The sequence below is a fragment of the Cellulomonas sp. PS-H5 genome (genome assembly GCF_019265565.1).
Lineage (GTDB): Bacteria > Actinomycetota > Actinomycetes > Actinomycetales > Cellulomonadaceae > Cellulomonas.
The window spans coordinates 1-54,671 of sequence record NZ_JAHVCI010000003.1 but is presented as its reverse complement, the minus strand read 5'-3'; the positions used below and the strand labels follow the sequence as shown (position 1 = coordinate 54,671).

General features: G+C 75.8%; 58 protein-coding genes, 1 pseudogene and 2 riboswitches (1 of these 61 running past the window's edge). Of the genes and pseudogenes, 27 read left to right on the top strand and 32 right to left on the bottom strand.

Annotated features, from left to right (window positions below; all coding sequences use genetic code 11):
* A protein-coding gene (locus J5O08_RS02635; protein ID WP_218705302.1) for an ABC transporter ATP-binding protein crosses the window boundary here: on the top strand, positions 1–681 show its 3' portion. Its footprint begins 120 nt before the window's first position; only the last 681 of its 801 coding nucleotides appear in the window; its start codon lies beyond the left edge, outside the window; its stop codon occupies positions 679–681.
* Between the two features lie 118 nt (positions 682–799).
* Here J5O08_RS02635 and J5O08_RS02630 read toward each other — a convergent pair whose 3' ends face one another.
* Together J5O08_RS02630 and J5O08_RS02625 are read right to left on the bottom strand one after the other, a co-directional pair.
* The gene (locus J5O08_RS02630) at positions 800–2,932 is read right to left on the bottom strand and encodes an acyl-CoA dehydrogenase (RefSeq protein ID WP_218705300.1); all 2,133 of its coding nucleotides are present in this window, start codon (positions 2,930–2,932) and stop codon (positions 800–802) included.
* 45 nt (positions 2,933–2,977) lie between these two features.
* Positions 2,978–3,688 (bottom strand): TetR/AcrR family transcriptional regulator, encoded by a 711-nt coding sequence (locus J5O08_RS02625; RefSeq protein WP_218705298.1) that lies wholly within the window; start codon positions 3,686–3,688, stop codon positions 2,978–2,980.
* A gap of 135 nt (positions 3,689–3,823) precedes the next feature.
* Here J5O08_RS02625 and J5O08_RS02620 point away from each other — a divergent pair, with 135 nt between their 5' ends.
* Genes J5O08_RS02620 through J5O08_RS02610 form a run of 3 tightly spaced genes read left to right on the top strand, consistent with a single transcriptional unit; the run spans position 3,824 to position 7,577 of the window.
* Positions 3,824–5,176: an acetyl-CoA C-acetyltransferase gene (locus J5O08_RS02620; RefSeq protein WP_217614550.1), complete on the top strand. Its 1,353-nt coding sequence runs from the start codon at positions 3,824–3,826 to the stop codon at positions 5,174–5,176.
* Complete coding sequence (locus J5O08_RS02615; RefSeq protein ID WP_218705296.1) at positions 5,176–6,540, top strand: 3-oxoacyl-ACP reductase; 1,365 nt, start codon at positions 5,176–5,178, stop codon at positions 6,538–6,540. The genes J5O08_RS02620 and J5O08_RS02615 overlap by 1 nt, the downstream gene beginning before the upstream one ends.
* Positions 6,537–7,577 carry a MaoC/PaaZ C-terminal domain-containing protein gene (locus tag J5O08_RS02610; protein ID WP_308281285.1) on the top strand — a complete coding sequence of 347 codons (1,041 nt, stop codon included), beginning with the start codon at positions 6,537–6,539 and terminating at the stop codon, positions 7,575–7,577. Before J5O08_RS02615 ends, J5O08_RS02610 begins: the two co-directional genes overlap by 4 nt.
* Before the next feature lie 30 nt (positions 7,578–7,607).
* Here J5O08_RS02610 and J5O08_RS02605 read toward each other — a convergent pair whose 3' ends face one another.
* A complete protein-coding gene (locus J5O08_RS02605) occupies positions 7,608–7,874 on the bottom strand; it encodes a hypothetical protein (protein ID WP_217614548.1) in 267 nt (88 codons plus the stop codon).
* Positions 7,871–8,284 (bottom strand): hypothetical protein, encoded by a 414-nt coding sequence (locus tag J5O08_RS02600; RefSeq protein ID WP_218705295.1) that lies wholly within the window; start codon positions 8,282–8,284, stop codon positions 7,871–7,873. The genes J5O08_RS02605 and J5O08_RS02600 overlap by 4 nt, the downstream gene beginning before the upstream one ends.
* Before the next feature lie 76 nt (positions 8,285–8,360).
* On the opposite strand from J5O08_RS02600, the gene J5O08_RS02595 reads away from it, so the two are divergent.
* Positions 8,361–8,984, top strand: a complete 624-nt coding sequence (locus J5O08_RS02595; RefSeq protein ID WP_218705293.1) for a pentapeptide repeat-containing protein — start codon at positions 8,361–8,363, stop codon at positions 8,982–8,984.
* An 18-nt stretch (positions 8,985–9,002) separates the two neighbouring features.
* On the opposite strand, the gene J5O08_RS02590 is transcribed toward J5O08_RS02595, so the two are convergent.
* Together J5O08_RS02590 and J5O08_RS02585 are read right to left on the bottom strand one after the other, a co-directional pair.
* The gene (locus J5O08_RS02590; RefSeq protein WP_218705291.1) at positions 9,003–9,479 is read right to left on the bottom strand and encodes a hypothetical protein; all 477 of its coding nucleotides are present in this window, start codon (positions 9,477–9,479) and stop codon (positions 9,003–9,005) included.
* A 114-nt stretch (positions 9,480–9,593) separates the two neighbouring features.
* Positions 9,594–10,973, bottom strand: a complete 1,380-nt coding sequence (locus J5O08_RS02585) for an aminotransferase class V-fold PLP-dependent enzyme (RefSeq protein WP_218705289.1) — start codon at positions 10,971–10,973, stop codon at positions 9,594–9,596.
* 48 nt (positions 10,974–11,021) lie between these two features.
* Positions 11,022–11,137: riboswitch (SAM riboswitch) on the bottom strand.
* A 117-nt stretch (positions 11,138–11,254) separates the two neighbouring features.
* Positions 11,255–11,357: riboswitch (SAM riboswitch) on the top strand.
* Positions 11,358–11,363: 6 nt separating this feature from the next.
* On the opposite strand from J5O08_RS02585, the gene J5O08_RS02580 reads away from it, so the two are divergent.
* Genes J5O08_RS02580 through J5O08_RS02570 form a run of 3 tightly spaced genes read left to right on the top strand, consistent with a single transcriptional unit; the run spans position 11,364 to position 13,245 of the window.
* Positions 11,364–11,573 (top strand): DUF1737 domain-containing protein, encoded by a 210-nt coding sequence (locus tag J5O08_RS02580; protein WP_218705288.1) that lies wholly within the window; start codon positions 11,364–11,366, stop codon positions 11,571–11,573.
* Positions 11,570–11,995 carry a rhodanese-like domain-containing protein gene (locus tag J5O08_RS02575; protein WP_217614544.1) on the top strand — a complete coding sequence of 142 codons (426 nt, stop codon included), beginning with the start codon at positions 11,570–11,572 and terminating at the stop codon, positions 11,993–11,995. Before J5O08_RS02580 ends, J5O08_RS02575 begins: the two co-directional genes overlap by 4 nt.
* The gene (locus tag J5O08_RS02570; RefSeq protein ID WP_218705287.1) at positions 11,992–13,245 is read left to right on the top strand and encodes an O-succinylhomoserine sulfhydrylase; all 1,254 of its coding nucleotides are present in this window, start codon (positions 11,992–11,994) and stop codon (positions 13,243–13,245) included. Before J5O08_RS02575 ends, J5O08_RS02570 begins: the two co-directional genes overlap by 4 nt.
* A gap of 23 nt (positions 13,246–13,268) precedes the next feature.
* On the opposite strand, the gene J5O08_RS02565 is transcribed toward J5O08_RS02570, so the two are convergent.
* From J5O08_RS02565 to J5O08_RS02535, 7 genes are all read right to left on the bottom strand, one after another.
* Positions 13,269–13,751: a hypothetical protein gene (locus tag J5O08_RS02565; RefSeq protein ID WP_218705286.1), complete on the bottom strand. Its 483-nt coding sequence runs from the start codon at positions 13,749–13,751 to the stop codon at positions 13,269–13,271.
* A 29-nt stretch (positions 13,752–13,780) separates the two neighbouring features.
* Complete coding sequence (locus tag J5O08_RS02560; protein WP_218705285.1) at positions 13,781–14,032, bottom strand: hypothetical protein; 252 nt, start codon at positions 14,030–14,032, stop codon at positions 13,781–13,783.
* Between the two features lie 16 nt (positions 14,033–14,048).
* Entirely contained in the window at positions 14,049–14,501 is a 453-nt protein-coding gene (locus tag J5O08_RS02555; RefSeq protein ID WP_218705284.1) for a hypothetical protein, read from the bottom strand.
* A gap of 209 nt (positions 14,502–14,710) precedes the next feature.
* The gene (locus J5O08_RS02550; RefSeq protein ID WP_218705283.1) at positions 14,711–15,466 is read right to left on the bottom strand and encodes a hypothetical protein; all 756 of its coding nucleotides are present in this window, start codon (positions 15,464–15,466) and stop codon (positions 14,711–14,713) included.
* 377 nt (positions 15,467–15,843) lie between these two features.
* Positions 15,844–16,539 (bottom strand): phosphoribosylformylglycinamidine synthase subunit PurQ, encoded by a 696-nt coding sequence (gene purQ / locus J5O08_RS02545; protein ID WP_217614538.1) that lies wholly within the window; start codon positions 16,537–16,539, stop codon positions 15,844–15,846.
* The gene (gene purS / locus J5O08_RS02540) at positions 16,539–16,826 is read right to left on the bottom strand and encodes a phosphoribosylformylglycinamidine synthase subunit PurS (protein ID WP_154729127.1); all 288 of its coding nucleotides are present in this window, start codon (positions 16,824–16,826) and stop codon (positions 16,539–16,541) included. The genes purQ and purS overlap by 1 nt, the downstream gene beginning before the upstream one ends.
* 78 nt (positions 16,827–16,904) lie before the next feature.
* Entirely contained in the window at positions 16,905–17,342 is a 438-nt protein-coding gene (locus J5O08_RS02535; RefSeq protein WP_218705282.1) for a hypothetical protein, read from the bottom strand.
* A gap of 206 nt (positions 17,343–17,548) precedes the next feature.
* On the opposite strand from J5O08_RS02535, the gene J5O08_RS02530 reads away from it, so the two are divergent.
* A complete protein-coding gene (locus J5O08_RS02530) occupies positions 17,549–18,112 on the top strand; it encodes a cysteine hydrolase family protein (protein ID WP_218705281.1) in 564 nt (187 codons plus the stop codon).
* A 37-nt stretch (positions 18,113–18,149) separates the two neighbouring features.
* Here J5O08_RS02530 and J5O08_RS02525 read toward each other — a convergent pair whose 3' ends face one another.
* The gene (locus J5O08_RS02525; RefSeq protein WP_218705280.1) at positions 18,150–19,634 is read right to left on the bottom strand and encodes an amidohydrolase; all 1,485 of its coding nucleotides are present in this window, start codon (positions 19,632–19,634) and stop codon (positions 18,150–18,152) included.
* Positions 19,635–19,707: 73 nt separating this feature from the next.
* Positions 19,708–20,436 (bottom strand): FMN-binding negative transcriptional regulator, encoded by a 729-nt coding sequence (locus J5O08_RS02520; protein WP_218705279.1) that lies wholly within the window; start codon positions 20,434–20,436, stop codon positions 19,708–19,710.
* Between the two features lie 290 nt (positions 20,437–20,726).
* Here J5O08_RS02520 and J5O08_RS02515 point away from each other — a divergent pair, with 290 nt between their 5' ends.
* From J5O08_RS02515 to J5O08_RS02465, 11 genes are all read left to right on the top strand, one after another.
* On the top strand, positions 20,727–22,343 hold the full coding sequence (locus J5O08_RS02515) for an ABC transporter substrate-binding protein (RefSeq protein ID WP_218705278.1): 1,617 nt from the start codon (positions 20,727–20,729) through the stop codon (positions 22,341–22,343).
* A gap of 52 nt (positions 22,344–22,395) precedes the next feature.
* Positions 22,396–23,796, top strand: coding sequence for a M14 family zinc carboxypeptidase (locus J5O08_RS02510; RefSeq protein ID WP_218705277.1), 1,401 nt, complete (start codon positions 22,396–22,398; stop codon positions 23,794–23,796).
* Positions 23,793–24,719, top strand: a complete 927-nt coding sequence (locus J5O08_RS02505) for an ABC transporter permease (protein ID WP_217614532.1) — start codon at positions 23,793–23,795, stop codon at positions 24,717–24,719. Before J5O08_RS02510 ends, J5O08_RS02505 begins: the two co-directional genes overlap by 4 nt.
* Entirely contained in the window at positions 24,712–25,617 is a 906-nt protein-coding gene (locus J5O08_RS02500; protein ID WP_218705276.1) for an ABC transporter permease, read from the top strand. The genes J5O08_RS02505 and J5O08_RS02500 overlap by 8 nt, the downstream gene beginning before the upstream one ends.
* Before the next feature lie 71 nt (positions 25,618–25,688).
* The gene (locus J5O08_RS02495) at positions 25,689–27,125 is read left to right on the top strand and encodes a serine hydrolase (protein WP_218705275.1); all 1,437 of its coding nucleotides are present in this window, start codon (positions 25,689–25,691) and stop codon (positions 27,123–27,125) included.
* Positions 27,126–27,130: 5 nt separating this feature from the next.
* Positions 27,131–27,643 (top strand): GbsR/MarR family transcriptional regulator, encoded by a 513-nt coding sequence (locus tag J5O08_RS02490; RefSeq protein WP_218705274.1) that lies wholly within the window; start codon positions 27,131–27,133, stop codon positions 27,641–27,643.
* Positions 27,640–29,316, top strand: a complete 1,677-nt coding sequence (locus J5O08_RS02485) for an ABC transporter ATP-binding protein (RefSeq protein ID WP_218705273.1) — start codon at positions 27,640–27,642, stop codon at positions 29,314–29,316. The genes J5O08_RS02490 and J5O08_RS02485 overlap by 4 nt, the downstream gene beginning before the upstream one ends.
* A 251-nt stretch (positions 29,317–29,567) precedes the next feature.
* A complete protein-coding gene (locus J5O08_RS02480) occupies positions 29,568–29,804 on the top strand; it encodes a hypothetical protein (protein ID WP_147794605.1) in 237 nt (78 codons plus the stop codon).
* 86 nt (positions 29,805–29,890) lie between these two features.
* Positions 29,891–31,189, top strand: a complete 1,299-nt coding sequence (locus tag J5O08_RS02475; RefSeq protein WP_218705272.1) for a hypothetical protein — start codon at positions 29,891–29,893, stop codon at positions 31,187–31,189.
* 110 nt (positions 31,190–31,299) lie between these two features.
* Positions 31,300–31,875 (top strand): ECF RNA polymerase sigma factor SigK, encoded by a 576-nt coding sequence (sigK, locus tag J5O08_RS02470; RefSeq protein ID WP_217614526.1) that lies wholly within the window; start codon positions 31,300–31,302, stop codon positions 31,873–31,875.
* The gene (locus J5O08_RS02465) at positions 31,872–32,804 is read left to right on the top strand and encodes an anti-sigma factor (protein WP_218705271.1); all 933 of its coding nucleotides are present in this window, start codon (positions 31,872–31,874) and stop codon (positions 32,802–32,804) included. The genes sigK and J5O08_RS02465 overlap by 4 nt, the downstream gene beginning before the upstream one ends.
* 122 nt (positions 32,805–32,926) lie before the next feature.
* On the opposite strand, the gene J5O08_RS02460 is transcribed toward J5O08_RS02465, so the two are convergent.
* The 3 genes from J5O08_RS02460 to J5O08_RS02450 are packed head-to-tail and all read right to left on the bottom strand — an operon-like array spanning position 32,927 to position 35,822.
* The gene (locus tag J5O08_RS02460) at positions 32,927–33,730 is read right to left on the bottom strand and encodes an ABC transporter ATP-binding protein (RefSeq protein WP_218705270.1); all 804 of its coding nucleotides are present in this window, start codon (positions 33,728–33,730) and stop codon (positions 32,927–32,929) included.
* The gene (locus tag J5O08_RS02455) at positions 33,724–34,746 is read right to left on the bottom strand and encodes an iron chelate uptake ABC transporter family permease subunit (RefSeq protein ID WP_308281282.1); all 1,023 of its coding nucleotides are present in this window, start codon (positions 34,744–34,746) and stop codon (positions 33,724–33,726) included. Before J5O08_RS02455 ends, J5O08_RS02460 begins: the two co-directional genes overlap by 7 nt.
* Before the next feature lie 11 nt (positions 34,747–34,757).
* A complete protein-coding gene (locus J5O08_RS02450) occupies positions 34,758–35,822 on the bottom strand; it encodes an iron chelate uptake ABC transporter family permease subunit (protein WP_308281281.1) in 1,065 nt (354 codons plus the stop codon).
* An 89-nt stretch (positions 35,823–35,911) separates the two neighbouring features.
* On the opposite strand from J5O08_RS02450, the gene J5O08_RS02445 reads away from it, so the two are divergent.
* Positions 35,912–36,919: an iron-siderophore ABC transporter substrate-binding protein gene (locus J5O08_RS02445; RefSeq protein ID WP_217614521.1), complete on the top strand. Its 1,008-nt coding sequence runs from the start codon at positions 35,912–35,914 to the stop codon at positions 36,917–36,919.
* 40 nt (positions 36,920–36,959) lie between these two features.
* On the opposite strand, the gene J5O08_RS02440 is transcribed toward J5O08_RS02445, so the two are convergent.
* From J5O08_RS02440 to J5O08_RS02420, 5 genes are all read right to left on the bottom strand, one after another.
* Positions 36,960–37,883, bottom strand: coding sequence for a phosphoribosylaminoimidazolesuccinocarboxamide synthase (locus J5O08_RS02440; RefSeq protein WP_218705268.1), 924 nt, complete (start codon positions 37,881–37,883; stop codon positions 36,960–36,962).
* 49 nt (positions 37,884–37,932) lie between these two features.
* Positions 37,933–38,151, bottom strand: coding sequence for an SCO4848 family membrane protein (locus J5O08_RS02435; protein ID WP_158369995.1), 219 nt, complete (start codon positions 38,149–38,151; stop codon positions 37,933–37,935).
* A gap of 18 nt (positions 38,152–38,169) precedes the next feature.
* On the bottom strand, positions 38,170–39,432 hold the full coding sequence (gene purD, locus J5O08_RS02430; RefSeq protein ID WP_218705267.1) for a phosphoribosylamine--glycine ligase: 1,263 nt from the start codon (positions 39,430–39,432) through the stop codon (positions 38,170–38,172).
* Between the two features lie 109 nt (positions 39,433–39,541).
* Positions 39,542–40,828, bottom strand: a complete 1,287-nt coding sequence (locus J5O08_RS02425) for an adenylosuccinate synthase (protein WP_218705266.1) — start codon at positions 40,826–40,828, stop codon at positions 39,542–39,544.
* Positions 40,829–40,979: 151 nt separating this feature from the next.
* Positions 40,980–41,402, bottom strand: coding sequence for a DUF3151 domain-containing protein (locus J5O08_RS02420; protein ID WP_218705264.1), 423 nt, complete (start codon positions 41,400–41,402; stop codon positions 40,980–40,982).
* 105 nt (positions 41,403–41,507) lie between these two features.
* Here J5O08_RS02420 and J5O08_RS02415 point away from each other — a divergent pair, with 105 nt between their 5' ends.
* On the top strand, positions 41,508–41,882 hold the full coding sequence (locus J5O08_RS02415; RefSeq protein WP_217614515.1) for an STAS domain-containing protein: 375 nt from the start codon (positions 41,508–41,510) through the stop codon (positions 41,880–41,882).
* Positions 41,883–41,909: 27 nt separating this feature from the next.
* Here the strand turns inward: J5O08_RS02415 and J5O08_RS02410 are convergent, their stop codons facing one another.
* Complete coding sequence (locus J5O08_RS02410) at positions 41,910–44,120, bottom strand: SpoIIE family protein phosphatase (protein ID WP_308281280.1); 2,211 nt, start codon at positions 44,118–44,120, stop codon at positions 41,910–41,912.
* A 110-nt stretch (positions 44,121–44,230) separates the two neighbouring features.
* On the opposite strand from J5O08_RS02410, the gene J5O08_RS02405 reads away from it, so the two are divergent.
* Positions 44,231–44,647, top strand: coding sequence for an STAS domain-containing protein (locus tag J5O08_RS02405; RefSeq protein WP_374225911.1), 417 nt, complete (start codon positions 44,231–44,233; stop codon positions 44,645–44,647).
* A gap of 107 nt (positions 44,648–44,754) precedes the next feature.
* On the opposite strand, the gene fbaA is transcribed toward J5O08_RS02405, so the two are convergent.
* From fbaA to purT, 5 genes are all read right to left on the bottom strand, one after another.
* Positions 44,755–45,777 (bottom strand): class II fructose-bisphosphate aldolase, encoded by a 1,023-nt coding sequence (gene fbaA / locus J5O08_RS02400; RefSeq protein ID WP_147794617.1) that lies wholly within the window; start codon positions 45,775–45,777, stop codon positions 44,755–44,757.
* A 106-nt stretch (positions 45,778–45,883) separates the two neighbouring features.
* Entirely contained in the window at positions 45,884–46,201 is a 318-nt protein-coding gene (locus tag J5O08_RS02395) for a DUF1778 domain-containing protein (protein WP_218705262.1), read from the bottom strand.
* Between the two features lie 59 nt (positions 46,202–46,260).
* A complete protein-coding gene (locus tag J5O08_RS02390) occupies positions 46,261–46,773 on the bottom strand; it encodes a GNAT family N-acetyltransferase (RefSeq protein WP_218705260.1) in 513 nt (170 codons plus the stop codon).
* Between the two features lie 123 nt (positions 46,774–46,896).
* Positions 46,897–47,574: a TrmH family RNA methyltransferase gene (locus tag J5O08_RS02385; RefSeq protein WP_218705258.1), complete on the bottom strand. Its 678-nt coding sequence runs from the start codon at positions 47,572–47,574 to the stop codon at positions 46,897–46,899.
* Positions 47,571–48,794: a formate-dependent phosphoribosylglycinamide formyltransferase gene (purT, locus tag J5O08_RS02380; RefSeq protein WP_308281278.1), complete on the bottom strand. Its 1,224-nt coding sequence runs from the start codon at positions 48,792–48,794 to the stop codon at positions 47,571–47,573. Before purT ends, J5O08_RS02385 begins: the two co-directional genes overlap by 4 nt.
* A gap of 120 nt (positions 48,795–48,914) precedes the next feature.
* On the opposite strand from purT, the gene J5O08_RS02375 reads away from it, so the two are divergent.
* The gene (locus tag J5O08_RS02375; protein WP_147794622.1) at positions 48,915–49,673 is read left to right on the top strand and encodes a VTT domain-containing protein; all 759 of its coding nucleotides are present in this window, start codon (positions 48,915–48,917) and stop codon (positions 49,671–49,673) included.
* Positions 49,674–49,705: 32 nt separating this feature from the next.
* Positions 49,706–50,494: an HAD-IIA family hydrolase gene (locus J5O08_RS02370; protein ID WP_218705375.1), complete on the top strand. Its 789-nt coding sequence runs from the start codon at positions 49,706–49,708 to the stop codon at positions 50,492–50,494.
* Between the two features lie 127 nt (positions 50,495–50,621).
* On the opposite strand, the gene pyrE is transcribed toward J5O08_RS02370, so the two are convergent.
* On the bottom strand, positions 50,622–51,200 hold the full coding sequence (gene pyrE, locus J5O08_RS02365) for an orotate phosphoribosyltransferase (protein WP_147794623.1): 579 nt from the start codon (positions 51,198–51,200) through the stop codon (positions 50,622–50,624).
* Between the two features lie 30 nt (positions 51,201–51,230).
* On the bottom strand, positions 51,231–52,016 hold the full coding sequence (locus tag J5O08_RS02360) for an SDR family oxidoreductase (protein WP_218705254.1): 786 nt from the start codon (positions 52,014–52,016) through the stop codon (positions 51,231–51,233).
* A gap of 91 nt (positions 52,017–52,107) precedes the next feature.
* Between J5O08_RS02360 and J5O08_RS02355 the strand changes: the two genes are divergently transcribed.
* Positions 52,108–52,905, top strand: coding sequence for an exodeoxyribonuclease III (locus tag J5O08_RS02355; RefSeq protein ID WP_147794625.1), 798 nt, complete (start codon positions 52,108–52,110; stop codon positions 52,903–52,905).
* 208 nt (positions 52,906–53,113) lie between these two features.
* Here the strand turns inward: J5O08_RS02355 and J5O08_RS02350 are convergent.
* Positions 53,114–53,566: pseudogene (locus J5O08_RS02350) on the bottom strand (SDR family NAD(P)-dependent oxidoreductase); the annotation flags it as partial.
* A 91-nt stretch (positions 53,567–53,657) separates the two neighbouring features.
* Here J5O08_RS02350 and J5O08_RS02345 point away from each other — a divergent pair.
* Positions 53,658–54,455: an exodeoxyribonuclease III gene (locus J5O08_RS02345; RefSeq protein ID WP_147794625.1), complete on the top strand. Its 798-nt coding sequence runs from the start codon at positions 53,658–53,660 to the stop codon at positions 54,453–54,455.
* Positions 54,456–54,671 lie beyond the last annotated feature (216 nt).

Below are 54,671 nucleotides of genomic sequence, written 5' to 3'. Positions count from 1 at the left end.
CGCGTCGAGGCCGGCCGCAGCGTCGGCATCGTCGGCGAGTCCGGCTCCGGGAAGTCGACCCTGCTGCGCCAGCTGCTCGCGCTGGACACCCCGACCTCCGGCGAGGTCCGGTACCGCGGCGAGCCGCTGGTGCGCCGCGACCGCCACCTGCTCCGCCGGCTGCGCGCCGACGTCCAGCCGGTGTTCCAGGACCCGCGGTCCTCGCTCGACCCGCGGATGCGGGTCGGCGCCGTCGTGGCGGAGCCGCTGCGCTCGCTCAGGGTCCCGGGCGACCACCGGGAGCGGGTCGCCGAGGTGCTGGCCGCGGTCGGCCTCGACCCGGACGTCGCGTCCCGGTACCCGGCGCAGTTCTCCGGCGGGCAGCGGCAGCGCATCGCGATCGCCCGGGCCCTGGCGCCCCGGCCGTCGGTGCTGGTCGCCGACGAGCCCGTGTCGGCGCTCGACGTGTCGGTGCGGGGCCAGGTCGTCGACCTGCTGCAGCGGCTCGCGACGGAGCAGGGGCTGACGCTCGTGCTGGTGTCGCACGACATCGCCATCGTCGGGCGGCTGTGCGAGCGGACCGTCGTGCTGCACCACGGGCGGGTCGTCGAGGAGGGGCCGGCGGCGTCGCTGCTGGCGGACCCGCAGGAGGCGTACACCCGCCGGCTCCTGGCGGCGGTGCCGCAGCTCCCGGTGTCCTGAGCCCCGGGGCACGACTCTCGAGTGGAAGGTTCTGCCGGACACGCCCCGGGCGTGTCCGCCAGAACCTTCCACCGTGGGTCGGGTGGGCCCCCGGGCTGCTCCCGCTCCCTGCCGGGCGTCAGCGCGCCGGCTTCGGCTCCGGCACCGGCTCCGTCCCCGACGCCCGCGCCGCGCGCTGCGCCTCGCGCGCCTCCGCCTGCCGCGCGGCCTCGGCCCCCGACGCGATCTCGGCGCGCACGTGCTCCGGGGCGTACCCGAACGCGTCGACCAGGTCCTGCGCGTGCGGCCGCAGCCGCAGGAGCAGCCGCTCGATGTAGGACGTCACCGTGCGCGCCCGCCCCGCGGACAGCCGCCCGTTCACCAGGTACCAGGCGAGGTTCCGCTCGATGACGGTGAGCCCGAACAGGTCCCGCAGCCGGGTGAGCACCTGGCGGGTGCCGGCGTCGGGCACCGCGTCGAGCGCCCGGGTGAACGCCTCCCACTGCAGCAGCTCGGCGTGCGCGCGGGCCGCCTCGACGAGCTCGTGCTGGTGCGCGTCGAACAGCTCCGCCGCGACCTCGGGGGTGGCGCGCCGGGCCGGGCGCAGCGCCTGGGCGAGCTCGGCCACCATCGTCGCCACCCGGTCCGCCAGGAGGTCCCGCTGGGTGTGCGGGTCGCGGAGCTGCCCGGCCGACCGCCGTGCGTCGCCCGCGTCGACCAGGGTCTGCACGGCGCGGGCCAGCGGCATCCGGTGCAGCGCGGCGTCCGCCGCCTTGCCCGCCACCAGCCGCGCCATGACGGCCGGGTCGCCGCCGACCTGCGCGGCGTACCGGGCGAGCAGCCGCTTGCCCACGAGCTGGTAGAGCACGGTGTTGTCGCCCTCGAACGTCACGTAGACGTCGAGGTCGGCGCGCAGCGAGGTCAGCCGGTTGGCGATGAGGAAGCCCGCGCCGCCGCACGCCTCCCGGCACGTCTGCAGGGTGCGCAGCGCGTGCCAGGTCGACGTCGGCTTGAGCGCCGCCGCGAGGGTCTCGAGCTCCTCCCGGGAGTCCGGGGTGTCGTCCCGGCCGGAGAACACGTCGTCGAACGCGGGGAGCAGGTGCTCGTGCGCGAACGTCGCGGCGTAGGTCTCGGCGAGCAGCGGCAGCAGCCGGCGGCGGTGCTCGCCGTAGTCGAGCAGGACCACTTCGTCGGTCGGGGACGCCCCGGCGAACTGCCGGCGCTGGTTGCCGTAGGTCACCGCGACGACCAGGCCGAGCTTGGCCGCGTTCACCGCCGCGCCGTCGAGGGAGACCCGCCCCTGCACGAGCGTGCCGAGCATGGTGAAGAACCGGCGCCCCGGGCTGGCGATCGGGGACGAGTACGACCCGTCCGCGGCGACCGAGCCGTACCGGTCGAGCAGGTCGGCCCGCGGGACCCGCACGTGGTCGAACCACAGCCGGCCGTTGTCGATGCCGTTCAGCCCGCCCTTGAGGCCGTCGTCCTCGCCGCCGACGCCCGGCAGGAACTCCCCCGTCGCGGCGTCGCGGATCGGCACGTGGAACGCGTGCACCCCGTGGTTCACGGGCCGCGGGTCGTCCGGGCCCTGCGACACGAGCTGCGCGAACACCACCGCCGCGGTGCCGTGCTGGCCCGCGTTGCCGAGGTAGTCCTTCCACGCCGCCCGGTACGGCGTGTGGAGCACGAACTCCTCGGTCGCAGGGTCGTACGTCGCGGTGGTGCCGATGCTGGCGACGTCCGAGCCGTGGCCGGTCTCCGTCATCGCGAACGCTCCGGGCACGTCGACCGACATCGCGCCGGGCAGCAGCCGGTCGTGGTGCCGCTCGGTGCCGAGGTGCAGGATCGCCGACGCGTACAGGCCCCACTGCACGCCGGCCTTGATCTGCAGCGACGGGTCCGCCGCGACCAGCTCCTCGAACCGGGCCAGGCTGCCGCCGTGGTCGTCGGCGCCGCCGAGCCGCGCGGGGAAGGCGCGCAGGACGTCGCCCTCGGCCGCGAGGGTGCGGAGCTGGTCGAGCACCCGGGCCCGGTGCTCGGGGACGGGCAGCCCCTCGACGCGCTGGAACCGCGGCTGCGCGACCACGTCGCGCGCGCCGCGGCGCAGGTCGGCGTACCGGCCGAGCAGCACGTCGGTCAGCCGGGGCACGTCCACGCGCGGGTCCGCGTGCTTCCGGCCGTGCGGGTGGCCGGCGCCGGTGGGCCGGACGGTCGCGGTCGGGGTCGTCACCGCCGGGCCGGGGGTCGTGGCCGGGGTCGGTGCGGTGGTCGTCATGCGCGTTCCCTCCGTCGGTGCGTCGCCGTCGACGCACGGGGTGGATCAGTGCTGCGGGTGGTGCTGGTCTCGCTGCGGTGCGGGCTCGGCGCGGCCGGCCTGCTCGCGGGTTCGGGCGCCGACCGGCCCGGCCCAGAGCCACGCGGCGACGCGGGTGGCGACGTCCTCGCGGTCCTCGCGGCCGGCGCCCGGGGTGCCGGGCGCCGCGAGCCAGCGCTCACCCGCGCCCCGCACGAACCCGACGGCGCCGGCGGCCCACAGCCGCGTCCAGGCCGCGTCGGCGGGGTCGGCCGTGGCGCCGGGCCCCTCCTCCAGCGCCCGCACGAACGGCGCTGCCACCAGCTCGGTGACCGAGTCGAGGAAGTGGCCCACGGAGCCGCCGCGGGTCACGAACGCGTAGACGTGCGGCGAGGACTCGATCATCGACAGGTAGGTGTCGACCATCCCGCGCAGGGCGTCGCGCGGCCCGGCCGCCCCCGCCGCGGCCGCGTCCAGGGCGTCCCGGATGTCGGCGACCACCGCCGCGGCGACCGCGAGCTGCAGCCCGTCCTTGTCGGTGAAGTACCGGTAGACGATCGACTTCGAGGTGCCGGCGGCCGCCGCGATGTCGTCCATCGACACGTCCGGGCCGCCGTGGTGCACCACCTTGCGCGCGACGCGCACGAGCTCGGCGCGGCGGGCCTCGCGGTGGTCCTCCCACCGGGTCGACCGGCCGTCGTCCGTCGCCGTCGACGGTGCGCGGGTGATCGGGGTCACAGAACCGACGGTATCAGGTACTGTGAGTTTCGGGCACCGTTGCTGCAAGGGACCGAGGTCCCGACTTTCCCCGGCCGCAGCGGGCAGCACCCGACCCGGCACCACCCTGATCGACGACGATGCGGGAGGACCCCGATGGCAGCGACCCCCAGCTCACCCACGGCAGCCACGACGACCGGCGGCACGCGCGCCGTGGTGGTCGGCGGCAACCGGATCCCGTTCGCGCGGGCCGGCGGGCCGTACGCGCGGGTGAGCAACCTCGACATGCTCACGGCCGCGCTCGACGGGCTCGTCGCCCGGTACGGGCTGCAGGACGAGGTGCTGGGCGAGGTCGTCGCCGGCGCCGTGCTCAAGCACAGCCGCGACTTCAACCTCACCCGCGAGGCCGTGCTCGGCTCGCCGCTGTCGGCGCGCACCCCGGCGTACGACCTGCAGCAGGCGTGCGCGACCGGGCTCGAGGCGGTCGTGTCGATCGCCAACAAGATCCGGCTCGGCCAGGTCGAGTCGGGCGTCGCGGGCGGCGTCGACTCCGCGTCGGACGTGCCGATCGCGGTCAGCGAGGGCCTGCGCCGGACGCTGCTCACCCTGGCCCGGGCGAAGACGGTCCCGCAGCGGCTCAAGGCGGCGTCGGCGCTCCGGCCCGGCGACCTCAAGCCGGCGACGCCGCGCACCGACGAGCCGCGCACCGGCCTGTCGATGGGCGAGCACCAGGCGCTCACCACCGCGCAGTGGGGCATCTCCCGGCAGGCGCAGGACGAGGTCGCGCTCGCCAGCCACCAGCGCCTCGCCGCCGCCTACGAGGACGGCTTCTTCGACGACCTCGTCACCCCGTACCGCGGCCTCGTCCGCGACCAGAACCTGCGCGCGGACACCTCGCTGGAGAAGCTCGGGAAGCTGAAGCCGGTGTTCGGCACCCGGCTCGACACCCCGGCGACGATGACCGCCGGCAACTCGACGCCGCTCACCGACGGCGCGTCCGCGGTGCTGCTCGCGTCCGAGGACTGGGCGCACGCCCGGGGGCTGACCCCGCTCGCCGCCGTGGTCGACGCCGAGACCGCCGCCGTCGACTTCGTGCACGGCGAGGACGGGCTGCTGATGGCGCCGGTGTACGCGGTGCCGCGGCTGCTCGCCCGGCAGGGCCTCGGGCTCGGCGACCTCGACTACGTGGAGATCCACGAGGCCTTCGCGTCCACGCTGCTCACCACGCTGGCGGCCTGGGAGGACAAGGAGTTCTGCCTGTCCCGCCTCGGCCTGGACGACGCGCTCGGCACCGTCGACCGCGAGCGCCTCAACGTGCACGGCTCCTCGCTGGCGGCCGGGCACCCGTTCGCCGCGACCGGCGGCCGGATCGTGGCGACGGTCGCCAAGACGCTGCACCGGCGCCGCGCCGAGCTGCTCGCCGCCGGCGAGGACCGGCCGGTCCGCGCCCTGGTGTCCGTGTGCGCCGCGGGCGGCCTGGGGGTCGCGGCGATCCTGGAGGCGGTGTGATGGCGACCGACACCTACCTGGACCTGGTGAACAGCGGGTTCACCGCCAAGGTCGCGAAGCAGCTCGGCCTCCCCCGTCCCGCGCGGCTGCGCCGGTACCGCGCGGGCACCCCGCTCGTCGACGGCCCGGTGCTGGTCCTCGGCGAGGGCGGCGACGCCGACACGCTCGCGCAGTTCCTGGCCGGCACCTCGCCCGAGCACAAGGGGTGGGACCTGGACGTGCGCCGGCACGCCGGCGAGGGCACCCGGTTCGCGGCCGTCGTCCTCGCCCTGACCGAGGTCGCGCACCCGCGGGACCTGGCCGAGCCCCTGCTGGCGCTCGCGCCGGTGCTCAAGACGCTCGCGCCGGGCGGCCGCGTCGTCACCGTGTCCCGGGGCGCCACGCCCGACCAGGCGCCCGCGCTCGCCGCCGCGCGGCAGGGCGTCGACGGCGCGCTGCGGTCGATCGCGAAGGAGCTCCGCGCCGGGGCCACCGGCAACGGCGTGGTCCTGGCCGACGACGTGCCGGTCACCGCGCCCGCCGTCCTCGGCGCGCTCCGGTTCCTGCTGTCCGCCCGGTCGGCCTACGTGGACGGCCAGCTGCTCCCGGTCGACTCCGCGGCCGGCGCGCTGCCCGCCGACTGGGAGCGGCCGCTGGAGGGCCGGGTCGCCGTCGTGACCGGCGCCGCCCGCGGGATCGGCGAGGCCATCGCGACCACGCTCGCGCGGGACGGCGCCACGGTCGTGGCCGTCGACGTGCCCGCCGCGGGCGAGGCGCTGGCGGCCGTCGCCAACCGGGTGCGCGGCACGGCGCTGCAGCTCGACGTCACCGCGGACGACGCCGGCGCCCGGATCCTGGAGCACGCGCTCGGGCGGCACGGGCGGCTCGACGTCATGGTGCACAACGCCGGCATCACGCGGGACAAGCTGCTCGCCAACATGACGCCCGACCGCTGGGAGTCGGTGATCGCGGTGAACATCGCCGCGCAGCTCCGGATCAACGAGGCCCTGCTGACCTCGGGCGACTTCGCCGACGCGCCGCGCATCGTGTCGCTCGCGTCGACGTCGGGCATCGCGGGCAACCGCGGGCAGAGCAACTACGCCGCGTCCAAGGGCGGGGTCATCGGCATGGTGCAGGCCACCGCGCCGCTGCTCGCCGCGTTCGGCGGCACCGCCAACGCGGTCGCCCCCGGGTTCATCGAGACCGAGATGACCGCGCGGATGCCGGCCCTCACCCGGCAGGTCGCGCGCCGGCTGTCGTCGCTCCAGCAGGGCGGGCTGCCGGTGGACGTGGCGGAGGCCGTGGCGTTCCTCGCGTCGCCGCAGGCGGGCGGGGTCGTCGGGCAGGTGCTGCGCGTGTGCGGGCAGAGCATGGTGGGCCGGTGACGGCGGTCGAGGCGCGGGAGCGGGACGCAGAGCCGGGCGGGCCGGGGGCTCCGGGGGCCGCTGGGGCGGGCGGGGCCGCCGGGCGCCGGGTGCTGACGCTCGCGGAGTCGCCCGGGCTCGGCGGGCTGTACGCGCGCGCCGGGCTGGCCTCGGGGCGCGCGGCGGTCGGCGGGCCGGTGCGACGGGTGCTGGGCGGGGTGCCGGGAATCCCCGGAGGTCCGGACGCCGAGAGCCCGCGCACCGCCCCGGCGCTGCCGCCCGTCGAGCACCGGCTCGGCGGCGTCGTCCCCGACCCGGCGCGGCTCACCGCCTACCAGCACCTCGTCGGCGAGCCTGCGACGGACGTGCTGCCCGCGGGCTTCGTGCACGTCCTCGCGTTCCCGGTCGGCATCGCCCTGATCGTCCGGCCGGACTTCCCGATGCCGCCGCTCGGCATCGTGCACCTCGCCAACCGGGTCGAGCAGCGCTCGCCGCTGCGGGTCGGGGACACCCTGGACATCCGGTCCTGGGCGGAGGACCTGCGGCCGCACCGCAAGGGCGCGCAGGTCGAGCTGGTCGCCGAGGTGCGCCGCGCGGGCGCCGCCGCCGACGAGCCGCCGGCCTGGCGCGGGGTGTCGACCTACCTGGCGCCGGGGGTCCGGGTGCCCGGGCCGGAGCCGGAGGACGGCGCCCGCCCGGAGTTCGTCGCGCCCGTGCCCACCGGTCGGTGGGCGTTCGACGCCGGGGCGGGCCGCCGGTACGCCGCCGTGTCGGGCGACGCCAACCCCATCCACCTGCACCCGCTGACCGCGCGGGCGCTCGGGTTCCCGCGGGCCATCGCGCACGGGATGCTCACCGCCGCGCGGGCGCTCGCCGCGGTCGGCGCCCGGCGCGGGGAGGCGTACGACTGGGACGTGGAGTTCGCGTCGCCGGTCCTGCTGCCGTCGACGCCGGTGGTACGGGTCGCGGCGACGGGGAACGCGGCGTGGTCGGTGACGGCGTGGGACGCGAAGCGCCGGAAGCCGCACCTGACGGCGGAGGTGCGGGGGCGAGGGTGAGGCCGGCGCGGTCCGGCGGGTGCGGGGTGCCTAGGTGAACAGGGCGCGGAGCATCCGCCGGATCGGGCCGCCGCGGGTGAGGCGCTCGTACTCGGCGGTCCAGAACCGCTCCATCTCCATCTCGTGCCGAGTCGCCTCCTCCAGCCGCTCGCGTCGCTCGCGGTCACGGTCCACGGCCTGCTGCCACAGGTCGCCGCCCTCCGACAGCCGCCGGACGTACTCGCGTGCCTCCGCGGCGAACTCCGGGCTCACCGGGCGGCGGCCGCCGCTGCTCGACCGCTGCTGGTCGGGGGTCATCGTCCCGCTCCCTCCGGCTCGGTGATCTGCTCCCACGTTACTGTCGCGAGCGCCGACCGCACAGGGTCATCTGCGGCCGCGGCCAGCGCCTTGAGCACCGGGCCGAGGGCCTCGTCCTCGGTGCCGTCCAGGCGCTCCACCACCCAGGTGTACGACTCCCACCACTGCGCCCGGCGACGGTCCCGCTCCTGGCCCTCGCGTTCCCGTGACGCGAGCCACGCGGTGTGCCTCCTCGTCGCCACAGCCGCTGCCCGGTCGGCGCGGATCCGTGCCTGCGCCGCGGCAAGACCCAGCACCGCGGCGAGCACGGCCGCCAGCGCCGCCGGCCCCGGGGACAGCAGGAACTCCGCCAGCCACTCGGCCGTCCCGAGCGCCGGCGCCGCCTGCGTCACCGCCGCTCCCGCCGCCATGCCGACCACGCTAGAGGCCCCGGGACCCCGATCGACCGTCGTCCACAGCCCGGGTTCGGGGTGCGAGGCTGGACCCATGCCCGCCCCGCGCACCGACCTCCTCGACCCGTACCCCGGCCCTGTCGAGCCCGAGGGCGACTACGACCGCCTCCTGCTCGACGGCCTCGACCTCGCCGGCGCCGACGCGGAGAGCGCCCGGTTCATCGAGTGCCTGCTCCGGGGGTGCGACCTGGACGGGGCGGAGCTCGACCACGCCCACCTCGTCGACACCACGCTCGCCGAGTGCCGGGCGGGGATGCTCCGCGCGCGCTCGGGCACGTGGCGCGACGTCACGCTCGAGGGCTGCCGGCTCGGCGCGCTCGAGGCGTTCGGCGGCTCCTGGGACCGGGTGACGGTCGAGGGCGGCAAGATCGACTACCTCAACCTGCGCGACGCCCGGCTGCAGGACGTCCGCCTGGTCGGCTGCACCATCGGCGACCTCGACCTCGCGGGCGTCCGTGCGGCGCGGGTCCGGCTGGAGGACTGCCGGGTCGGGCGGCTGGACCTGACCCGGGCGCAGCTGAAGGACGTCGACCTGCGCGGCGCGGAGCTCGCGGGCATCGACGGCACCGCCGGCCTGAAGGGCGCGACGATCAGCCAGGCACAGCTGCTCGACCTGGCGGGCGCGCTGGCGGCGCACCTCGGGGTCGCGGTGCGGTGATGCCGCGCCGGCACGCCGTCATCCCGCGGGCCCGACCGACGCCGAGAGCGCGGCTGCGGCCGCGCGGATCCGGGCCGCGTGCTCGCGCACGACCGCCGCGCGCGCGTGCGCCTCGGCCCCCTGCTCCGCTCGCGACCCGTTGACCGGGATCGTCATCGCGTCCAGGGTGGTCGCCTCCTCCAGCAGGCCGGCGAGCGCGTCCCGCGCCGCGTGGTCGTCGGTCCGCGCCCCCGCGTCCAGCAGCACCTCCCGCCCCGACCGGAGCGCGTCGCCGATCTCCGACCAGGCACTCTGCTGGTCGGCGACGCCCGCGTCGACGAGGCGCTGCTCGCGCTGATCCCACGCCTGCCACCGGGGGTATCCGACGGCCGCGGCGCCCGCGCCGACCACGAGCACCGCCATCGCCGTCACCAGCCCGACCCGGCGCCACCTCCGGCGCCGACGGGCCCGCGCCCGGTCCAGCGCCGCGTACGGCGTCTCCACGACCTCGCTCACCGCTCCGTCCTCCCGGCACCCCGCGGTCAGTGCACCACGGGGTCCCGGCTCGGAGGAACCCCGAAACCGGCGCCGACGACCCGCCCCCTGCGCGGGCCGCCCGGCGCCGGGGTCTCAGTCCTCGACGGCCGGCCCGCAGGCCGCCGCGGCGGTCGCCGCGATCGCGTCGATGCCGGTCACGGCGGGCCGGGGCCGGGTGTCGTCCGCCACCGTCCAGCAGTCGTCGACGACCTCGTAGGACGCCGCGGGACCCTCGGTGACGTACGCGTGCAGCCCGGCGAGCAGCCGGTCGACCGTCTCCGTGGTCGTCCCGACCCCGACGGAGGCGCGGATCGCCCCGCCCGTCACGCCGACCCGGGCCAGCAGCGGGTGGGCGCAGAACCGGCCGTCCCGGACGCCGATGCCGTGCTCGGCGGACAGGTAGGCGGCCACGAGGCCGGAGTCGTGGTCGCCGAGCGTGAACGCGACCACGCCGACCGGGTCCGTCGAGTCGGACCACAGCCGCAGCACCCGGGCCCCCGGGATCGCCGCCAGCCCGTCGACCAGGCGCTCGCGCAGCGTGCGCTCGTGCTCGACCAGGGCCCCGGCAGGCAGGGCGGCGAGGGCGTCGCACGCCTCGGCCAGCGCGACGGCGCCGAGCACGTTGGGCGACCCGCCCTCGTGCCGCGCGGGCGCCGGCTGCCACAGCGTCCGGTCGGTGCGCACGTCGCGGACGGCGCCGCCGCCGGCCAGGTACGGCGTGCCGGCGTCGAGCCAGTCGCGCCGGCCCACCAGGGCGCCCGCGCCGAACGGCGCGTAGGTCTTGTGCCCGGAGAAGGCGACGTAGTCGACGCCGCTGGCCGCGAGCGAGAACGCCCGGTGCGGCACGAGCTGCGCGCCGTCGACGGCGACGCGGGCGCCGGCCTCCTGCGCGAGGGCGACCACCGAGGCGATCGGCAGCGCCTCGCCCGTGACGTTCGACGCCCCGGTCAGCGTGACGAGCGCGTACGGCTGGCGGGCGAGCTCGGTGCGCAGCGCCGTCAGCGTCTCGGCCACGGTCGGCGCCGACGGCAGGATCGTCGCCGTGCGGCCGGAGCCGCGGACCGACCGGACCCACGGCAGCAGGTTCGCGTGGTGCTCGACGTCCAGGACGAGCACCCGGCCGCCGTCGGGGACGCAGCCGGCCAGCAGGTTCAGGGCGTCGGTCGTGTTCCGGGTGATGACCGCGACGTCGTCGGGGCGCGCGCCCACGAACCGGGCGACCGTGGCGCGGGACGCCTCGTACAGCGCCGTCGACACCTGGGACAGGTAGCCGGCGCCGCGGTGCACCGACGCGTACAGCGGCAGCACCTCGACGACGCGGGCGGCCACGGACTCGAGCGCCGGCGCGGACGCGGCGTAGTCGAGGTTCGCGTACGGCACGGACCGGCCGTCGACCAGCGGGACGCGCGTGTCCCCGCCGACGACGGGCAGCAGGGCGGCCTCGGCACACGAGGTGGTGGCGGTGACGGACATGGGACTACCCCCGAGCGGATCGGTGGGGGCCCGGTCGCCGACCGGGCGACCCCGCGCTTGCCGGCCACCGGTCGGTGGACGGCCAGGTCGTCACCCGGGGCACCCCGCCGCGGAGGGAGGGTTGCCGGCCAGCGAGCCGGGGCTTCGCGCTGGCGCTCATGACCTCGTCCGAGGATGAGGCGGGCCGCGCGCAGGTGTCAACCGTGGTCCACGGTGCGACACGGGTTCACCCGGGCGCGGCCGGGCGGTCATCCTGGTCCGGGCGATGGCGTAGCATCGCCGCACCATCCAGAGCGGCCGAGAGATCTGGCTCGTCGACGCCGCAGCAACCCGCGGACCCCCACCGGGGCCGGCCGAGGGTGCTTCCGCCAGATCCGATGGAGGAGAGGCATGACCGACACCGACGACCGCCTGCGCTACCGCCTGCTGACGGGGCCCGACGACCGCTCGTTCTGCGAGCGGGTCAGCGCCGCCCTGGCCGAGGGCTACGAGCTCCACGGCGGGCCTGCCGCCACCTTCGACGGGGAGCGGGTGATCGTCGCCCAGGCCGTCGTGCTGCCCGCCGCGGCCGCCCCCGGCAACCCGGTGCGCCCGCTGTGACCGCGCCGTACGCGGGTGACCTCACCCCGCAGGAGGCCTGGGACCTGCTGCTGACCGACGAGCGCGCCGTCCTCGTGGACGTCCGCACCGAGGGCGAGTGGCAGACCATCGGCGTCCCGGACACCGCCGACGCCGGCGAGGGCCGCACGGCGTTCGTCGAGTGGACCGACGCGTTCGGCCGGCCCAACCCGGCGTTCCTCGACGGCCTGGCCGCCGCCGGCGTGACCGCCGACGACCCGCGCCCCGTGGTGTTCCTGTGCCGGTCGGGCGTGCGCTCCGTCGCCGCCGCGGTCACCGCGACCGCCGCGGGCCTCGGCCCGGCGTACAACGTGCTCACCGGTTTCGAGGGCGACGTCGGCCCCGACGGCCGCCGGGGCCACCAGGGCTGGCGCGCGGCGGGCCTGCCGTGGCGGGAGGCGTGAGCGCGGGTCCCGGACCGGCGGACTGGCGGGACGAGCGGCTCCCCCGGGAGTCCCTGCGCCCGGACACGCTCGCCGTGCGCGGCGGCCACGTCCGCACGCCGTTCCAGGAGACGTCCGAGGCGCTGTTCCTCACGCAGGGCTACGTCTACTCGCGCGCCGCCGACGCCGAGGCGGCGTTCGCGGGCGAGGCCGACCGGTTCCTGTACTCGCGGTACGGCAACCCGACGGTGTCGACGTTCGAGGAGCGGCTCCGGCTGCTCGAGGGCGCCGAGGCCTGCTACGCCACGGCGTCCGGCATGTCGGCGGTGTTCACCGCGCTCGCCGCGCTCGTCCGGTCGGGCTCGCGGGTCGTCGCGGCGCGCGCGCTGTTCGGGTCGTCGGTGGTGATCTTCGACGAGATCCTCGCGAAGTGGGGCGTGCGCACCGACTACGTCGACGGCCACGTGCCCGCGCAGTGGGAGGAGGCCCTGTCGACGCCCGCGGACGTGGTGTTCTTCGAGACGCCGTCCAACCCGATGCAGGACCTGGTCGACATCGCCACGGTCAGCCGGCTCGCGCACGCCGCGGGCGCGGTCGTCGTCGTGGACAACGTGTTCGCGACGCCCGTGCTGTCCCGGCCGCTCGACTTCGGCGCCGACGTGGTCGTGTACTCGGCGACCAAGCACATCGACGGCCAGGGACGGGTGCTCGGCGGGGCCATCCTCGGCACCGACGCGTTCGTGCACGGGCCGGTGCAGACGCTGATCCGGAACACCGGGCCGTCGCTGTCGGCGTTCAACGCGTGGGTGCTGCTCAAGGGCCTGGAGACGCTGTCGCTGCGCGTCCGGCACCAGACGGCGTCCGCGCTGGAGCTCGCGACCCGGCTGGAGGGGCATCCGGCGATCGCGCAGGTCCGGTACCCGTACCTGCCGTCGCACCCGCAGCACGCCCTCGCGCTCGCGCAGCAGTCGGGCGGCGGCACGGTGGTGACGCTCGACCTGCGGGTGCCGGAGGGGTCGACGCCCGCGGAGGCCAAGGCGCTGACGTTCGGCGTGCTGGACGCGCTGCGGGTCGTGGACATCTCGAACAACCTCGGCGACGCGAAGTCGCTGGTCACCCACCCGGCGACGACGACGCACCGCAAGCTCGGCCCGGACGGGCGCGCGGCGGTCGGCATCGCGGAGTCGACGGTACGGCTGTCCGTGGGGCTGGAGGACGTCGACGACCTGGCCGACGACCTGGAGCGGGCCCTGGGCACGCTGGGCGGCTGACGGCGAGGGCGGCCCGACGGCGGTCACGTCGCCGGGTCGTCCTCCCACGGGCTCGGCAGCGGGGGCAGCGGCGTGATGCGGTCGCTGCGCCGCCACGCGACGACCGCGGCCGCCACCAGCGGCGCGCCGGAGGCTACCGCGGCGGCCACCGCCCGCGCGACGGGGACCTGCTCGAACGGCGCCGCGAACACCACCTGCGGCCACGCCCCGGCGACGGTCGCCACGGCGGCGACCGCGAGCGTGCCCGCCGCCACGACGACCGTACGGGCCCGGGACCCGGGTGGCGGCAGACGCCGGCCCACGGCCAGCACGCCGGCCCCGACCAGCAGCGCGACGGCGAGGCAGGGCACCAGGACCGGCACCAGGGTGATCGCCGTCCAGAAGGCCACGAGCACGAGCCAGTCCGCAAGGCCGAGGTGCCAGCCCAGGACCCCCGCGGCGCGCACCACCGCGAGCCACAGCGGCAGCACGACGCCCAGCAGCGCCCAGTGCCGGAGCCTCGTCACGCGCCGAGGCTACGGACGCGGCCCGGCCGTCAGAGATCGTTCGCCCCGGCGATCACGAAACCGACACCGACCAGCACGAACATCCCCCCGCCGAGCCGCTGCAGGAGCACGTGCCGGCGCCGGGTCGGCTCGCCGTCGCGCCTGTCCAGCGCGAACCGCGTGCGGTCGAGGCGTCCGAGCACCCCGGCCAGGCCGGCGACCGCCACGACGACGCCGATGACGACGAGCGGCCAGCCGTTCAGCAGGGGACCGAGGGTGCCGGGATCCCGGCGTCCCCGCACGTCGGACCCCCGGGAGTCAGGGGTAGGTGCCCTCGGGCGCCGGACGGCGGGGGCGGTCCTGCTCCGGGCGCCAGCGCGCCCACGCGGTCGCCGCCGCGAGGGTCAGCGGCAGGCCGACGAGCAGCGCCGACCACCCGAGCACCGCGGGCGCGAACGCCACCGCGACTCCGCCGGTGGCGAGGACCGCGCCCAGGAGGGTCGACCCCACCCCGGTGACCGCGACGGCGACGACCCGGGCCCGGGGGCGGCGGGGGTCACCGGCCGGCGGCAGGCGGCGCGCGACGGCCAGCACCCCGGCGCCGACCAGGCCGCCCAGCAGCGCGGCCGGCACCGCGCCCAGCAGGAGGATCAGCACCGCGTACCCGAGGAACCCGGCGCGGGCGTCGGGGTCGCCGGTCCCCGTGAGCGCGACCAGCCACACGGCCAGCAGCAGCACGCCCAGGACCGACCAGTGCCACACCCGCGTCATGGGAGCCCACCGTACCGACAGCCACGGTCACGGCCGACGGCCTCCGAGCCGGACCTCCCGGGTCGGGCCCTCGCCCGGGCCCCGGGTCGGTGCGGGTGCTGGTGCCGGTGCGACGGTGGAAGGTTGTGACGGACACGCCGGCGGCGCGTCCGTCACAACCTTCCACCGTCGGGGTCGATCGGAGTCGGTCGGGGTCGGGGCGCCGGAGGTCAGGCCACCAGCGCGCGGAGCTCCGCCTCGACCTCGGCGCCGCCGGCCAGGGGGTGCAGGACCACGCCGTCGACGCCCGCGCGCCGGGCGACCTCGCCGACCTCGGCGACGAGCCGGTCCGCGGTCGTGACGACGCGGGTGTCGGCGGGCGCCCACGACAGCCCGGCGAGGGCGTCGAGGTACTCCAGGTGCGACCTCTTCCGGCGGGCGGTGCGCTCGTCACCGGCGAGCACGACCTCCAGGTCGAGCAGCACCCGGACCGCGGACCGGTCGCGGCCGACCTCGGCGAGGGCGTCCTCGACGAGGGCGGCCACCCGGGCGAGCGCCCCGACGGAGGGCACCGCGACGGAGAAGCCGAGCCGGATGACGTCGGCGGTGCGGGCGGCCACGGCGATCCCCGACTCCGACTCCGGCCGGGCCTCGACGGTCCGCACGCCGTAGGCCGGGGCGCCGACGTGCACGACCGGCGCGCGCTCCGCGTCCGGTGCGAGCTGGTCCGCCGCCGTCGGGGCGCTGGTCCCCACCCGACTCTCGCGCTGTGCGCCGAGGGATCGGGCGGCGTCGCGAGGATCCGCGGGTGCCCGGAGCGGGGACACCGGGGCGCGACCGGGGGCCAGGGCCGGGGCGGCGTGCGCCGGGGCGGGCGCGAGGTCCGGGGTGGCGGGCGCGCGGCGGGTCGGGACGACGCGGCGGGCGGCGGCGGGGACGTGACGGGTGGCGACCGCGAGCGCGCGGTCCAGCACGGGCTGAGCCATGGGGGTGGTGTCCTCGGGGTGAGGCGGGTGCGCGGCGAGGGCCGTCCGGCCGCGGGCGCGCGAGGGTGTCAGCTCAGCGACAACACACCCGGCTCAGGAACACGCGGGCAGCCTAACCGCGCCCCGCCGGACGAGGCAGCACCGTGTCCACATCCCGGGCGCACGTGACGCGACCCGGCCGCGACCCGACGGCCGCCGCCCACGACCCGAAAGCCGACCGCGAGCGTGCACTCGACGCGTCGAGCGAGTATCCGCTGACTACTCGCTCGACGCGTCGGATACTCGCTCGACGCTCGACGGCCGCAGCCGGCGGCGCGGAGCCGCGGGGACGCGCGAGCGCCCCGGACCCGCGGGGTCCGGGGCGCCGAGCGTCCGGGTCAGGAGACGAGCGCGCGCATCACCGAGGTGAAGAACCGCAGGCCGTCCGTGCCGGAGCGCGGGCCGCGGGCGCCGTCCGGGCCGAAGCCCGCCTCGACGGCGTGCTCGGGGTGCGGCATGAGGCCGACGACGTTGCCGCGCGCGTTGCTGATGCCGGCGATCCCGCGCCGCGACCCGTTCGGGTTCACGTCCTCGTAGCGGAACACGACCCGGCCCTCGCCCTCGAGCTCGTCGAGGGTGTGCTCGTCGGCGACGTACTGGCCGTCCTGGTTCTTGAGCGGGATCGTGATCCGCTCGCCCGCGGCGTACTCGCTCGTCCAGGCGGTGTCGGCGCGCTCGACGGACAGCACCTGCTCGCGGCAGACGAAGTGCAGGTGGTCGTTCTTGATCATCGAGCCGGGCAGCAGGTGCGCCTCGGTGAGGACCTGGAAGCCGTTGCAGATGCCGAGCACGGGCATGCCCTTGCCGGCGGCCTCGACGACCTCGCCCATCACGGGCGCGAACCGGCTGATCGCGCCGGCGCGCAGGTAGTCGCCGTAGGAGAACCCGCCGGGCAGGACCACGGCGTCGACGCCGCGCAGGTCCGCGTCGGCGTGCCAGAGCGCGACGGGCTCGGCCCCGGCGAGGCGCACGGCGCGCGCGGCGTCGCGGTCGTCCAGGGTGCCCGGGAAGGTGACGACGCCGATCTTGGTCATCAGGCCAGGCCCTCGGACAGCACGGTCCCGGCCGCGTCGGCCTCGGAGTCGGCCACGCGGACGACGTCCTCGATCACCGGGTTCGACAGCACCTGGGTCGCGGCCTCGGCGGCGGCGGCCAGCACCTCGGGGGTGACCGGGCCGTCGACCTCGAGCTCGAACCGCTTGCCCTGGCGAACGGAGGTGAACTGGCCGAACCCGAGCCGCGGCAGCGCCCCGGCGACGGCCTTGCCCTGCGGGTCGAGGATCTCCGGCTTGGGCATCACATCGACGACGACTCGTCCCACGGGTGAGCTCCCTGGTTCGCGGCGGTGGGGATGGTCACAGCGTACCGATCCCGCGGGGTGCCTCCGCGCGCGCGTCCGTCAGGCGGCGCGGACCACCCCGACGTGCGCGTTCCCGCCGCCGGTCAGGTAGGCCATGATCGCCGGGTTGTCCGAGGTGGCGAGGTCGGTGGAGTACCCGACGACGACCACGGCCCAGCCGCGGTCGAGCAGCGCGTCCAGCCAGGCGTCGTCGTGCTCGGCCGCGAGCTCGGTCTCGTCCCCGACCCAGAGCGTCGCCCAGCCGCCGGCGGCGGTGAGCGACGCGCGGTAGTCGTCGACCTCGCGCAGCGCGGCGGCGTCGGTTCCGGACAGGCCCAGCGCGGCGGCGTACCGCTCGAGCCGCGGCACGACCCCGGGCTCGCGGCGGGTCGGGTGCACGACCCAGCACGCGACGGGGCGGCCGTCCCGGGGGTGGTACCCGAGCGCGGTGCGGCCGCCGATGCCGTGGGGGGCGAGGACGTGCAGGTCAGAGTGCATATGTGCGGGGACGTTACGACCCGGTAGCCCGCGTGTCCTGGGACGTCTGGGTGGTAGCACCCACCCCCGTGGGGCGGACCACCCGATCGGTCGACGCCGTCCGGGTGGGTGGGCGTCACCCAGGCACGTGCCGTGGCAGGGGATCGACGGAGATCGGCGCCCGCACCCCTGTCGGACCGAGCCGGAGGACCAGCACGATTCCCCCCATGGACCTCTCCCCCGACGCCGCCCTGGTCGTGATCGACGTGCAGCAGGGCTTCGACGACGCCGCCTTCTGGGGCCGGCGCGACAACCCCGACGCCGAGCGGAACATCGGCGCCCTCGTCGACGCGTGGCGGCGCACCGGCCGCCCGGTCGTGGTCGTGCAGCACGCCTCCCGGACCTCGCCGCCCCTGCACGCCGGCACGCCCGGCTACGACCTCAAGCCCGTCGTCGCCGACGTCGAGCCCGCGCTGCACGTCACGAAGTCGGTGAACTCGGCGTTCTACGGCGAGCCGGACCTGCACGCGTGGCTGACCGGCGCCGGGATCCGGCAGCTCGTGCTCTGCGGCATCCAGACCAACATGTGCGTCGAGACCACCGCGCGGATGGCCGGGAACCTCGGCTACGACGTGCTGCTGCCGATCGACGCCGCGCACACCTTCGACCTCGCGGGCCCCGACGGCGCGGTGCTGTCCGCGGAGGACCTGACCCGCGCGACGGCCACCAGCCTGCACGGCGGCGGGTTCGCCCGGGTGGTGCGGGCGGCGGAGGTGGTCGCCGCGGCCTGAGGGCCGGGTCCGCCCGGGCGGCCGGACCCGGCCGTCGTCAGAACGCCCGGTGCGTCCAGCGCCCGCCGAGCAGCGTGCCCGCGACCGGCATCTCGCGCAGCGGCGCCCCCGCGGACAGCGGGTCGGCGTCCAGCACCGCCAGGTCGGCCGGCGCCCCGACCGCGAGCGTCAGCGGCTGCCCGTCCACCGACGACCGCAGCGCGGTGAGCAGGTCGAGCCGCTGCTCCGGGTGCCACGGCTCGCGCCCGTCCCGGGTCCGCTCGACGGCCGCGGACACCGCGACCCACGGGTCCAGCGGGGCGACCGGCGCGTCCGAGCCGAGCACCAGCTCGACGCCCGCGGCGGCGAGCGAGGCCAGCGCGAACGCCCGCCCGGTGCGGCCGGCCCAGTGCCGGTCGGCGACGTCACGGTCGTCCATGGCGTGCTCGGGCTGCACGGAGGCCACCACGCCGAGCGCGGCGAACCGCGCCACGTCGGCGTCGGTGAGCAGCTGGGCGTGCTCGACGGACCCGCGGGCGCCGGACGCGGCGAACGCGTCCAGGGCCAGGGTGTTCGCGTGGTCGCCGATCGCGTGGATCGCACAGGTCAGACCCTTGCGGGTCGCGTGCGCCATGAGCGGGACCAGGTGCTCGGGTGGCACGGACAGCACGCCGTGCGCGTCGGCGCCGGACAGGCCGGGGTACGGGTCGTGGCAGAACGCGGTGCGGGTGTTCAGCGACCCGTCCGTCACCACCTTGAGCGGGCCCTGCTGGAGCAGCCCGCCGGTGCCGACGACCACGTCGCCGGAGCGCAGCTCCTCGGCCAGCACGCGGTCCAGGTACGGCTCCCAGACGCCCGCGCGGACCCGGAGCGCGTCGTTGCCCGCGGCGATCCGGCGGCGCCACGGCGTGAGGTTCTCGGTGATCTCGAGCTCGACCACGCCCACCACGCCCCGCGCGGCGGCCGCCCGGGACGCCTCGGCCACCCACTCGTCGGCGACGTCGTCCCGCACGTGGTCGACGACGCTGGTCAGCGGCAGCCACTCGGCCTCGCGCAGCAGCCCGGTCGGGTGAGCGGGCACGCCCGCGTACCGCAGGCCGGCGGTGCTGAACCAGGCGCAGTGCAGGTCGCCGGACACCAGGATCACCGGCACGTCGCCGACCGCGGCGTCGAGCAGCTCCGCGGTGGGGGCGTCCGGCCACAGCCCGTCGCGGAACCCGTAGCCGACCAGCGCGGTGCCCGGGGTGAGCGGCCGCGCGGCGAGCCGGTCGAGCACGATCCGGATCGCGTGCGCCGCGGAGGTCGCGGCCGAGACGTCGAGCCGCTGCCGGGCGAGCGCCCACTGCGTCATGTGGGTGTGCGCGTCCCAGAGGCCCGGCATGACGGTGCGACCGCCGAGGTCGACCTGCTCGACGCCCGCGCCGGCCCCGCGCCCGAGGTCCGGCCCGACGGCGTGCACCCGGCCGTCCCGCAGCAGCACGTCGACGGTGCGGGCGGCACCCACCAGGCGGGCGTGGGTCAGGACGAGCGGTGCGGTGCTCACGGCGGTGGGTCTCCGTTCGGGATGAGGGCCGGCACCGGCGCCGGCCCGGGGTCATGCGCGGGTCAACCGCGCATCAGGTCCAGTCCGGGCGGCGGTCGAGCTCGGCCCGCATCTCGGCCGCGAGCGCCGGGTCGGCGTAGTGCGGGTCGGTCCCCAGGTGCTCGACCACGCGCTCGGCGACGGCGCGCGGCTTGTCCTGGCTGAGCTTGGCCTTGCCCTGCCACCGGGTCACCGACAGCCGGAACCCGACGGCGCCGGGCGCGATCCGGCGGGCGTAGCCCTCGACGTCGGGCATCCGGACCGGGTCGGGCATCGGCGCCTCGTACCGGTCGACGGTCGCGCCCATGACGGCGTAGGAGTCCTCGGCGTCGAGCAGCTCGAGCGTGCCGTACAGGTGCACGGCGAGGTAGTTCCAGGTGGGCACCGCCGGGGCGTAGCCGTACCAGCCGGGCGACACGTAGCCGTACGGACCCTCGACGACCAGCAGGTGCTCCCGGCCGGACCCGACCTGGTGCAGCAGCTCGTCGGGCCGGCCCAGGTGGCTGAGCACCGCGAGCGGCGCCGACGGCACCGTGAACCGGTCGGGCAGGCCGTGCGCATCCCGGGCAGGCCGCGCAGCGGGGGCCGTCGCGTCCCCGGCCGCGCCGGACGGCAGCGTCACGTCCTCGGCCAGCAGCACCGGCACGTGCGAGGCCACCGGTCCGTCGTCGGTCACGGAGACGAGCGTCGCCCACCCGTGGGCCCGCACCAGGTCGCGTACGCGCCCCTCGTCGGTCAGCACGTAGTCCGTCGTGTGGATCACGCGGCCCATCGAACCACCACGCACCCCTCGGGCGGCACCCACGCCCTGTGTCACGCACGTAAAACTTTCATTGCCTACTGAACTCTCAGCATCCCGGCTATTGACTCCACCACGGGGTCCCGGGGTTGACTGTCCGGCACCGCCGCCGGGCGCAGACCCGGCCCCCGGCCCGCGCCGTCCCACCCCCGACGCCGCGCGACCGGCCACCCGGCAGAGCCGCCGACCCCGCTCCCCGTGCACTCCCCCGCCCCGGCGGCCCCTGCCGCCGCTCCCCCTGCAGTGGAGGACCCATGAGAACGACCCGGATCCGGCTCGCGGCCGGTGCCGCCGTGCTGGCGCTCGCCCTGGCCGCCTGCTCCGGCGGCGGTGGTGACGACTCCGCCGACACCAGCGCGACGGGCTCGGGAGGCGGCGCGATCCGCGTCGCCGTGACCGACCCGATCCAGCTGATCCCCGGCCGCCAGTCGATCGCCTTCGACTTCAACATGGCCGTCTGGGCCCCGCTGACCTGGATCGACGACGCCGGCGAGCTGACGTACGTGGCGGCCGACTCCGTCGAGTCGGAGGACGGCACCACCTGGACGATCACGCTGAAGGACGGCTGGACCTTCCACGACGGGACGCCGGTGACGGCGCAGTCCTACGTGGACGCCTGGAACGCGGTGGCCTACGGCCCGAACGCGTGGGAGAACTCCGGCCAGCTCGCGAACGTCGTGGGCTACGCCGACCTCAACCCCGCCGAGGGCGAGCCGACGACCACCGAGATGTCCGGCCTGCAGGTGGTCGACGACACCACGTTCACCGTCACGCTCACCGGCCCCGACGGCCAGTTCCCCATGCAGCTCAGCCAGGCGCAGACGGCGTTCTACCCGATGCCGGAGTCCGCGTTCGACGACTTCGACGCGTACAACGTGCACCCGGTCGGCAACGGCCCGTTCGAGGTCGAGACGGACTACGCCGAGAACGAGGAGATGACCGTCACGGCGTACGCCGACTACCAGGGCCCCGCCCCGACGGTCGACGCGATCACGTTCGTGCCGTACACCGACACCACCACCGCCTACACCGACGTGCAGGCCGGCAACATCGACGTCGCGGGCGTCCCGGTGGCGCGCCAGACCCAGGCCTCGGCCGACTTCGGCGACCGGCTCTACACCTTCGAGGCCGCGGGCATCTCCTACCTCGGCCTGCCGCTGTGGGACGCGCGCTACTCGGACGTCCGGGTGCGCCAGGCGATCTCGATGGCGATCGACCGGGACACGATCAACGACGTCATCTACGGCGGCCTGTTCACGCCGGCCACCGCGCTGACCCCGGCCGTCGAGGCCGGCACGCCCGAGGGCATCTGCGCGGAGTACTGCGAGTACGACCCCGAGGGCGCCAAGGCCCTGCTCGAGGAGGCCGGCGGGTTCGACGGCACGATCGACATCTACTTCCCGGGCGGGTCCGGCCTGGACGAGCTGTACACGGCCATCGCCAACCAGCTCCGGCAGAACCTGGGCGTGGACGCGGTCGCGACCCCGAGCACCGACTGGGCCGAGTTCGCCGACAAGCGGACCGCGGGCGACATCGCCGGGCCGTTCTTCTCCCGGTGGGGCGCGCTGTACCCGAGCCAGCAGAACACCCTCCGGGCGTTCTACGTCGAGGGCGGCGGCTGCCCGAACTGCATCCCGTACTACGAGCCCGAGGTGACCGACCTGATCGCGGCCGCCGACGCCGAGGTGGACGCGGACGCCGCGGCCGAGGCCTACGCGGCCGTGCACGAGCGGATCCTCGAGGACTTCCCGGCCCCGCCGCTGTTCTTCGAGACCTACTCCTACGTGGTGTCCGACCGGGTGGCCGAGCTGCCCACGTCGGCGGTCGGCAACCCGACGTACACCCAGGTCGTCCTCGCCGAGGGCGCATGATCACGCCCCACGAAATCGCTCGCTGCGCTCCCGATTCCGCGGGGGCCCCGACATGAGCCAGGGCACCCTCCCGGCGGGCTCGCTCGAGGACGTCCTCGAGCGGGCCCGCCGGGTCCCCCCGATGTCCGGCTTCCCCCCGGTCGACGAGCTGCTGGCCTGGTTCGGCACGCTCGCGGCCGACCACCCGCGGCTCGTCACCGAGCGGCGGATCGGCACCTCCCGCCTCGGCGAGCCGATCCCGATGTTCTCGGTCGGCTCCGGGCCGCGGTCGCACCTGCTGTTCGCGGGCGTGCACCCGAACGAGCCGATCGGGTTCCGGACGCTCCAGCACCTCGCCTCGGAGCTGGTGGCCGACCCCGACCTGCTCGCGCGGTCCGGCGCCACCTGGCACCTGGTCCCGTGCATCGACCCGGACGGCACCCGGCTGAACGAGTCCTGGTTCGCCGACCCGTCCGACCGCACCGCGTACTCCCGGCGGTTCTACCGGCCCGCGCCGTCCGAGCAGGTCGAGTGGACGTTCCCGTTCGCCTACAAGGACGCGTACTTCGACGACGTCATCCCCGAGACCCAGGCGCTCATGCGCGTGATCGACGACGTGCGGCCGGAGCTCATGGTCAGCCTGCACAACGCGGAGCTCGGCGGCGTCTACTACTACCTGTCCGAGGAGGTGCCGGGGGCCGTCGACGCGCTGCACGCCGTCCCCCGCACGCTCGGCCTGCCGCTCGACGTCGGCGAGCCGGAGTCCCCGTCGATCCGGTCGATCGCCCCCGCGGTGTTCCACATGTCCAGCACCCGCGAGGAGTACGACTACCTCGAGTCGCTGGGCCTGGCCGCGGCGACGATGGTCGGCGGCGAGTCCTCCAGCGCCTACGCGCGCCGGCACGGCACCGTCTCGCTGGTCGCGGAGCTGCCGTACTGGTCGCACCCGCTCGCCGACGACACCACCCCGACCTCGGCGGACTACGCCGACGTGGTGCGCGCCAAGGGCGAGGAGCTCGTCGACCTCGGCGCGACGCTGACCGGCCTGCTCGAGGACGCCCGGCCCGACCTCACGCTGCGATCGCCGTTCCTGCGGGCGAGCGAGGCGTTCGTGCCGATGATGGGCGAGGGCGGCCGCGCCGAGCTGCTGCGGGCCGAGCGCCCGGAGCTGCGCCGCGCCGCCACCGCGGCCGAGGTGTTCAGCAACGAGGACGTCGTCCGGTGCTTCCGGCTGCGGTTCGGGGGCATGCTGCTGCGGGCGCTCGACGCGGAGGTCCACGCCGGGATCGCCACGGCGCGGGTCCGGCGGGTCGCCGACCGGGCGCGCGAGGTCTACGACGGCTGGGTCGCGGAGGCGGACTCGCTCACGGGGCTGACCGTGCTGCCGGTCGAGCAGCTGGTCGGCGTGCAGTACGGCGCCACGCTGGCGATGTCGCAGGTGCTGGCGGCGCGGACCGCGGGCGGCGCGTCGTGAGCCGGTACGCGGTGCGCCGCGCCGTCGAGCTCCTGATCGTGTTCCTCGGCGTCACGCTGGTCATCTACCTCATGGTGTTCGCGCTGCCCGGCGACCCGATCCGGTCCCTCGGTGGCGACCGGCCGCTGCCGGACAACGTCGTCGCCGAGCTGCGGTCCCGGTACCACCTGGACGAGCCCGTGCTCCAGCAGTACGCCCGGTACCTGGGCGGCCTGTTCACCGGCGACCTCGGCACCAACTTCAGCGGCCAGTCGGTCGCGGGGCGCATGGAGTCCCGGTGGCCGGTCACGATCACCCTGGCGCTGACCGCGTGGGGCATCGAGGTCGTCCTCGGCGTGCTGCTCGGCCTGTTCGCGGGCCTGCGCCGCGGCCGCGCCGGCGACCGGTTCGTCCTGGCCGGCACCATCCTCGCGACCAGCATCCCGGTGTTCGTGGTCGCGGTGACCGCGCAGCTCGTGCTCGGCGTGCGGCTCGGCTGGTTCCCGGTCGCGGGGACGAGCGACGGCTGGCCGACCTCCTACCTGCTGCCCGCGGCCGTCATCGCCGTGTTCGGCCTCGCCTCGGTCACCCGGCTCATGCGCGGCTCGGTGGTCGACACGCTGCAGTCCGACTTCGTGCGGACCCTGCGGGCCAAGGGCCTGCGGGAGCGGCAGGTCGTCGGCGTGCACGTGATGCGGAACTCCGCGATCCCGGTGCTGACCTTCCTGGCCATCGACCTCGGCTACCTGCTCGGCGGCACCGTCGTCGTGGAGGGCGTGTTCAACCTGCCGGGCGTCGGCCAGCTGCTGTTCCAGGCGATCCGCGCGCACGAGGGGCCGACCGTCGTCGGCGTCTCCACCGCGCTGATCATCATCTTCCTGCTGACGAACCTGGTCGTGGACCTGCTGTCGTCGGTGCTCGACCCGAGGATCCGCCATGAGTGACACCCTCACCGCGACCGCGGCCACCGAGGTCGACGCGGACGCCCCCGCGGCGCCGCGCGGCGTCTGGCGCACGCTGCGCCGCCGCCCGCTGTTCTGGCTGTGCGCCGGGGTGCTCGGCGTGCTGCTGCTGATCGCCGTCGCCCCGTCCTGGTTCGCCGGCTGGTTCGGCCAGCCCGACCCGCGGGCCTGCAACCTGTCCGACAGCGCGCTGCGCCCGGGCGGCGAGCACGTGTTCGGCACCGACGTGCAGGGCTGCGACGTGTACGCCAACGTCATCTACGGCACCCAGGCCTCGCTGACCGTCGGCGTGCTCGCGACCGCCGTGGCCCTGCTGGTCGCCCTGGTGGTCGGCACCGCCGCGGGGTTCTACGGCGGGATCGCCGACCGGCTGATCGCCCGGCTGACCGACGTCTTCCTCGGCTTCCCGTTCCTGCTCGGCGCGGTCGTGGTGCTCACCTCGATCGGCACCCGGTCCGCCGTCACGGTCGCCCTGGTGCTCGCGCTGTTCTCCTGGCCGACCATGGCGCGGCTCGTCCGCGGCTCCGTCCGCGCCGTCCGCGACGCCCCGTACGTCGAGGCGGCCAAGGCGATGGGCCTGCGGGACCGGCGGATCATCGCGCGGTACGTGCTGCCCAACTCGATCGGCCCGGTGCTCGCCGTGGCCACCACGATGGTCGGCGGCGTCATCGTCTCCGAGTCGACGCTCACGTTCCTCGGCCTGGGCCTGCGCGCCCCGTCGATCTCCTGGGGGCTGCAGCTGTCCAGCGCGCAGACCTACTTCCAGACGTCCCCGCACATGCTGCTGTTCCCGAGCATCTTCCTGACCGTGACCGTCCTCGCGATGATCACGCTCGGCGACGTCCTGCGGGACGTCCTCGACCCGAAGGGCCGCGGCTGACGCCGCGCCGCCCGCACCGCACCTCGCACCACCCCTGGCACCACCCCGCACCGTCCCGAGAGGCCCACCGCATGTCCGACACGACCGCCACCCTCCGCGCCGCCGCCCCCTACCTCGCGTCGTGGGTCGACCTCCAGGGCGCGTTCCGCCGCGCCGTCGGCGTCCAGGTGGCGATCCGGTCCGGGGACGAGGTCGTGCTCGAGCACGCGTGGGGCACCGCCGACGTCACCACGGGCGAGCCGCTGCGCACCGACCACCTGTTCCGGATCGCCTCGCACTCCAAGTCGTTCACCGCGACCGCGGTGATGCGGCTGGTCGAGGCCGGCCGGCTCCGGCTGGACGACACCGTCGGGACGCACGTCGCCGGGCTGGCGGGGTCCCCGCTCGGGTCCCGCACCGTCCGCGAGCTGCTCGGCCACCAGGCCGGCGTGATCCGCGACGGCGAGCGCGGCGACTTCTGGCAGCTCGACGGTCCTTTCCCGGACGAGCCGACCCTGCTGGCGGAGCTGCGCGAGGCCGGCGAGGTCTACGGCGCGAACGAGCACTTCAAGTACTCCAACTACGGGTACGGGATCCTCGGCCTGGTCGTGGAGTCCGTGACCGGCCAGCCGTTCCGCGACCACCTGCGCGCCGCGGTGCTCGACCCGCTCGGCATGGCCGACACCGGCGCCGAGTACGACGAGGCGCTGGCCGCGCGGTACGCCGCGGGCCACACCGCCCTCCTCGACGCCGACGACCGCCGGGAGACCATCGAGCACGTCGACACCCGCGCGCTCGCCGCCGCCACCGGCCTCTACTCCACCGCCCGGGACATGACGGCGTTCGGGGCCGCGCACTTCTACGGCGACGAGTCCCTGCTGTCCGACGGCGGCAAGCGGCTGCTGCACCGCCAGGAGTCGGTGGTGAAGGTGCACGGCAAGGAGGTCGGGCGGTACGGCATCGGCCTGGACCTGCACACCATCGGCGACCGGGAGATCGTCGGGCACTCCGGCGGGTACCCGGGCCACATCACGCGCACCTACATCGACCCGGAGAAGCGGCTGGTCGTCAGCGTCCTCACCAACGCGATCGACGGCCCGGCCGACCCGATCGCCGTCGGCCTCATCAAGCTGATCGACCTCGCGCTGAACCCGCCCGCGGACGCGCCCGAGCCCGCGGCGGACGCCCGGCCGCTCGCCGAGTACACCGGCCGGTTCGGCGCCCTGTGGGGGATCACCGACATCGCCGAGCTCGGCGGCCGGCTCCTGCTGCTGCACCCCGCCGCGCCGGACCCGGTGGCCGCGTACGACGAGCTGCACGTGCGCGGGCGCGACGTGCTCGGCACGACCCGGCAGCCGGGCTTCGGGTCGGCGGGCGAGGACGTGGTCGTCGAGCGCGCGGCGGACGGGAGCATCGCCGCCGTGCGCAACGGGATGACCTCCTGGCCCCTCGACGAGTTCCGCCGCCGGCGCACCGGGATGACCCGCCGCCGGGACGCCGGTGCGCCGGTCCCGGCGTCCCTAGGCTGACCCGCATGACCAGCGACGACGCAGCATCGGCCGCCGACCTCACGATGACGCCGGAGCAGCTGGCGTGGATCGAGCAGTTCGCGCTGACCTGGGAGGGCACGAACAGCGCCCGCATGGAGGGTCGCGTGGTCGGGCTGCTGATGATCGCCGACCGCCCCTACCTGTCGTCCCAGCAGATCGCGCAGCTGCTCACCGCGAGCGCCGGTGCGGTGTCCACCGCGACCCGGCGGCTCGTGGAGGTGGGGTTCATCCAGCGGCACGCGATCGGCGGCGACCGGAACCACTACTTCCGCGTCGAGGACGACATCTGGGGGCGCTGGCTGGCGAGCGAGCGGAACTACCTGCCGCGGCTGCAGCGGGTCCTCGACGCGGCCCTCACCGGCGGCCCCGCGGAGGGGCCGGAGCGCCGGCTGCGCAACGCCCGCAACTACATGGAGTGGCTCGCGGGGTACCACCGCAAGATGCTCGCCGACTGGGAGGCCTACCGCGACGCGCAGGCCGGGACTGGAGAACCGTGACCACCGACCCGACCCCCGGCGCGGCCACGGCCGCCGCCCCCGTGCTGTCCGTGCGCGACCTGACCGTCACGTTCCGCGTCGACCGCGGGCGGAGCCCCGACGTGCACGCCGTCCGCGGCGTCTCGTTCGACCTGCACGCCGGCGAGGTGCTGGCCGTCGTCGGCGAGTCCGGCTCCGGCAAGTCCGTGTCCTCGCTCGCGGTGCTCGGCCTGCTGCCCGGCACCGCGCGGGTCACCGGCAGCGCGCGGCTCGGGGACCTGGAGCTGGTCGGCCTGGACGACCGGGCGCTGTCCGACATCCGGGGGCGCCGGGTCGCGATGATCTTCCAGGACCCGTCGAACGCGCTGGACCCGGTGTTCACCATCGGGTTCCAGCTCCGCGAGACCCTGCGCCGGCACCTGCCCGGCCTGTCCCGGGACGAGGCCCGCGCCCGCGCCGTCGAGCTGCTGCGGATGGTCGAGCTGCCCGACCCCGAGGACCGGCTCAAGTTCTACCCGCACCAGCTGTCCGGCGGGCAGGCGCAGCGGGTGATGATCGCGATGGCGCTCGCCTGCGATCCCGAGGTGCTGATCGCCGACGAGCCGACCACCGCGCTCGACGTCACCGTGCAGCAGGAGGTCCTCGACGTCCTGCGCCGGCTGCGTGCCCGCACCTCGGCGGCCGTCGTGCTCATCACGCACGACATGGGCGTGGTCGCCGACCTGGCGGACCGGGTGGTCGTCATGCGGCACGGCGAGGTCGTGGAGACGGCCGACGTCGCCGACCTGTTCGACTCCCCCGCCGCGGCCTACACGCGCACCCTCCTGGACGCCGTGCCGCGGATCGGCGCCGACGAGCGCCCGGCCGGCACCGACGCCGCCGAGCGGCCCGCGCTCAACGTCGAGAACCTGGTCGTCGAGTACCGGAACCGGAGGGGCCGCGTCGTCCGGGCCGTCGACGACGTCACGCTGCGGGTGCAGCCCGGCGAGATGCTGGCCCTGGTCGGCGAGTCGGGCTCGGGGAAGTCGACGCTCGGCCGGTGCGCCCTCGGGCTCGCGCCGCTCACGTCCGGGACCGTCGAGGTCGTCGGCACCCGGCTCGGGCGGGACACCCCGCGCGCCGTGCGGGCGGCCCGCACGCGGATCGGCGTCGTGTTCCAGAACCCGGCCGCCTCGCTCAACCCGCGGTACACGATCGGCGAGTCCGTGGCCGAGCCGCTCCGGGTGCACGCCGGCCTGCGGGGCAGCGCCCTCACCGCGCGGGTCGCCGAGCTCCTGGACGGCGTCGAGCTGCCCGCCGCCTGGGCCTCGCGCTACCCGCACGAGCTGTCCGGCGGCCAGCGGCAGCGGGTGTCGATCGCCCGGGCGGTGTCGCTGGACCCGGAGCTGCTGATCGCCGACGAACCCACCTCCGCGCTCGACGTGTCCGTGCAGGCCACCGTGCTCGAGCTGTTCCGGTCCATCCAGCAGCGGCTCCGCTTCGCGTGCCTGTTCATCAGCCACGACCTCGCGGTGGTGGACGAGCTCGCCGACCGGGTCGCGGTGATGCACCGCGGGCGGGTCGTCGAGGTGGGCGAGCGCAGCCGGGTGCTGGGGGCGCCCGAGCACGACTACACCCGGCGGCTGCTGGCGGCCGCGCCGGTGCCGGACCCCGCTGCCCAGGCGGCGCGGCGGGCGGTGCGGCTGGCGGGCTGACCAGCGCTCCCGCAACGCACGGCACGGTCGTTCCCGCCACTCGGGGATGCCCGATTCGCCCGTGATGTCGACCACATGTGTGGTTTTTCACCCGCTCTTTACCACCGAGATGCGCCTGACGCCACAGGAACCCGTGCGACCGTCCGATGGACAGCAGCACACGGGCCGACCCGGCCCGCGGGGCGACGTCGGCCCGCGCCGACGCCGCAGGGACCTCCCCGGGGGGGTCCGGAGCACGGAGGTGGGACCGCATGACCCTCGACGACCTCGGCCGCCCGGCGGCGACGGTGACGCGGCTGCCCGCCGCCTGGACCCCCTTCGACGAGCTGCGGGCCGCCGTCGGCCCCACCCCCTGCGTCGCCCGTCCGCACGCCGGCCTGGTGCACCGCGACGGACCCTGCCAGTGCTTCGTCGGCGGGCCCGCGCCCGAGCACGCGGAGCGACCCGAGGACGTCGTCCTCGCGCTGGCCTGGCACGGCGCCGCGTAGGACCGTTCACCCGCTCCGGGCCCATCCGGGCCGGGTCCCGCTCCGAACCCCTGGTGACACACACCCGAGGGACGCAAGGAGCGATGATGCGACGCACCCGCAGCACCTACGCCGTGGCCGCGATGGCCGCCGGGCTCACCCTGAGCCTGACGCTGGCCGCCTGCAGCAGCACGGACGAGACGGGCGGCACCGCGCCGTCGGCCTCCTCCTCGATGGACGGATCCGACCACTCCGGCATGAGCGACATGGACGCCGTCGCCCCGGTCAGCACCGGCGACCCGTTCGCCGACGCCCGCACGGCCGCCGCGCACATGCCGGAGACGGGCCTGACGCTCGCGACCGGCCTCGCCGCCGCCACCGGCACCACCGGCGAGGTCGACTCCGACGCCGCCACCCTGCGCGCCGACCTGACCGCGCTGCTCCAGGAGCACGTCTACCTCACCGGCATCGGGGTGGCGACCGCCTACACGGCGGGCGCCGACTCCGACGAGTTCATGGCCGCCAAGGCGGCCCTCGACGGCAACACCGACGACCTCGCGGACGCCGTGGGCTCGCTCGCCGGCGAGGAGCAGGGCACCGCGTTCCACGACCTGTGGGACGAGCACATCGGCTACTTCGTCGACTACGCCGTCGCGGTCAAGTCGGGCGACCAGGCGGCGGCCGACGCCGCCCAGGCCTCGCTCGCCGGGTACACCACCCAGGCGGGGGCGTTCTTCGAGCAGATCAGCGCCGGCAACCTGCCGGCCGACGCCGTGGCCGAGGCGCTCACCATGCACGTCACGACCCTGACGGCCGCGATCGACGCGCTCGCCGCGGGCGAGCCGACCGCGTCCGACACGCTGAAGGCCGCCGCCGACCACGTCGGCATGGACGCCGCCACCATCGCGACCGGGCTCGCGGCCGGCGCGGGCCTGTCCGGCGACGCGATGGACGACGCGTCCACCCTGCGCTCGACGCTGACCGCGCTGCTCCAGGAGCACGTGTACCTGGCCTCGTACGCGGTGTTCACCGCGTACACCGCCGAGGGCGGGGTGGACTCCCCGGCGTTCACCGCCGCGGCCGCCACGCTCGACGCCAACTCCGTCGCGCTGTCCGACGCCGTGACGTCGCTGGCCGGGGAGGAGAACGGCGCCGCGTTCCTGGACCTGTGGCGGGAGCACATCGGGTTCTTCGTCGACTACGCCGTGGCCGACGCCACGGGCGACGAGGACGGCCGCCAGCAGGCGCTGGCCGACCTCGACGGCTACCGGCCCGAGGCGGGCGCCTTCTTCGAGAAGGTGAGCAACGGCGAGCTGCCGGCGGACGACGTCGCGGCCGGGCTCGGCATGCACGTCTCGACCCTCGCCGGCGCGATCGACTCGCTGGCGGCCGCGCTCGTCCCCTGACGAGCGCCGAGGACCGTGACGCCGGCCCCGTTCCCCGTCGGGGCCGGCGTCACGCCCGCACCGGGCGGTTCGACGGGACCGGGGCGGGCACCGTGCGGCAGACTGCAGCGGTGCCCTCCCCCGGTTCCCGGCCCGCCGCCCACGCGACGGCCGACGAGGCCCTCGCCCGCGTCGCGGGCGGCGACCGCGACGCCTTCCCGACGCTGTACGACATGCTGTCCCCCGCCGTGCACGGCACGGCGCTCGCCGTGCTCCGCGACCCGGACCACGCGGCGGAGGTCACCCAGGAGGTCATGGTGGAGATCTGGCGCACGGCGTCCCGGTGGGACGCCCGGCGCGGCTCGGCGCGCGCGTGGGCGACCACGATGGCGCACCGCCGGGCCGTCGACCGCGTGCGCTCGGTGCAGGCCCAGCGCACCCGCGACCAGGCGGTCCTCGACGCCGACCGGCCGCGGGCCTTCGACGTCGTCGCCGAGCAGGCCGAGTCGAACCTCGAGGCCGAGCGCGTCCGGCACTGCCTCGGCGGCCTGACCGACACGCAGCGCGAGGCCGTCGTGCTCGCCTACTACGACGGGCGCACGTACCGCGAGGTCGCCGAGTCGCTGGAGGCCCCGCTGCCCACCGTCAAGAGCCGCATCCGTGACGGCCTCACCCGGCTGCGCGACTGCCTGGGGGTGGCCGCGTGACCACGCCCACCCCGCCGCGCCCCGGCGAGCGCCGGCCCGACGACGCCGCCACCCGCGAGCTGCTCGGCGCCTGGGCGCTCGACGCCCTCGACGACGCCGAGCGCGCCCGCGTCGACGACCTGGTCGCCCGCGACCCCGACGCCGCGCGCGAGGCCCGCTCGCTGCGCGAGACCGCGGCGGTGCTGGGCGAGGCCGTGGCCGTCGCCGCGCCCGACGCCGTGCGGCTGGCCGTGCTGGCGGAGGTCGAGCGCACGCGGCAGGAGGACGCCGCCGCGGCGTCGGCGCCGGAGTTTGAACCCGTGCGCCCCGCGGCCGGAACGACCGCGCCGGGTGCCGCGGCGTCCGGCACGACCGGCGGGGAGCCGGTCCCGTCCTCGGTGCCCGCGCGCCCGACCGACCGAGCCCGGACCGGCCGCCCCGCGGGCGCGCCCGGCGGGTCCACCCGGCCCACGGGGTCCACCCGGCCCGCCGGCCGCCGCGCCCGCCGCCGTTGGTCGACCGCCGTCGCCGCCCTGGCCGTGCTGGCCGCCGTCGCCGTGCCGTCGACCGTCGCCTGGCGGCAGTCCGAGCGCGCCGCGGAGGCCGAGGCCCGGGCCGACCGGATCACCACCCTGCTCGCCGAGCCGGGCGCCCAGGTCGTCTCCGCGCCGGTGACGTCGGGCGGCACCGCCGTCGCGGTGGTCACGGCGGACGCCGCCCTGGTCACCGCCAGCGGGGTCGACGCCCCGGGCGCCGACCAGGTCTACCAGCTGTGGGTCATGCGGGACGGCGCGCCGGTCCCCGCGGGCACGACGGGCGTCACCGACGGCACGCTCCAGATCCGCACGGACGCGTACCGGACCGGCGACGCGCTCGCGTTGACGGTCGAGCCGGAGGGCGGCTCGGAGCAGCCGACGAGCGAGCCGGTGGTGGTCCTGGCCCCCGCCTGACGCGGGGCGGCCCGGGCGCGTTCGCCGAGGTCGGTGCTTCGCGCCGAGATCGGTGCCTGGAAGCACCGATCTCGGGCGGAGGGACCGATCTCGGCGCACGACGGCGGCCGGCGAGCGGCGCGTCAGTCCGCGGCGGTGTGCGCCGCGCCGCGCGGGATCACCAGCGGCGTGCCCGCGAGCGGGTCCGGGATCACCAGGCACGGCAGCCCGAACACCTCCTCGACGAGGTCGGCCGTCACCACCTCGGTCGGCCGGCCCTGCGCCACCACGGCGCCGTCCTTCATCACGACCAGGTGCGTCGCGTACCGGGCCGCGTGGTTGAGGTCGTGCAGCACGGCGACCAGCGTGGCGCCCTCGGCGTGCAGCCGCGCGAACAGGTCCATCAGCTCGATCTGGTGCGCGATGTCGAGGTACGTCGTCGGCTCGTCGAGCAGCAGGATTCCCGTCTGCTGGGCCAGGGCCATCGCGACCCAGACGCGCTGCCGCTGCCCGCCGGACAGCTCGTCGACCGGCACGGCCGCCAGGTCGGTGACCCGGGTGGCGTCCATGGCGTCCGCCACGGCCCGGCGGTCGGCGTCGGACTGCTGCCGGAACAGGTTCTGGTGCGGGTACCGGCCGCGCGCGACGAGCTCGCCGACGGTGATGCCCTCGGGCGCCAGCGCCGTCTGCGGCAGCAGGCCGACCCGGCGGGCGACCTCCTTGGTGGCCATCCGGTGGATCGACGACCCGTCGAGCACGACCTCGCCCGCCGCGGGGCGCAGCAGCCGGGCCAGCGAGCGCAGCAGGGTCGACTTCCCGCACGCGTTCGGGCCGACGACCACCGTGAACGAGTCGTCCGGGATCGCCAGGCTGAGGCCGGTCGACACCGTCCTGCGCTCGTAGCCGAGCGTCACCGCGTCGGCCCGCAGCCGCTGCTCGTTCACCATCGCCGCCGCGCCTCCTGCACGATCAGGGCCAGCAGGTACGCCCCGCCGAGCACCACGGTCACCACGCCCACCGGCAGCGCCGTGGGCAGCACGTGCTGCGCCAGCAGGTCCGCCGCGAGCAGCACCAGCGCGCCGGTCAGCGCCGAGGCCACCAGCGGCAGCCCGGCCGACCCGGCCAGCCGGCGCGCGATCTGCGGCGCCGCCAGCGCCACGAACGCGATCGGCCCCGCCGTCGCCGTCACGGTCGCGATCAGCGCGACGCCGAGCACCACCACCGCGAGCCGCGACGCCTCGACACGCAGGCCGTGCGACCCGGCGGCGTCGTCGCCGAGCTCCAGCTGCCGCAGCGGCCCGCGCACGGCCCACACCAGCGGCGTCAGGACCGCGAGCACCGCGAGGGCGGGGAGCGCCTGCGACCAGCCGACCAGCGAGATCGACCCCGCGCCCCAGATCGAGGCCGCGAGCGCCACCTCCGTCTTCGCGCGCAGCAGCAGCCACACGTTCAGGCCGTGCAGCATCCCGGTCACGCCGATGCCCACCACGATGAGCCGGAAGCCCTGCACGCCGTCCCGGTACGCCAGCAGGTAGACGACCAGCGCCGTCAGCAGCCCCGCGACCAGCGCCCCGGCCGAGACGCCGAACGTGCCCGTGCCGAGCACCGTGGTCACGACGAGCACGCCCGTGTACGACCCGGTCGCGAACCCGATCACGTCCGGCGACCCGAGCGGGTTGCGGGTCAGCGACTGGAACAGCGCGCCGGACACCGCGAGCGCGGCGCCGAACACCAGCGCCACCAGGACCCGCGGCAGCCGCCACTGCGTCACGATCGTGCTCGCGAAGCCCTGGTCGGACACCAGCGCCCGCACGACCTCGGTGACGCCCAACGGGTAGTCGCCGAGGCCGAGGGCGACCAGGGCGAGCAGCAGCGCGGCGACGGCGAGGGCGGCCACGGCGACGCGGGACCGGCGCCGCGGGTCGGGCACGCGGGCGCGCACGCCCCGGGGCGTCGTCGCCACCCGCACGCCCGTCACAGCCCCGTCGCCTTCCGCCGCCGCACCAGCGCGATCAGCACCGGCGCGCCCACGAACGCCGTCACGACGCCCACCGGCAGCTCGCCCGGCCACAGCAGCACCCGCGCCGCCACGTCCGCGAGCAGCACCAGCACCGGCCCCGCGACGGCGGACAGCCCGAGGATCCACCGCTGGTCGGGGCCGACGAGCCACCGCACGATGTGCGGCACCATCAGCCCCACGAGCGTGATCGGGCCGGCCATCGCCGTCGCCCCGCCGGCCAGCAGCGTGATCGCGACGACCGCCAGCACCCGCGTCCGACCGACGGAGGCTCCCAGCGCCGTCGCCAGATCCTCCCCGAGCCCGAGCGTGTTGAGCGCCCCGGCGACGAGCCCCGCGACCACCAGCCCGAGCAGCACGAACGGCAGCACCGGCACGACCACGTCCCAGCCGCGCGCCTGGAACGACCCCGACTCCCAGGTCAGCAGCACGGCGAACCGCTCCTGGTCGGTCAGCCGCAGGGCGCCGACCACCCCGGTGAGCACCGCGCTCAGCGCCACCCCGGCCAGCGTCAGCTGGATCGGCCCGGCGTTCGACCGCCCCGCCGACCCGACCAGGTACACCGCCACCGTCGCCAGCAGCGCCCCGCCGAACGCGAACCACACGTACCCCGAGGGCCGGGTCACGCCCAGCAGCACCACGCCCATCGCCACCGCGAACGCCGCGCCGCTCGTCACCCCGAGGATGCCGGGGTCCGCGAGCGGGTTCCGGGTCAGCGCCTGCATGAGCCCCCCGGCCACGGCGAGCCCTGCGCCGACGAGCACCGCCAGCACCGTGCGCGGCAGCCGCAGCCCGACGACCGCGGCGTGGTCCGCCGCGGGCACGTCCCCGCCGGTGAGCGCGTCCCACACCGTCGACAGGCCCACGGGCCGCGACCCGACGGCGAGGCTGAGGGCCAGCGCGGCGACGAGCAGGACCAGGAGCAGCACGAGCGCGGTGCCGCGCCGGGCGGTCGTGGGCGTCGTCGGGCGGACCGCCGCGGGGTGCGGGGCGCCGACGGCGCTCACCCGGGGTTCCCGCACATCATGAGGCTAGGCTAACCTTCCGAGGCATCCGCTCGTTCGTGACTCCGTTCCCGAAGTCCGCGGGCCCCCTCCACGAAAGGCCTTCGATGAAGTCCATGCGTGTCGCCGCCGTCGCGGCGGTCGCGGTCCTGGCCCTGAGCGCGTGCTCCGGCGCCGACGACTCCGCCGGCTCGGGCGAGACTACCGCCGCGGGCGGCTCGACCTCGGCGGGCGAGGGCACCTTCCCGGCCACGGTCGACACCAAGTTCGGCGAGGTCACCGTCGAGCAGCGGCCCGAGCGGATCGTCGCGCTCGGCTGGGGCGACGCCGAGACCGCGCTCTCCCTGGGCTACCAGCCCGTCGGCGCGTCCGACTGGCTGGCGTTCGGCGGCGACGGCGTGGGCCCGTGGGCCGAGGGCCAGTACGACGAGTCGCCCGAGATCATCGACACCCTCGAGCCATCCTACGAGGCGATCGCCGCGCTGGAGCCCGACCTGATCCTCGACGTGAAGTCGTCCGGCGACCAGGACCGGTACGACCGGCTCTCCGAGATCGCGCCGACCGTCGGCGTCCCCGAGGGCGGCGACTCCTACCTGACGACGGGGCAGCAGCAGCTCGAGCTCATCTCGACGGCCCTCGGCGTCCCCGAGAAGGGCGCGGAGCTCGAGGCGCAGCTCGAGGACACCTTCGCCGCCGCGCGCGAGGCGCACCCGGACTGGGACGGCAAGACCATCGCCGCCGCCACCCGCACGTCCGAGGGCTGGGGCGCGTACATCGAGGGCGGCGACCGCGTCGACTTCCTCGAGAACCTCGGCTTCGTGCAGTCGCCGACGATCGCGGACCTGCCGGTGTCCGCCTCGGGCTTCAGCGTCGACATCTCCTCGGAGCAGCTCGACCTGCTCGACGCCGACCTCATCGTCGCGTTCCCGATCTACATCGACACGGCCGAGATCACCGACGACCCGCAGTGGCAGGCCATCCCGGCCGTCGCCGACGGCCGGGCCGTGGTGATCGACGGCGATCTGTCCTCCGCCTACTCGCTCGGCACCATCGGCGCCCAGCAGTACGCGCTCGACAACCTGGTGCCGCTGATCGAGGACGCGCTCGGCTCCTGAGCCGGCCCGGCCCGACGCACGACCCCGGCGGGGACGTCGCTCACACCGTGAGCGGCGTCCCCGTCAGCCGTTCGTAGGCCTCGAGGTACCGGTCCCGGGTCCGCTCGACGACGTCCGCCGGCAGCGCCGGCGGCTCCCCGTCGGCCGCGCGGTCCCAACCCGACGCCGCCGAGGCCAGCCAGTCGCGCACGAACTGCTTGTCGAAGCTCGGCTGCGACCGGCCCGGCTCCCAGCCGTCCGCCGGCCAGAACCGCGAGGAGTCCGGGGTGAGCACCTCGTCGCCGAGCGTCACGGCCCCCGTCGTCGGGTCGACGCCGAACTCCAGCTTGGTGTCCGCCAGGATCACCCCGCGCTCCCGCGCGATCCCCTCGGCCCGCGCGTAGACCGCCAGCGTGAGGTCGCGCAGCTCCTCCGCGCGCTCCCGGCCCAGCTGCCCGGCGACCACGTCCAGGCTGACGTTCTCGTCGTGCTCGCCGAGCTCCGCCTTGGTCGCGGGCGTGAAGATCGGCTCCGGCAGCCGCGATCCGTCCACCAGGCCGGCGGGCAGCGGGATCCCGGTGACCTCGCCGGACGCCCGGTACTCCGCCAGGCCGGACCCGGTGAGGTAGCCGCGGGCCACGCACTCGACCGGGAACATCTGCAGCCGCCTGCACACCATCGCCCGGCCGAGCACCGCCTCCGGCACCGCCGGCGCCTCCGCCGACACCACGTGGTTCGGGACCAGGTCGGCGAGCTGGTCGAACCACCACAGGCTGAGCCGGGTCAGCACCACGCCCTTGACCGGGATGCCCGGGCTCAGGACGTGGTCGAACGCGCTCACGCGGTCGCTCGCCACCACCAGGACGACGTCGCCGTGGACCTCGGCCACCGCGGCCCCGGCCTCCTGGGTGGTGTCCGGGACGTACAGGTCGCGGACCTTGCCGGAGTAGGTGTGCGTCCAGCCGGGCAGGGTGGGTGCGGTCATGGACCCATCCTGCCGCAGCCGCGGGGACGGGCCGGCGGGTGTCCGGGCGTCAGACCAGCGTGAGGACGCCGAGCAGCGCGACGGCGGCGCCCAGCAGCATCGACACGGTGATGAGCACCAGGTGCACGGTGAGGAACCGGGTGGGCCGGCCCTGCGCGTCTCGGGCCCGCGGGTCCTTCGCGATCCGCGCGCCGAACCGGGGCCAGACGAGCAGGCTCCAGGCGCCGGCGACGACCAGGACGAGGGACCAGGCGAGGGGCAGCTCCATGCGGGCGAGTATGCCCGCTCAGCCCTCCGCGGCCGCCCGGGCGATGTCGGAGCGGTGGTGGGAGCCCGCCAGCGCGATGCGGTCGACGCCCGCGTACGCCGTCGCGCGCGCCGCCGCCAGATCCGGACCCGTGCCGACGACCGAGAGCACCCGGCCGCCCGCCGACACGACCGCGCCGTCCGCGCCGGCCGCGGTGCCGGCGTGCAGCACGTGGACGCCGGGGACCGCCCCGGCCTCGTCCAGGCCCTCGATCACGTCCCCGGTCCGCGGGGACTCCGGGTAGCCGTGGGAGGCGACGACGACGGTCACCGCCGCCTCGTCGGTCCACTCCAGCGGCGGCAGGTCGCCGAGCCCGCCGGTCGCCGCGGCGAGCAGCACGCCCGCGAGCGGCGTCGCCAGCCGGGCCAGGACGACCTGGGTCTCCGGGTCGCCGAACCGCGCGTTGAACTCCACGACCCGGGTGCCGCGGCTGGTCAGCGCGAGCCCGCAGTACAGGACGCCGACGAACGGCGTGCCGCGCCGGGCCATCTCGTCCACCGTCGGCTGGGCGACCTGCGCCACGACCTCGTCGACCAGCCCCTCCGGCGCCCACGGCAGCGGCGTGTACGCGCCCATGCCGCCGGTGTTCGGGCCGGTGTCCGCGTCGCCGACGCGCTTGAAGTCCTGCGCCGGCACGAGCGGGACGACGTGGGTGCCGTCCGACAGGACGAACAGCGAGACCTCGGGGCCGTCCAGGTAGTCCTCGACGACGACCCGGCCGCCCGGCTTCGCCAGGCAGGCGAGCGCGTGCTCGAGCGCGACGGACCGGTCCTCGGTGACGACGACGCCCTTGCCGGCGGCGAGGCCGTCGTCCTTCACGACGTACGGCGCGCCGAACGTGTCGAGCGCGGCCTCGGCGGCGGACGCCTCGGTGACGACGACCGGGTCGGCGGTCGGCACGCCGGCGGCGGCCATGACCTCCTTGGCGAACGCCTTCGAGCCCTCGAGCCGCGCGGCCTGCGCGCTCGGCCCGAACACCGGGACCCCCGCGGCGCGCACGGCGTCGGCGACGCCCGCGACGAGCGGCGCCTCGGGGCCGACGACGACCAGGTCCGTGCCCAGCGAGGTCGCGAGGGCGGCGACCGCCGCGCCGTCCAGCGGGTCGACCGCGTGCAGCGTCGCGAGCGCGCCGATCCCCGGGTTGCCGGGTGCGGCGTGCAGGTCGGTCACCTGCGGGTCGCGGGACAGGGCCAGGGTGAGGGCGTGCTCGCGGGCGCCGGTCCCGACGACGAGGATCTTCACGACGCCGACCCTACCGACCGGCCCCGCGCCCGCGGCGACGCGCGCCGCTCCGTGGACGCGCCGTGGGGGGGCGCCCCCCCCCGCGGGGGGGGGCGCCCCCACGGCGGCCTCAGCCCAGCAGGTCGTGGATCGCGACGGTGGCCTCGCGGCCCGGGCCGACGCCGACCGCGGAGATCCGGGTGCCGCTGATCTCCTCGAGCCGCGCCAGGTACCGCTGCGCGTTCGCCGGCAGGTCCTCGAGCTCGCGGGCGCCGGAGATGTCCTCGGTCCAGCCGTCCAGGTACTCGTAGACCGGCTTCGCGTGGTGGTAGTCGCTCTGGTCGTCCGGCATCTCGTCGAACCGGCGGCCGTCCACGTCGTACGCCACGGCCACGGGGATCTTGTCCCGCCCGGTGAGCACGTCGAGCTTGGTGACGACCAGGTCCGTCAGGCCGTTGACCCGCGAGGAGTACCGGGCCACGACGGCGTCGTACCAGCCGGTGCGGCGGGGGCGGCCGGTGGTGGTGCCGAACTCCCCGCCGGTCTGCCGGAGCCACTCGCCGTCCTCGTCGAACAGCTCGGTCGGGTACGGGCCCTCGCCGACGCGGGTCGTGTAGGCCTTGGCCACGCCGACGACGCGGTCGATGCGGGTCGGGCCGATGCCGGAGCCGGTGCAGGCGCCGCCCGCGGTCGCCGACGACGACGTGACGAAAGGGTAGGTGCCGTGGTCGATGTCGAGCATCGTGGCCTGACCGGCCTCGAACACGAGGGTCTTGCCGGCGTCGAGGGCCTGGTTCAGCACGAGCGGGGTGTCCGCGACGTACGGGCGCAGCCGCTCCGCGTAGCCGAGCAGGTCCTCGACCGTCTCGTCGACCGTGATGGCCCGGCGGTTGTAGACCTTCACCAGCAGGTGGTTCTTCTGGTCGAGGGCGCCCTCGACCTTCTGCCGCAGGATGTTCTCGTCGAACAGGTCCTGGATGCGGATGCCGACCCGGTTGATCTTGTCCGCGTACGCGGGGCCGATGCCGCGGCCGGTCGTGCCGATCTTCCGCTTGCCGAGGAACCGCTCGGTGACCTTGTCGATCGTGCGGTGGTACGGCGCGATGACGTGCGCCGCGGAGGAGACGAGCAGCCGCTCGGCGGAGACCCCGCGGGCCTGCAGCGCGTCGATCTCCTCGAACAGGACCGCGATGTCGATGACGACGCCGTTGCCGATGACCGGCACGACGCCGGGCGACAGGATGCCCGAGGGCAGCAGGTGCAGGGCGTACTTCTCGCCGTTCACGACCACGGTGTGCCCGGCGTTGTTGCCGCCGTTGAACTTCACCACGTAGTCGATCCGCGACCCGAGCTGGTCGGTCGCCTTGCCCTTGCCCTCGTCGCCCCACTGGGTCCCGAGCACCACGACGGCCGGCATGTGATCACCACTCCCACCCTGCCTCGCGGCGGCACCCGCAGCGGGGCCGAGCGGCGTGGCTCGGGCGCGGGAGGTCCGGGCACGGGGCGGCAGGCGACCCCAGTACCTCCGAAAGGCTACCGGAGCCGCGTGATCACCGTCCGGGCGACGGTCAGCGCAGGCCCGCGACCTCCGCCGCGGAGGTGCCCGAGTCGGCGAGGAACTGCGCGCAGCGCGCGGCCTCCTCGTCCTCCTCGATGGCCTCGGCGGCCTCGGCGAGCGCGAGCAGCGCGCGCAGGAAGCCCTGGTTGGGCTCGTGGTCGGCCGGGATCGGGCCCTGGCCGCGCCAGCCCGCGCGGCGCAGCGCGTCCAGGCCGCGGTGGTAGCCGGTCCGCGCGTACGCGTAGGCGGCGACCGGGTCGCCCTCGTCGCGCAGCGCGCGCTCGGCGAGCAGCGCCCAGGCGAGCGACGAGGCGGGGGCGCGGCGGGCGGCGTCGCGCGGGTCGCCCCCGGCGGTGAGCACGGCGCGCGCGTCGGCGTCGGCCCCCTCCGGGAGGCGGGTGGGCTCGGGTCCGAGGAGGTTGGCTCCGGTCATGCCGCCAGTGTCTCAGGCGGCGCGTGCGTGGTCCCGGCATGCGCCGGTGCGCGGCACGTGGTTACAGTCGTCCAACCCGTGCCCCCCACGTCGAAGGTCCCCCCCATGATCGAGATCGCCACCTCGGCCGCGACGACCACCCTCGTCATCGCCGGCGACCTCGACCTGGCCGAGCGCGACCAGTTCCCCGAGATCGCCGCCCGCGTGGTCGGCCTCCGGCGGCAGCTGCTCGTCATCGACATGTGCGGCGTGACGTTCATGGACTCGACCGGGGCCGCGTTCCTCATCTCGCTCGCCGACTCGAGCCGCAAGCGCGGCGGCGCGACCGTCCTGCGCGGCGCGGACCCGCGCGACCTGTTCGTGCTGGAGATCTGCGGGGCGCTCGAGCTGTTCCGGATCGACGCCGACCACCGGTGCGCCGCGGACGAGGCGGACGCCGGCCCGGGTCCCGTGACGCAGGACGCGTCCACCGGCGTCTGACGCCGCCCACGATCCCTGCCGGGCTCGTCAGACCCCGCCCCGCGGCCCGTCCAGGACCGACGGCTCCGTCGGCCGGACCCGCGCCCACACGACCTTGCCGCCGCGCGAGGGCCGCCAGCCCCAGTCGGCCAGCCGCTCGACGATCCGCATGCCGAACCCGCCGATCCGCCCCGGGTGCCCCTCGGTGGCCACGGGCGGGGTCGGGTTGGAGTCCTCGACCTCGATCCGCAGCCCCTCGCCGGTGTCGTGCAGGCGCAGCGTGACCCGGCCCCAGCCGTGCAGGACCGCGTTGGCCACCAGCTCGGAGACGACGAGCTCCGCGTTCGACGCGTCGCCGAGCTCCCAGGCGTGCGAGGTCCGGAGGACCGCGTGCCGGGCGCGCGCGATGGACCCGGGCTCGCTGGGCAGCTGCCAGCGTCGGCTGCGCACGTTGCCGCCGTGGCCGGAGGTGTCGGTCAGGTCCGGGATGCGCACGACGACGACCGCGACGTCGTCCTCGGGGCTGTCCGCGAGCCGGGCCAGCAGCTCCTCGCCGATGCCCGCCGCGTCGACGGCTGTCGCACCTGCGGCCACCTCGCGCAGCGCCGCGAGCCCGTCGAGCAGGGCGCGGTCCCGGCGCTCGATGAGCCCGTCCGTGTAGAAGACCAGGACGTCGCCGGGCCGCAGGTCGTGCCGCGCCGTGCGCCGGTGCCCGTCCCCGAAGCCGATCAGCGGTCCGCCGGCCTCGTCGAGCAGCGTGACCGCGCCGTCCCGCACCAGCAGCGCGGGCAGGTGACCGGCGCGGGAGTACTCGAGGTGCCAGCTCGGGCAGCCGCCGTCCTCGGGATCGCGCCGGGTGAGGGTCGTGAGCACGAGGCCCGCCGACCGCGGGATGCGCATGCCGGCGACCAGCTGGTCCACGCGCTCGAGCACCGGGCCCGGCTCCGTGACCTCGAACGCGTAGGCGCGCACGACGGAGCGGAGCTGACCCATCGCGGCGGCGGCCTCGACGTCGTGGCCGACGACGTCGCCGATCACCACGCCGACCACGTCGTCGGTGATCTGCGCGACGTCGTACCAGTCACCGCCGACCTGGGCGTAGACCACGTTGGGCGCGTAGTAGGACCAGACGTCCAGGCCCTCGATCTCGGCCTGCTCCGGGAGCATGGCGCGCTGCAGCGTCTCGGCCACCCGGTGCTCGCGGGCGTAGAGCCGCACGTTCTCCATCGCGAGGCCCACCCGGCGCGCGGTGAGCGACAGGATGGTCCGGGTCCGCTCGTCGACGCCGCCGCGGGTGGGCGCGTCGTGCACGAGGCCCGCGCCGTCGGCCGGGCGGGGGACGACGGCGAGCAGGCCGAGCACCCGGTGGCGGCCGGGCAGCGGCAGCACCGCGACGTGCCCGACGTCGGTGCCCCCGGGCACGCGGGCGCGCAGGTCCGCGGCCAGCCACGCCGACGCGGTGCCCGGCGGGCGCGGGGCGTCGGTGTCCAGGTCGAGGACGAGGTGCGACTCGCCCTCGCCGTCGAGCAGGCGCTGCACGGGGTCGTCCCCGGCGGGGCGGGCGCCGCGGCGCGCCACGAACGGCACGCCGGTGCCGCCCGGCCCGTGCCGGCGACCCGAGGCGCGCGGGGCCCGGGTGGCGTCGACGCCGTCCGCGGCCTGCAGCCCGTCGTCGTCGACGTAGAACCCCGCCCAGCCGACCACCCGGTGCGCGAGCAGCTCGGCGATCGCGCGCAGGCCGTACGGGTCGTCGAGGTCCATCACCAGGTCGGAGACCGCGCCGATGAGCGCCAGGTCCTCGCTCTCCCGGCGCACCACCTCGACCTCCGCCGCGACGGCGGCGTCGCGGTGCACCTGGTCGGTCACGTCGACCAGCGCCGCCACCCAGTGCGTGGGCTCGTCGGCGCCCTCGGCGGTGACCGGGGTGACGACCGTGCGCGCCCAGAACCAGTCGCCCCCGGCGCGGCGCAGCCGCAGCAGCGCGGACGTGGCGCGCCGGTCCAGGACCGCGTCCTGGAGCTGGTGCAGGCCGGACGCGTCCTCCGCGGACAGCGCGATCAGGTCGACCGCGGGCCCGGCGACGTCGTCGAGCGTGAGGCCGGTCGCCTCCGTGAACGCGTGGTTGACCCAGACGACGGGCCAGCGGGGCGGCTCCGCGGCGACGACCAGGACCGGCATCCCGACGATCTGGCCCACCGCCCGCCCGATGGAGCCGACGGTCTCCTCGGCGCCGTCCCCGGGCGTGGAGTTGACCACCACCGCCTCCGATCGTCTAGCGTCTCCGACAGGTCCCGGTGCAGCAACCCGCCGGGACGGTGGCCGATCACCGGCGCGGCCGGCACGGCCGCACCCGGACGGGAGGGAGCATCGTGCGCGACGGTAACAGCACACCCCCGGGCGGGCTCGCCGGGGACCAGGGCGCGGAAGCCGCGGCCGCCCCGACCGTACCCGCTCCCGGCGACGCCGCCGGGGAGCCGGGCTCGGTGCACGTCATCCTGTCCCCCGACCGGACCACGATCGTCCTGTCCGGCGAGGTGGACGCGGACCTCGGGCCGGACCTGGCGCAGGCGACCACGGACGCCGAGCAGGCCGGCGTGCCCATCGAGGTCGACGCGCACCACGTGACGTTCATGGACTCGTCGGGCGTGGCGTTCCTCGCCCGCCTGGCCATGCGGACCCCGCACCGGGTGCGGCTCCTGCACGTGCCGCCGACGGTGCAGTTCCTGCTCGAGGTCACCCGGATCGGCGAGCTGCTCGACGTGGTCGAGGACGACCACCGGTCCTGAGCGGCCCCGCACCGCGTACGACACCCCAGCACGCACGAGGGCCCGGTCACCGTCACGGTGACCGGGCCCTCGTCGCGTCGGTCCCTGCGCGGGGCCGCCGGGTGGGATCAGCGCAGGCGCTGGCCCGCCGAGCGCAGCTGCTGCGCGGCCTCGACGATGCGGGCGGCCATGCCGGCCTCGGCCAGCTTGCCCCAGGCGCGCGGGTCGTAGGCCTTCTTGTTGCCGACCTCGCCGTCGATCTTCAGCACGCCGTCGTAGTTGCTGAACATGTGGCCGACCACGGGACGCGTGAACGCGTACTGGGTGTCGGTGTCGATGTTCATCTTGATGACGCCGTTGTCGACGGCCTCGGAGATCTCCGCGGCCGTGGAGCCCGAACCGCCGTGGAACACGAGGTCGAACGGGTTCTCCTTGCCGATCTCCGCGCCGACGGCCTTCTGGATGTCCGCGAGGATCGACGGGCGGAGCTTGACGGCGCCCGGCTTGTACACGCCGTGCACGTTGCCGAAGGTCAGGGCCGTCAGGTAGCGGCCCTTCTCGCCGGCGCCGAGGGCGCGGACCGTCGCCAGGCCGTCCTCGGAGGTGGTGTAGAGCTTCTCGTTGATCTCGGCCTCGTGGCCGTCCTCCTCGCCACCCACGACGCCGACCTCGATCTCGAGGATGGTGCGCGCGGCCTGCGAGAGCTCGAGCAGCTCGGCCGCGATGACGAGGTTCTCGTCCAGCGGGATGTCGGAGCCGTCGAACATGTGCGACTGGAAGGTCGGGTTCTTGCCGGCCTTGACCTCCTCGGCCTCCAGGGCCAGGAGCGGGCGGACCCAGGAGTCCAGGTTCTTCTTGACGCAGTGGTCCGTGTGCAGGGCGACCGTGATGCCGTAGCCCTTGGCGACCTCGGTGGCGTACGCGGCGAGCGCGCGGGTGCCCGAGACGCGGTCCTTGACCGTGGAGCCCGACGCGTACTCGGCGCCACCGACGGAGACCTGGAGGATGCCGTCCGACTCCGCCTCGGCGAAGCCCTGCAGCGCGGCGGTGATGGTCTGGGAGGACGTGATGTTCACGGCCGGGTAGGCGAACTTGCCCGCCTTCGCCCGGTCGATCATCTCGGCGTACACCTCGGGGGTGGCGATGGGCATCGCAGCAGCTCCAAAGAGAGTGGGGTTTCGCTTTCTCCCCAAGTCTGGCACGTCCTGCGCGCAGGCCGGGCGGGACGTCCTGCCCACGAGACGCCGGTCGTCGCCGTCAGACCCGGGTCGGGCCCTCGACGGAGGCCCGGGCGCGCAGCGCGCGCGCCTCGCGCAGGAGCGTGGCGAGCTCGGGCACCACGCGTGGGTCCTGGTCCAGCGCCTCGTCGAGCTGCGCGGCCTCCCGTGCGGTGAGGACCAGCGCCCCTTCCTCGACCAGGACAGCGCGCGCCCGCTCCATGGCCGCTCCGAGGACGAAGGACGAGACGTCCTGCTGCTGCGCCGCGGCCGCACGGCGGATCGTGTCGAGGGCGCGGGGCGCGATGCGCATGTTGAGCCGGGCGGTGCGGTCGGCCGGAGTCGGTTCAGCGGGCACGAGACCTCCTTCGTGAGCAACGGGCGTACGTCCACTGTATGTACGGGGACTGCACGTGATCAACCGGGATCCACCTCGGCCACCGTCGCGCGCAGGTCGCGCGTCGTCAGGAAGAGCGACAGGGGCTGATCACGGAACCGCCGGAAGCCGCACGCGAGGTAGAACCGCGCGGCCGCCTCGTGCAGGGCGTGCACGACCACCACCTCGAAGCCGAGCGTCCGGGACACGCGCGCGATGCGCTCGAGGGCGTCGGCGACCAGGAGCCTCCCGATCCCTCGCCCCTGGTAGTCGACGTCGACGGCCAGCCGGGCGATCAGCACCGCGGGGACGCGGTACCGCTCGGCGCTGCCACCGCGCGAGAAGGCCGCGTCCGCGACGGTCTCGCAGGCCCTCGCCGAGCAGGAGCCGGCGACCCGCCCGGCGTCGTCGTCCACGGCCAGCACGGCCCGGACGTTGTGCCGGCGCTCCTGCTGCGACGCCTGCTCGCGGAACCAGAGGTCCAGGCCGGGCTCGCCGGACCAGAACGTGCTGCGCCGGACGAGTGCGCGGTCGAGGTCGCGGATGACGATCACGGCCAGCCTCCTCGGGTCTGCTCGCCCGAGGGTCCCGTCGACCGGGACCGGAGGGAACCGGCACGAGCCCCGCCCTGGGGACCGCGCTCGGCGCGTCCCGCGACACGCCGAGGACTGTGTCGGTCAGGCCGGCGGCGGTCCCGCGTGCCGGACCGCCCACGCGTGCATCGCGATCGCGGCCGCCGCGCCCGCGTTGATCGACCGCGTCGAGCCGTACTGGTCGATGTGCAGCACCGCGTCCGTGCCGGCACGCGCGGCGTCGGAGAGCCCCGCGGACTCCTGGCCGAACAGCAGGACGCACTCCCGCGGCACCGGGTAGCCGTCGAGCGGCACGGACCCCGGCACGTTGTCGACGCCCAGCACCGGCAGCGGGCCGCCCTCCGGGCCTGCCGTCGCGGCCCACGCCAGCAGGTGCTCGACGTCCGGGTGGTGGTGGACGTGCAGGTAGCGGTCGGTGACCATCGCGCCGCGGCGGTTCCAGCGGCGGCGCCCGACCACGTGCACGCCCGCGGCGTTGAACGCGTTGGCGGTGCGGACCACCGAGCCGATGTTGAGGTCGTGCGCCCAGTTCTCGATGGCCACGTGGAACGGGTGCCGCCGGGTGTCCAGGTCGGCGACGACGGCCTCGACGGTCCAGTACCGGTACCGGTCGGCGACGTTGCGGCGGTCGCCCTGCGCGAGCAGCTCCGGGTCGAGGCGCGGGTCGTCGGGCCAGGCGCTCGGGCCGCCCGGCCAGGGTCCGACGCCGACCTCCTCGGGGTCGCGGGGGTCGGCCGGGCCGCCGTCGCCGGCCGCGGTCACACCAGGTCCACGGTGAGGGCGGCCGCCGACTCCCGCGCCCGCTCCCGCGCCTGCTCCACGTCGGCGCCGCGGGCGACGGTCACCGCGACCCGGCGCCGGCCCGCGACGGACGGCTTGCCGAACAGCCGCACCTGCGCGGTCGGCACCGCGAGCGCCGCGTCGACCCCCGAGAACCGCGGCACGCCGTCGCCCTCGGCGAGGACGGCGCAGGACGCGGCCGGCCCGAGCTCCAGGACCTCGCCCACGGGGAGCCCGAGCACGGCGCGGGCGTGCAGGGCGAACTCCGAGGAGTCCTGGGACGCGAGCGTGACGAGCCCGGTGTCGTGCGGGCGCGGCGACACCTCGGAGAACAGCACCCGGTCGCCGACGACGAACAGCTCGACGCCGAACAGGCCCCAGCCGCCGAGCGCGTCGGTCACTGCGGCGGCGACGCGGTGCGCCTCGGCGAGCGTGCCCGGCGGGAGCGGCGCGGGCTGCCAGGACTCCCGGTAGTCGCCGTCGACCTGGACGTGGCCGACCGGCGCGCAGAACGTGGTGCCGCCGGCGTGCCGGACGGTGAGCAGGGTGATCTCCGAGTCGAACCGCACGAAGCCCTCGACGATCACCCGCACCGTGGCACCGTCGTCGGCGGTGGCGCGGCCGCCGGACTGCGCGTACGCCCAGGCCGCCTCGACGTCGGCCGCGGTCCGGACCACCGACTGCCCCTTGCCCGACGACGACATGACCGGCTTGACCACGCACGGCACGCCGACCTCGGACACCGCCGCGTACAGGGCCGTCAGGTCGTCGACGAACCGGTAGGGCGAGGTGGGCAGGCCGAGCTCCTCGGCGGCGAGCCGCCGGATGCCCTCCCGGTCCATCGTCAGCACCGTGGCGCGCGCGGTCGGCACCACCCGGACCCCGGCGGCCTCGACCTCGGCGAGGACGTGGGTCGCGATGGCCTCGATCTCCGGCACCACGACGTGCGGGCGCTCGGCGTCGAGCACGGCGCGCAGCGCGGCGGAGTCGAGCATGTCGACGACGTGCGACCGGTGCGCGACCTGCATGGCGGGGGCGTCGGGGTACCGGTCGACGGCGACCACCTCGACGCCGAGCCGCTGGAGCTCGATCGCGACCTCTTTGCCGAGCTCGCCGGAACCGAGCAGCAGCACGCGGGTCGCGCCGGGCGTGAGCGGGGTGCCGAGGACGCCGGGCTCGCCGGCCTGCGGGGAGGTCGTCACGGCGGCCATCCTGTCGCACCGCCGAGCCCCCGCGGCACCCCGTCCCCGCCCGCGGACCCCACACAGGACCTGCACGCCGGGCGCCCGGGGTCCCGGCCCCCGCCCCGTACGCTGAGGCCCATGCCTGCGTCAGCCGCGCTCGTGTCGCTCGTCCCTGCCCTCGGCGCCCAGCCCGCGCTGCTGCCGGACTGGCTCGACGCGGAGCACCTCATCTCCTCGTTCGGCTCGTACGCGCTGATCGGGATCGTCGTCGTCGTGTTCATCGAGACGGGGCTGCTGTTCCCGCTGCTCCCCGGCGACTCGCTGCTGTTCACGGCGGGCGCGCTCGTGGCGCAGGAGGCGCTGGACTTCCCGCTGTGGCTGCTCTGCGTGCTGCTGTTCGCGGCGGCGTTCCTCGGCGACCAGGTGGCCTACTTCATCGGCAACAAGGTCGGGCCCCGGCTGTTCCGCCGGCCCGACTCGAAGATCTTCAAGCAGCAGTACATCGACCAGACCTACGCCTACTTCGACAAGTACGGCGGCCGGACGGTGATCCTGGCCCGGTTCGTGCCGATCGTGCGCACCTACGCCCCGGTCGCCGCGGGCGTGGGCGGCATGCGGTACCGGACGTTCGTGTCGTACAACGTCGTCGGAGCCCTGCTGTGGGGCGTGGGCGTCACCGTGCTCGGCTACCTGCTCGGCACCATCTCGTTCGTCCGGGACAACATCGAGGCGCTGGCCGTGCTGATCGTCCTGGTCTCGGTGATCCCGGTCGCGATCGAGCTGTGGCGCGGCCGCCGGGCGGCGAAGCGCGGCCAGGTGACCGCGGACGGCCGCGACGAGCGCTACGACGAGCCCGCCGAGCGCGCCGCCGTGGAGCGGAAGGCGTTCGACCAGTGACCGCCCGGCCGATCGCCTCCTGGCTGTCCGACATGGACGGCGTGCTCGTGCATGAGGGCGTGGCCCTGCCGGGCGCGCCGGAGTTCGTGCGGGCGCTGCGGGACGGCGACCACCCGTTCCTGGTGCTGACCAACAACTCGATCTTCACCCCGCGCGACCTGCGCGCCCGGCTCGCGGCCTCCGGCATCGACGTGGCCGAGGAGTCGCTGTGGACGTCGGCGCTGGCGACGGCGCAGTTCCTCACCGACCAGGAGCCCGGCGGCTCGGCCTACGTGATCGGCGAGGCCGGCCTGACGACCGCGCTGTACGAGGCGGGCTACACGCTGACCTCGGCGGACCCGGACTTCGTGGTGCTGGGCGAGACCCGCACGTACTCGTTCGAGGCGATCACCCGCGCGATCCGGCTGATCCAGGGCGGTGCGCGGTTCATCGCGACCAACCCGGACGTCACCGGCCCCAGCCAGGAGGGCGACCTGCCCGCCACGGGCGCGGTGGCCGCGATGATCACCGCGGCGACGGGCCGGCAGCCGTACTTCGTCGGCAAGCCGAACCCGATGATGATCCGGTCCGCGCTGAACCGGATCGACGCGCACTCCGAGACGACCGCGATGATCGGCGACCGGATGGACACCGACGTCGTCGCGGGCATCGAGGCGGGGCTGCGGACGTTCCTGGTGCTGACCGGGTCGACCCGCACCGAGGACCTGGTGCGCTACCCGTTCCGACCGACCCAGGTGCTGGACTCCGTGGCGGACCTCGTCGACCGCGTGCCGGAGTGGGCGGAGGCGTACCCGGGCGCCACGGCGGCCCCGGAGGCCTGAGCCCGACGCGCACGCGGCCGTCCGACGCGCACGCCGCCTACGCCTTCCGGCCCGGCCACCCCCGGCGGCAGTGGGTCGGGCGGGAAGGCGTAGGCGGCGCGGCCCCGCGCCGCGCGCGCCTGCGCGATCAGGCCAGGCCGAGGTCCGCCAGGTCGAACAGGAAGTGGTACGGCACACCCAGGGCCTCGATCTTCTCCCGCGCCCCCGTGGCGCGGTCGACGATGACGGCCACGCCGCGGACGTCGGCGCCGGCCTCGCGCGCGGCCTCGACGGCGGCGATCGGCGAGGCGCCGGTGGTCGAGGTGTCCTCGAGGACGACGACGGGACGGCCCGCGATGTCCGGGCCCTCGATGCGGCGCTGCATGCCGTGCGCCTTGGCCTCCTTGCGGACGACGAACGCGTCGAGGTCCTGCCCGCGGGACGCCGCGGCGTGCAGCAGCGCGGTGGCGACGGGGTCGGCGCCGAGCGTCAGGCCGCCCACGGCCTCGACGTCCGCCGTGCCCAGGCCGACCTCCTCCAGCCGGTCGAGCAGCACGTGCCCGATCAGCGGCGCCGCGCGGTGGTGCAGGGTCACCCGGCGCAGGTCGACGTAGTAGTCGGCCTCGCGGCCGGAGGACAGCGTGACCCGGCCGCGCACGACGGCCAGCTCGACGATGAGGTCGCGGAGCTGCTCGCGGGGCGTCGGGGAGAGGGAGGAGGTCGTCACGGCCGCCAGCGTAGCGAGGCGGCGGGCGGCTCAGGCCTCCGGGTCGCCCGGGGCGCGGTCCGGGCGGCGCGCCGACAGCGCGCGGAGCGCGGAGCGCGGCAGCACCCGCAGGGCGCCGGACGCGACCCGGTACCGCAGGCTCGGGGTGGACAGGACCGCCCCGCGCCGGACGTCCGCGAGCGCCGTCGCCACGACCCGGTCGGCGGACAGCCAGGCCAGCTCGGGGTACGCCTGCTCGGCGCGCAGGCCGGCGCGCTCGTGGAACTCGGTGTGCGTGAGCCCCGGCGACACCACCGTGGCCGTGACACCCGTGCCGGCCAGCTCGGCCGCGAGGCCCTCGGTGAAGGTGCGCACCCACGCCTTGTGCGCGGAGTACGTGCCGGAGGTCATCAGGGCCGCGACCGAGCCGACGTTGAGGACCGCGCCGCGCCCCCGCTCGACCATGGCGCCGGCGGCCGCGTGCGACAGCACGAGCACCGCGCGGACCATGAGGGCGAGCGCCGCCTCCTGCTGCGCCAGGTCGCTGCCGACGAACCGCTGGCCGAGCCCGATGCCCGCGTTGTTCACCAGGAGCCCGACGGGGCGCTCGTCGGCCCGCAGGCGCTCGGCGACCCGCTCCAGGTCGTCGCGGTCGGTCAGGTCCGCCCGCAGCACCTCGGCGTGCACCCCGGCCGCGGCGCGGAGCTGGGCGGCGAGGCGCTCGAGCCGCTCGCCGTCGCGGGCGACGAGGACGACGTCGTGCCGGGCGGTGGCGAGCTGCCAGGCGAACTCGAGCCCCAGGCCGGAGCTGGCGCCCGTGATCAGTGCGGTTCCCATGCCGCCACCCTACGGTCGCGGACCCCCGGTCGCCCGGGTCCGCCGGGCGGCGGTTCCGCGGGTGTCGGGACCGGCCGGTAGCGTGCCGGTCATGCGCCTCGCCACCTGGAACGTGAACTCCGTCCGCACCCGCGTCGACCGCGTGATCGCCTTCCTCGAGCGGTCCGGCACGGACGTGCTCGCGATGCAGGAGACCAAGTGCAAGGACGAGCAGTTCCCGCGCGAGGCCTTCGAGGCCGCCGGCTACGAGGTGGTCACGAGCGGCTTCAGCCAGTGGAACGGGGTCGCGATCGCGTCCCGGGTGGGGATCCACGACGTCGAGCACGCGTTCGCCGGGCAGCCCGGCTGGGGCGAGGACCCGGTGACCGAGGCCCGTGCGCTGGGCGCGAGCTGCGGCGGCGTCCGGGTGTGGAGCCTGTACATCCCGAACGGCCGCGAGGTCGGGGACCCGCACTTCGACTACAAGCTGCGCTGGCTCGAGGCGCTGCAGCAGGAGTCGCGCCGCTGGATCGAGGAGGACCCGGCGCTGCCGGTCGCCCTGGTCGGCGACTGGAACGTGGCCCCGCTCGACACCGACGTGTGGGACATCGGCGTGTTCGCCGGCCGCACCCACGTGACCCCGGCGGAGCGCGACGCGTTCCAGGCGTTCGGCGCCGGCGGCTACACCGAGGTGTCCCGGGTGCACGTGCCCGCCGAGCACACGTACACCTACTGGGACTACCAGCAGCTGCGGTTCCCGCGGAACGAGGGCATGCGGATCGACTTCACCTGGGCCTCGCCCGCGCTCGCGCCGCGGGTCACCGGCGCGTCGATCGAGCGGGTCGAGCGCAAGGGCAAGGCGCCGTCGGACCACGTGCCGGTGGTGCTCGACATCGCCGACGCGGCCTGACGGCGCGCGGGGTGGGCGCACGCCCGTCCGGGGGAACCGGGCGGTCGGGCGGTCGGCGCGGCGGGCGCGCCCGCTAGGTTCGGCGCATGTCGACCCCCGAGCCGGGTCCGCCGGCCTGGCCGGGCACGGCGCCGTCCGCGCCCCCGTACGCGCCGCTGCCGCCCCCCGCCGGGCCGGGTGCGCCGGTCGCGCCGCCCGTCGCGCCGTTGTGCGCGGAGTACGTGCCGGAGGTCATCAGGGCCGCGACCGAGCCGACGTTGAGGACCGCGCCGCGCCCCCGCTCGACCATGGCGCCGGCGGCCGCGTGCGACAGCACGAGCACCGCGCGGACCATGAGGGCGAGCGCCGCCTCCTGCTGCGCCAGGTCGCTGCCGACGAACCGCTGGCCGAGCCCGATGCCCGCGTTGTTCACCAGGAGCCCGACGGGGCGCTCGTCGGCCCGCAGGCGCTCGGCGACCCGCTCCAGGTCGTCGCGGTCGGTCAGGTCCGCCCGCAGCACCTCGGCGTGCACCCCGGCCGCGGCGCGGAGCTGGGCGGCGAGGCGCTCGAGCCGCTCGCCGTCGCGGGCGACGAGGACGACGTCGTGCCGGGCGGTGGCGAGCTGCCAGGCGAACTCGAGCCCCAGGCCGGAGCTGGCGCCCGTGATCAGTGCGGTTCCCATGCCGCCACCCTACGGTCGCGGACCCCCGGTCGCCCGGGTCCGCCGGGCGGCGGTTCCGCGGGTGTCGGGACCGGCCGGTAGCGTGCCGGTCATGCGCCTCGCCACCTGGAACGTGAACTCCGTCCGCACCCGCGTCGACCGCGTGATCGCCTTCCTCGAGCGGTCCGGCACGGACGTGCTCGCGATGCAGGAGACCAAGTGCAAGGACGAGCAGTTCCCGCGCGAGGCCTTCGAGGCCGCCGGCTACGAGGTGGTCACGAGCGGCTTCAGCCAGTGGAACGGGGTCGCGATCGCGTCCCGGGTGGGGATCCACGACGTCGAGCACGCGTTCGCCGGGCAGCCCGGCTGGGGCGAGGACCCGGTGACCGAGGCCCGTGCGCTGGGCGCGAGCTGCGGCGGCGTCCGGGTGTGGAGCCTGTACATCCCGAACGGCCGCGAGGTCGGGGACCCGCACTTCGACTACAAGCTGCGCTGGCTCGAGGCGCTGCAGCAGGAGTCGCGCCGCTGGATCGAGGAGGACCCGGCGCTGCCGGTCGCCCTGGTCGGCGACTGGAACGTGGCCCCGCTCGACACCGACGTGTGGGACATCGGCGTGTTCGCCGGCCGCACCCACGTGACCCCGGCGGAGCGCGACGCGTTCCAGGCGTTCGGCGCCGGCGGCTACACCGAGGTGTCCCGGGTGCACGTGCCCGCCGAGCACACGTACACCTACTGGGACTACCAGCAGCTGCGGTTCCCGCGGAACGAGGGCATGCGGATCGACTTCACCTGGGCCTCGCCCGCGCTCGCGCCGCGGGTCACCGGCGCGTCGATCGAGCGGGTCGAGCGCAAGGGCAAGGCGCCGTCGGACCACGTGCCGGTGGTGCTCGACATCGCCGACGCGGCCTGACGGCGCGCGGGGTGGGCGCACGCCCGTCCGGGGGAACCGGGCGGTCGGGCGGTCGGCGCGGCGGGCGCGCCCGCTAGGTTCGGCGCATGTCGACCCCCGAGCCGGGTCCGCCGGCCTGGCCGGGCACGGCGCCGTCCGCGCCCCCGTACGCGCCGCTGCCGCCCCCCGCCGGGCCGGGTGCGCCGGTCGCGCCGCCCGTCGCGCCGCCGGTGGCCT

What these genes read in the sequence shown, in the direction of transcription:
- J5O08_RS02360 (WP_218705254.1), bottom strand. Translation starts at nt 52,016, where the DNA reads ATGGGAACCGCACTGATCACGGGCGCCAGCTCCGGCCTGGGGCTCGAG.
- J5O08_RS02415 (WP_217614515.1), top strand. Translation starts at nt 41,508, where the DNA reads ATGATCGAGATCGCCACCTCGGCCGCGACGACCACCCTCGTCATCGCC.
- J5O08_RS02445 (WP_217614521.1), top strand. Translation starts at nt 35,912, where the DNA reads ATGAAGTCCATGCGTGTCGCCGCCGTCGCGGCGGTCGCGGTCCTGGCC.
- J5O08_RS02490 (WP_218705274.1), top strand. Translation starts at nt 27,131, where the DNA reads ATGACCAGCGACGACGCAGCATCGGCCGCCGACCTCACGATGACGCCG.
- J5O08_RS02495 (WP_218705275.1), top strand. Translation starts at nt 25,689, where the DNA reads ATGTCCGACACGACCGCCACCCTCCGCGCCGCCGCCCCCTACCTCGCG.
- J5O08_RS02615 (WP_218705296.1), top strand. Translation starts at nt 5,176, where the DNA reads ATGGCGACCGACACCTACCTGGACCTGGTGAACAGCGGGTTCACCGCC.
- J5O08_RS02510 (WP_218705277.1), top strand. Translation starts at nt 22,396, where the DNA reads ATGAGCCAGGGCACCCTCCCGGCGGGCTCGCTCGAGGACGTCCTCGAG.
- J5O08_RS02355 (WP_147794625.1), top strand. Translation starts at nt 52,108, where the DNA reads ATGCGCCTCGCCACCTGGAACGTGAACTCCGTCCGCACCCGCGTCGAC.
- J5O08_RS02580 (WP_218705288.1), top strand. Translation starts at nt 11,364, where the DNA reads ATGACCGACACCGACGACCGCCTGCGCTACCGCCTGCTGACGGGGCCC.
- J5O08_RS02370 (WP_218705375.1), top strand. Translation starts at nt 49,706, where the DNA reads ATGGACGGCGTGCTCGTGCATGAGGGCGTGGCCCTGCCGGGCGCGCCG.
- fbaA (WP_147794617.1), bottom strand. Translation starts at nt 45,777, where the DNA reads ATGCCCATCGCCACCCCCGAGGTGTACGCCGAGATGATCGACCGGGCG.
- J5O08_RS02435 (WP_158369995.1), bottom strand. Translation starts at nt 38,151, where the DNA reads ATGGAGCTGCCCCTCGCCTGGTCCCTCGTCCTGGTCGTCGCCGGCGCC.
- purQ (WP_217614538.1), bottom strand. Translation starts at nt 16,539, where the DNA reads ATGACCAAGATCGGCGTCGTCACCTTCCCGGGCACCCTGGACGACCGC.
- J5O08_RS02550 (WP_218705283.1), bottom strand. Translation starts at nt 15,466, where the DNA reads ATGGCTCAGCCCGTGCTGGACCGCGCGCTCGCGGTCGCCACCCGTCAC.
- J5O08_RS02475 (WP_218705272.1), top strand. Translation starts at nt 29,891, where the DNA reads ATGCGACGCACCCGCAGCACCTACGCCGTGGCCGCGATGGCCGCCGGG.
- J5O08_RS02460 (WP_218705270.1), bottom strand. Translation starts at nt 33,730, where the DNA reads ATGGTGAACGAGCAGCGGCTGCGGGCCGACGCGGTGACGCTCGGCTAC.
- J5O08_RS02480 (WP_147794605.1), top strand. Translation starts at nt 29,568, where the DNA reads ATGACCCTCGACGACCTCGGCCGCCCGGCGGCGACGGTGACGCGGCTG.
- J5O08_RS02375 (WP_147794622.1), top strand. Translation starts at nt 48,915, where the DNA reads ATGCCTGCGTCAGCCGCGCTCGTGTCGCTCGTCCCTGCCCTCGGCGCC.
- J5O08_RS02515 (WP_218705278.1), top strand. Translation starts at nt 20,727, where the DNA reads ATGAGAACGACCCGGATCCGGCTCGCGGCCGGTGCCGCCGTGCTGGCG.
- J5O08_RS02535 (WP_218705282.1), bottom strand. Translation starts at nt 17,342, where the DNA reads ATGCACTCTGACCTGCACGTCCTCGCCCCCCACGGCATCGGCGGCCGC.
- J5O08_RS02600 (WP_218705295.1), bottom strand. Translation starts at nt 8,284, where the DNA reads ATGGCGGCGGGAGCGGCGGTGACGCAGGCGGCGCCGGCGCTCGGGACG.
- J5O08_RS02420 (WP_218705264.1), bottom strand. Translation starts at nt 41,402, where the DNA reads ATGACCGGAGCCAACCTCCTCGGACCCGAGCCCACCCGCCTCCCGGAG.
- J5O08_RS02595 (WP_218705293.1), top strand. Translation starts at nt 8,361, where the DNA reads ATGCCCGCCCCGCGCACCGACCTCCTCGACCCGTACCCCGGCCCTGTC.
- J5O08_RS02345 (WP_147794625.1), top strand. Translation starts at nt 53,658, where the DNA reads ATGCGCCTCGCCACCTGGAACGTGAACTCCGTCCGCACCCGCGTCGAC.
- J5O08_RS02440 (WP_218705268.1), bottom strand. Translation starts at nt 37,883, where the DNA reads ATGACCGCACCCACCCTGCCCGGCTGGACGCACACCTACTCCGGCAAG.
- J5O08_RS02620 (WP_217614550.1), top strand. Translation starts at nt 3,824, where the DNA reads ATGGCAGCGACCCCCAGCTCACCCACGGCAGCCACGACGACCGGCGGC.
- J5O08_RS02630 (WP_218705300.1), bottom strand. Translation starts at nt 2,932, where the DNA reads ATGACGACCACCGCACCGACCCCGGCCACGACCCCCGGCCCGGCGGTG.
- J5O08_RS02425 (WP_218705266.1), bottom strand. Translation starts at nt 40,828, where the DNA reads ATGCCGGCCGTCGTGGTGCTCGGGACCCAGTGGGGCGACGAGGGCAAG.
- J5O08_RS02605 (WP_217614548.1), bottom strand. Translation starts at nt 7,874, where the DNA reads ATGACCCCCGACCAGCAGCGGTCGAGCAGCGGCGGCCGCCGCCCGGTG.
- J5O08_RS02530 (WP_218705281.1), top strand. Translation starts at nt 17,549, where the DNA reads ATGGACCTCTCCCCCGACGCCGCCCTGGTCGTGATCGACGTGCAGCAG.
- J5O08_RS02500 (WP_218705276.1), top strand. Translation starts at nt 24,712, where the DNA reads ATGAGTGACACCCTCACCGCGACCGCGGCCACCGAGGTCGACGCGGAC.
- J5O08_RS02585 (WP_218705289.1), bottom strand. Translation starts at nt 10,973, where the DNA reads ATGTCCGTCACCGCCACCACCTCGTGTGCCGAGGCCGCCCTGCTGCCC.
- J5O08_RS02555 (WP_218705284.1), bottom strand. Translation starts at nt 14,501, where the DNA reads ATGACGCGGGTGTGGCACTGGTCGGTCCTGGGCGTGCTGCTGCTGGCC.